Raw genomic sequence first — 56,278 nt, 5'->3', positions numbered from 1 at the left:
AATGAGTATCGGGCGAATCTGGGACCAGTACGGTATGCTGGTCGTTTTTGCCGTGGTCTTTATTGCCTGCGCGATTTTCGTGCCAAATTTCGCCTCGTTTATCAATATGAAAGGGCTGGGGCTGGCTATCTCAATGTCCGGGATGGTGGCCTGCGGCATGCTATTTTGCCTGGCTTCCGGCGACTTTGACCTTTCGGTGGCATCGGTCATTGCCTGTGCTGGGGTGACCACGGCGGTGGTGATTAACGCCACCGAAAGCCTGTGGCTGGGCGTATTTGCCGGACTGATGCTCGGCGTTATTTGCGGACTGGTGAACGGTTTTGTCATTGCCAGATTGAAAATTAACGCCCTGATCACCACCCTTGCAACCATGCAGATCGTGCGTGGGCTGGCCTACATTATCTCTGACGGTAAAGCGGTGGGGATTGAAGACGAGCGCTTCTTTACCCTGGGTTATGCCAACTGGCTGGGGCTGCCAGCGCCCATCTGGCTGACCGTCGGCTGTCTGATTATTTTCGGTCTGCTGCTTAATAAAACCACCTTCGGACGTAATACGCTGGCTATCGGCGGTAATGAGGAAGCGGCGCGGCTGGCTGGGGTGCCGGTGGTACGCACCAAAATCATCATTTTTGTTCTCTCGGGGCTGGTGTCGGCAGCCGCGGGCATTATCCTCGCATCCAGGATGACCAGCGGTCAGCCGATGACGTCCATCGGCTATGAGCTGATCGTCATTTCCGCTTGCGTGCTGGGTGGGGTCTCGCTGAAAGGCGGGATTGGTAAGATTTCTTACGTGGTCGCGGGGATACTCATTCTTGGCACTGTCGAGAACGCGATGAACCTGCTGAATATTTCGCCATTCTCGCAGTACGTGGTGCGCGGTCTGATCTTGCTGGCGGCAGTAATATTCGACCGCTACAAACAAAAAGCGAAGCGTACCGTCTGATAAATTGCCTTAACTTTTAATTCTATCGCGAACCTAACGCCAGCGGCCAATGTCGCTGGCGTTTTCATTTGAAAATGGCGAGGCTGGTCACACTGTCTATACTTACATGGCTAACGTTTGATTAATTACCCGCTTTGGGCTGTAAATGTAAGGAGGAAATCAGGGTGGCTGACCAGTTATCTGTACCGCCTGTACTTAAAGGAAATCACGCCTGGTTCTTTGACCTCGATGGTACTCTCGCTGAAATCAAACCGCATCCGGATCAGGTGTTCCTGACCTCAGAGGTCCGTAACGCGCTTCATCTGCTGGCGCAGAAAAATGAGGGCGCGGTGGCATTGGTTTCCGGGCGCTCAATGGCCGAGCTGGACACGCTCGCCAGCCCGCTGCATTTTCCGCTGGCGGGCGTACACGGTGCCCAGCGACGTGATTTCAATGGCAAAACGCATACTGTTGAATTGCCGAGCGACGTCGTGCATACGCTGCATGACCAGCTTACTACCGCGCTGGCGGTAATGCCCGGCTGTGAGCTTGAGGCAAAAGGCATGGCGTTCGCGCTGCACTATCGTCAGGCTCCTCAGTATGAAGAACGTATTATGGCGCTGGCACAGGGCATTGTGGGGCTTTATCCGCAACTGGCACTTCAACCTGGCAAGTGCGTCGTTGAACTTAAACCGCAGGGGATCAGTAAAGGTGAAGCGATTGCTGCCTTTATGCAGGAAGCACCTTTTCGCGGTAGAACGCCGGTTTTTGTTGGTGACGATCTTACCGATGAAGCCGGATTTCGGGTGGTTAACCAGTTAAACGGGATTTCCATCAAAGTAGGACCGGGGGCAACCCAGGCGCAGTGGCGTCTGGCGAGTGTCGCCGATGTGCATCAGTGGCTGCAAACCATTGCTGATAACCAACTATTACAAGAAAAAGCGCTAACAGACAGGAGAGATGGCCATGAGTCGCTTAGTCGTAGTATCTAATCGAATTGCCCCGCCCGATGATAAGAAGGCCAGCGCCGGTGGCCTGGCGGTAGGGGTCCTCGGCGCGTTAAAAGCTGCGGGTGGTCTTTGGTTTGGCTGGAGCGGAGAGGTGGGTAATGAAGACCAGCCTCTAAAGACCGTTAGTAAAGGCAATATCACGTGGGCATCCTTTAACCTCAGCGAACAGGATTATGAGCATTATTACAGTCAGTTCTCAAATGCTGTATTGTGGCCTGCTTTTCACTACCGCCTTGATTTAGTTAATTTCCAGCGCGAGGCCTGGGAGGGCTATCAGCGTGTTAACGCGTTACTGGCCGACAAGCTGTTACCGCTGGTGGAAAAGGATGATGTCCTGTGGATACATGACTATCATCTGCTGCCTTTTGCCAGTGAATTGCGTAAGCGAAACATTCACAACCAGATTGGTTTCTTTCTGCATATCCCTTTTCCGACGCCCGAGATTTTTAACGCACTGCCACCCAACGCAGAATTACTGGAAGCGCTATGCGATTACGATTTACTGGGCTTCCAGACCGAAAATGATCGTCTTGCGTTTCTCGATAGCGTCGCGGCACAAACCCGCCTGACAACCCGTGAGAACAAGTCGCATACGGCCTGGGGCAAACACTTCCGCACGGAAGTTTATCCCATTGGGATTGAGCCTGACGAAATAGCCCGTCAGGCGACGGGTCCGCTACCGCCAAAGCTGGCTCAGCTCAAAAGCGAGCTGAAAAACGTGAAAAATATCTTCTCCGTTGAACGACTGGATTACTCCAAAGGGTTGCCGGAACGATTTATGGCCTATGAAACCCTGCTGGAAAAATTTCCGGAGCATCACGGGAAAATTCGCTATACGCAAATCGCTCCCACCTCACGTGGTGAAGTTCAGGCATATCAGGATATCCGTCATCAACTGGAAAATCTGGCTGGACGGATTAACGGTCAGTACGGTCAATTGGGCTGGACGCCGCTGTATTACCTCAATCAGCACTTCGATCGTAAGTTGTTGATGAAAGTCTTCCGCTATTCGGATGTCGGGCTGGTCACGCCGCTGCGTGATGGGATGAATCTTGTTGCCAAAGAGTACGTGGCGGCGCAGGACCCGGAAAACCCTGGTGTGCTGGTATTGTCGCAGTTTGCCGGGGCAGCCAACGAGCTGACCTCTGCGCTTATCGTTAACCCTTACGATCGTGATGATGTTGCGGCTGCTTTGCATCGGGCATTAAATATGCCGCTGGCCGAACGTATTTCGCGCCACGCTGAAATGATGGATGTTATCCGTGATAATGACATTAATCACTGGCAAGAAAGGTTTATTCGCGACCTAAAGCAGATCGCGCCACGCAGCGAGGAAAGTCAGCTGCAACATAAAGTGGCGACCTTCCAGAAACTTGCCTGAATTACTCACACCCAGCCCGGCAGCCTCTGCTGTCGGGCATCTTTATTCCAGCGCGACCAGCAGGACATCCACCTGGCTTTGACCGATCACATTTTTAGCCGAACAGGTTGCCCGCGAAAAAAAGCTATGGTTATGGTTGCCGCAGATCACTAAATCGACGTTGCGGGTACGACAAAAATCCCGGATATGCTCGCTGAGTTCGCCAGAGGCGATAACCTTTTCTGCAATCGGATAATGAGCATGCTGCTCAACATCCCGTAAGAAGTGCTGAGTCTCTTCCTGGATAACTTCGCGGAGATTTTCCATCATCGGTGCGGCGAAGTGGTTATACATTTCGGGATCGGTGGCGAGGGTGATAAGGCTGACGCGGGCATTAAGCGGACGGGCAATGGAAACGGCTTTTGCTACCAGACGATGGCTTTCCGGCGTGGCTGCAATAGCAACGAGCAGATGTTGATAACGCATCGGACCTCCTTTCAGACGCATAAAATAAGGCTATCTTCATTCCTTACGCCATTTAGTCGGTGTCTGCAAGAGGGGAAAGCACGGTTTTGTGTGATTCTTCAAATTATTCATTAATTATTCTTATAAAATACAAAAAGTGGAAATATCAGGAATAAATTATCTCAGGATATGACATGGATATGATAATCATTATCGGTCTTTGTTAATAAAATGATATATAAATTAACATTATGAAGATGGTTTCAGTAGGCGATTATTTTTGTTACATTAAATACTAAGCTTATGTTTATGCATGTTTTTTTTAAAAGAGGGTTTTAATCCCGTCCTGTTAAATTATTTTTCTCATTGTCAGTGGCAGCTTTTAGAAAATTAACATACTGTTATTCCGCTTTCAGACAGGTCTGGTTGCCTTTGTTGACCACTTAAACACCGTATTTGCATAAAAATACATCAACCAATCACCAGTATTGATAGATTTATGATTAATATTTGCGTACATTATGTGATGTCGATCACATAGTTCCTAAAATCACGGCAGCGCCTCGTTGTATGTGGTAAGGCTCCCGAGTAAAGTTGCGTCGAATTAGGAAAAATCTTAGACATTTGTAAGAATTCTTTAACGTGTTTCTGATGACATAGTCCACCTAAAGAGACTTCTCCAGCGCGGTAGCATCTAAGTACAACTATGCATTTTGACCTTTTCTTTTTTACCGGGATTTTCCCGGCGACATCACGGGGTGCGGTTATGCCGCATAAAACAATGGTTGGTTATTCTGGATGGGAAAAATGCACACATCCGAGTTGCTGAAACATATTTATGACATCAACCTGTCATATTTACTCCTTGCGCAGCGCCTGATTAGTCAGGACAAGCCCTCAGCCATGTTCCGTCTCGGTATTAATGAAGAGATGGCAACAACGCTTGGCGGGCTGACTTTGCCGCAAATGGTTAAACTGGCTGAAACTAATCAGCTTATTTGTGAATTCCGTTTTGATAGTCATGAGACTATCACCCGCTTGACGCAAGACTCTCGCGTTGACGATTTGCAACAGATTCATACCGGTATTCTTCTTTCCACCCGTTTGCTCTCTGAGGCGGGTCAAGCTGCCGCTGCGCGCAAGAAAAGGGCCTGATGATGAGCGAAAAAAGCATTGTTCAGGAAGCCCGTGATATTCAGCTGGCAATGGAGCTGATTACGCTGGGCGCTCGCTTACAGATGCTGGAAAGTGAGACACAGCTGAGCCGTGGTCGTCTTATCAAACTGTATAAAGAACTGCGCGGTAGCCCGCCGCCGAAAGGCATGCTGCCGTTTTCTACCGACTGGTTTATGACCTGGGAACAGAATATTCACTCGTCGATGTTCTGCAATGCCTGGCAATACCTGCTGAAAACCGGCTTGTGTAGCGGTGTTGATGCGGTCATTAAAGCGTATCGCCTGTATCTTGAGCAATGTCCGCAGCAGGACGGCGAAGGTCCGCTGCTGGCGCTAACCCGGGCGTGGACGCTGGTGCGTTTTGTTGAGAGCGGCATGCTCCAGCTTTCGCACTGTAGCTGCTGCAACGGCAATTTTATTACCCATGCGCATCAGCCCGTGGGCAGTTTTGTCTGTAGTTTATGCCAGCCACCATCCCGTGACGTAAAAAGACGTAAACTTTCCCGTGATGTTGCCGATATAACTCCACAACTGCTGGATGAACAGATCGAACAGGCTGTTTAACCGATACGGTGTGGTCAACACTCCAGCAGCGGTAAGCAATTACCGCTGCTTTTTTTTGCCTCCCTGACGTGTTAACGATCGATGTGTGCATCCTGCTCTGGTCAACAGAAAGGATGATGTCGTGCTTATCTTATTGGGTTACCTGGTTGTTCTCGGTACAGTTTTCGGCGGTTATATGATGACCGGCGGACACCTTGGAGCACTCTATCAGCCGGCTGAACTTATCATCATCGGCGGCGCAGGCGTGGGTGCGTTTATTGTTGGCAACAACGGTAAGTCGATCAAGGGAACGCTGAAGGCGATCCCGCTGCTGTTTCGCCGCTCCAAATACACCAAAAGCATGTATATGGACCTGCTGGCGCTGCTTTATCGCCTGATGGCCAAGTCGCGCCAACAGGGAATGTTCTCGCTTGAGCGCGACATTGAAAATCCGAAAGAGAGTGAAATCTTCGCCAGCTACCCGCGCATCCTCGCCGACGGCGTGATGCTGGATTTTATTGTCGATTACCTGCGCCTCATCATTAGCGGCAACATGAATACCTTCGAAATCGAAGCGTTGATGGATGAGGAAATTGAAACGCACGAAAGTGAATCTGAGGTGCCAGCCAATGCGCTGGCGTCGGTCGGCGATTCATTGCCTGCTTTTGGTATTGTGGCAGCGGTGATGGGTGTGGTACACGCGCTGGCATCAGCAGACCGTCCGGCGGCTGAACTGGGCGCACTTATCGCGCATGCGATGGTCGGCACCTTCCTCGGCATTTTGCTGGCCTACGGCTTTATTTCTCCGCTGTCCAGCGTCCTGCGCCAGAAAAGCGCGGAAACCAGCAAGATGATGCAGTGCGTCAAAATCACGCTGCTATCTAATCTCAACGGTTATGCGCCACCAATTGCCGTCGAGTTTGGGCGTAAAACCCTCTATTCCAGCGAACGCCCGTCGTTTGTGGAGCTGGAAGAACACGTGCGTGCGGTGAGAAATCCTTCTGCCCAGCAAACCACGACTGAGGACGCATGAAGAATCAGGCGCACCCCATCGTCGTCGTCAAACGGCGCAAACATAAAAATCATGGCGGCGGCGCTCACGGGTCGTGGAAAATCGCCTATGCCGATTTTATGACCGCGATGATGGCGTTTTTTCTGGTGATGTGGCTGATCTCCATCTCCAGCCCAAAAGAACTGATCCAGATCGCCGAATATTTTCGTACCCCGCTGGCCACCGCCGTGGCGGGCGGCCCGCGCGTCTCAAACAGCGATAGCCCAATCCCCGGCGGCGGTGATGATTACACTCAGCAGCAGGGGGAAGTACATAAACAGCCCAATGTTGAACAGCTCAGGGAGCGGATGGAAATCAGCCGCCTGAAAAAAATCCGCGGCGAGCTTGACCAGCTTATTGAAGCCGATCCCAAACTTAAAGCGCTCAGGCCGCACCTCAAAATTGATCTGGTACAGGAAGGTTTGCGCATCCAGATTATCGACAGCCAGAACCGACCGATGTTTAAAACCGGCAGCGCGGAAGTGGAACCTTATATGCGCGATATTCTGCGCGCCATCGCGCCGGTGCTCAATGAAATTCCTAATAAAATCAGCCTGTCCGGACATACCGATGATTACCCCTACGCCGGTGGAGATAAGGGCTACAGCAACTGGGAGCTGTCTGCCGACCGCGCCAACGCCTCACGTCGTGAGCTGGTGGCCGGCAGTCTGGATAGCGGTAAAGTCCTGCGCGTTGTGGGAATGGCCGCGACCATGCGCCTGTCCGACCGGGGTGGCGATGACGCCATTAACCGTCGCATCAGTCTGGTGGTGCTGAATAAACGCACCGAGCAGGCCATTCTCAACGAGAATGCTGAAAGTCAAAACGTTCCCTTTAGTGAATTATCGCCCTCTGCGGCAGCACCGCAGGCGGTCAGTCCCACATCGCCACAAGCCGAGTCGAGGTGATAGCGTGAGCATGGATATTAGTGATTTTTATCAGACTTTTTTTGATGAAGCCGATGAATTACTGGCCGACATGGAGCAGCACCTGCTGGATCTGGTCCCCGAGTCGCCGGACGCAGAGCAGCTAAATGCGATCTTTCGCGCGGCGCACTCTATCAAAGGCGGCGCGGGAACTTTCGGGTTCTCTGTTTTGCAGGAAACCACGCATCTGATGGAAAACCTGCTGGATGAAGCCCGGCGCGGGGAAATGCAGCTCAACACCGACATTATCAACCTGTTTTTGGAAACCAAAGATATTATGCAGGAACAGCTCGATGCCTATAAAAGCTCTCAGGAGCCGGATGCTGCCAGCTTTGAATATATCTGCAATGCGCTGCGTCAGTTAGCGCTGGAGGCAAAAGGGGAAGCCGTACCGCCGCCCGCAGCAAAGCTGACGGTGGTTGAAAAAGAGGAACCGCAGGCAGCAGATGGCGGACAGACGCGGATTGTGCTTTCACGCCTGAAAGCCGGCGAGCCTGATTTACTGGAAGAAGAGCTGGGTAACCTGGCGACGCTGACTGGCGTGGTGAAAACGGCGGATTCGCTGTCAGCTATTCTTGATGGCAGCGTGGCTCAGGACGATATCATCGCCGTACTGTGCTTTGTTATCGAAGCCGATCAGATTGCTTTTGAAGCGGTTCCAACCGACGAGATTGAGACCCACGAAGAAGACGTCATCGTGCCAGCACCTGCCGCTCCGGCACTGGTTGCGGTGCCGAAGGAGGCCCCGGCCAGCCGCAGCAGCGCCGAAAAACCAGCCCGCGTCAGCGAATCCTCCAGCATTCGCGTCGCGGTAGAAAAGGTTGATCAACTGATTAACCTGGTCGGCGAACTGGTGATCACCCAGTCAATGCTGGCCCAGCGTTCCAATGAGCTGGACCCGGTGACCCATGGCGATCTGATCACCAGCATGGGACAGCTTCAGCGTAACGCCCGCGACCTTCAGGAATCGGTGATGTCGATCCGCATGATGCCGATGGAATACGTTTTCAGCCGTTTCCCGCGCCTGGTACGTGACCTGGCGAGCAAGCTGAATAAGCAGGTGGAACTGACGTTAATGGGCAGCTCTACCGAGCTTGATAAAAGCCTGATTGAACGCATTATCGATCCGCTCACCCACCTGGTGCGTAACAGCCTCGATCACGGTATTGAATCGCCGGACACGCGCCTTGCCGCCGGAAAATCGGCGGTCGGCAATTTGATCCTCTCCGCCGAACATCAGGGCGGCAATATTTGCATTGAAGTCACCGATGACGGGGCGGGGCTGAATCGGGAACGCATTCTGGCGAAAGCGGTTTCGCAGGGAATGGCCGTGCATGAAAACATGAGCGACGAAGAGGTCGGCATGCTGATTTTCGCACCGGGCTTTTCAACCGCTGAACAGGTAACGGATGTTTCCGGGCGTGGCGTCGGTATGGACGTGGTGAAACGTAACATCCAGGAGATGGGCGGCCACGTTGAGATCCAGTCGAAGCAGGGCACCGGCACCACGATCCGTATTCTGCTGCCTCTGACACTGGCGATCCTTGACGGTATGTCGGTGAAGGTGAACGATGAAGTCTTTATCCTGCCACTCAATGCAGTGATGGAATCCTTACAACCCCGTGAAGAGGATCTGCATCCGCTGGCGGGTGGCGAGCGCGTACTGGAAGTCCGTGGTGAATATTTGCCGCTGGTGGAACTGTGGAAAGTCTTCGATGTACAGGGAGCCAGAACTGAAGCCACCCAGGGCATTGTGGTGATCCTGCAAACCGCCGGACGCCGTTATGCGCTGTTGGTCGACCAGCTTATCGGCCAGCATCAGGTGGTGGTGAAAAACCTTGAGAGCAATTACCGCAAGGTGCCTGGCATTTCTGCCGCCACTATTCTTGGCGACGGTAGCGTGGCGCTGATTGTCGATGTCTCAGCGCTCCAGGGATTAAATCGTGAACAACGTATGGCGCACACAGCAGCCTGATTAAGAAAGGGTAAAAAAATGACCGGTATGAATAACGTGACAAAACTGGCAGGTGAGCCATCGGGCCAGGAATTTCTGGTCTTCACGCTGGGCGATGAAGAGTACGGCATCGATATCCTGAAAGTGCAGGAAATTCGCGGCTACGATCAGGTTACTCGCATTGCCAACACGCCTGCTTTTATTAAGGGCGTAACCAATCTGCGCGGTGTCATCGTGCCGATTGTCGATCTGCGGGTGAAATTCGAGCAGCAGGGCGTGGAGTATAACGATAACACCGTGGTGATCGTGCTCAATCTTGGTCAGCGTGTGGTCGGCATTGTTGTTGATGGCGTTTCTGATGTCCTTTCACTCACTGCTGAGCAGATCCGTCCGGCACCGGAATTTGCGGTAACGCTGTCCACCGAATACCTCACTGGCCTTGGGGCGCTGGGCGAGCGGATGCTGATTCTGGTCAATATTGAGAAACTGCTCAATAGCGAAGAAATGGCGCTACTTGACTCAGCGGCGAATCACGCAGCCTGATATCCTCTTTCCTTGCTCTGCAACAGAGCAAGGAAACGTCTCCCTCTCCTCCATCCTTTTTACCTCCGCATACTTAAGGTTTTAATAATAACTCGCCTGTATTAATTAGCGGTAATATTAAGTTAAGCCGCCTTTAAATTAACAAAGATATTTATTACCACCACGTTAATATTTCCTTATGACCATTTTAGATATTTTAAAAAAGCCGACTGCGCCCGTGTGATAACGCTCACAAAAAGAAGCGATGTTCTATGAAATTAAATGATGGAAAAAGTTATCAAAAATTAACTCTCTGTATTTTATGGGGAAATTAAACTGTTACCAAAATTGGGGAGGGCCAGCTCACTATCCGATTCTGGCAATCTAAACTAAATTTTAACCATGCGGCAGATGACTTTGTCGTATCGGCTATTAATGAACTGCGGCGTCAATCTATACCCCAATAATTCGGGTTGCAGCAAGGCGGCAAACGAGTAGATCCCTGCGAGTGTATTTGGGGTGAACCACCGCGGCCAATACGCCAGCAACCAGCAATATACGGGGTATAAGCGCCGATCTCATCCCCTTTACCGGAGACGGTACAATGAACCGAATGCGTCTTTTTATTGCTACGAGTGGTATTCTGGTTTTAATGAGTTCGCAGGCCCAGGCAGTGACCAGCAGCGGGACTATCGGGGCAACCCTGACGTTAACCAACGGCTGCTTAATTAATGGCTCTCCCAGCCAGAATGGAATTAATTTTGGTACGCTGGACTTTGGTACCCATCCGGCAACATTCTCGACCCTGACCACACAATTAACCGGGGCTACGGGCGGTAATAGTTTTGGCATTCAATGCACCACTAACAGCTATACCGTACAGGTAACCGGTAATACCAATACCGCCAACCCTGGGTCCGCCGTGGGCACGCCAGGTACTGACCCCCGTTATTTAGTTAATACCGCTGATGCGACTCAGGGAGTGGCTTATAACCTGTATAGCGACAGTGGATTTAATAACGAAATTACCAACGATGCGCCAATCCCTATTGCTTCAAATACCGGAGGCGTTGACAACTATACCCTTTACGGGCGGATACAGGATGGCGGTAATAGTGTCACCGTGGTACCTGGAACGTATACCGATACAATTAATGTCAGCGTAACGTATTAGCGTCACACCATGCAGAGAAATAAAAAAGGTCTCCAGGCAGAGGCCGGGGGATCTTTACGCCTGTTTTTGTTGCTGGGCTTGTTTTTCCCTTGTGCTCAGGCGCTGGCAATAACCACACAGACCTTTCAGGTCAACGCGTCGGTCGTGCGTGGCTGTTCAGTGGTTGCCGGAACGGGAGGTGAATGGGGGACGCTGAATTTTGGCTCCCATTCTGGCGTGGCGTCAGGCGCGGTGAATACGCAGTTCGTTCCCAATACCGCATTGTCACTCGCCTGCACGCCGGGCGTCGAATTGACCATGAGTATTAATGGCGGACAGCACTACGACTCTGTACGTCATATGCAGCGCGCACAGGGAACGGAGCGCGTGCCGTACCGGCTCTACAGTAATAGCTCCCTGGCAGCCAATAGCGAGATAGGTCTTAACCAGGCCGTGTCGGTTTCGGTGAGCGACGCCAGCAATATCGCCCTCACGCTGTTCGGGGTGGCACAACTCTCCGGCTTCAGTCCGGCAGGGGTGTATAGCGATCAGTTAACTGTGACCTTATCGTGGTAATTCAGGGAGATGTAAAAATGAGAGTGATTAACGCGCTGGCCCTTTCTCTTTATCTGTCAGCGGCAGGATTACTATTCCTGCCCGGCCACGCCTGTGCCGCCGCCACGATCCTGCTGTGGCCCATTGACCCCTGGCTGGGGGCCGATATGAATGCGACCGAGCTGTGGATTGAAAATCAGGGAAACAGCGCCACCACCATGCAGGTACGTATTGTGCGCTGGACGCAGGAAGGTGGCTATGAGCGTTACCAGGCGCAGCAGGACGTTGTTGCCAGCCCACCGATCCTGCGTATTGATCGCGGAAGTAAGCAGCTTATTCGCCTGATAAAACAAACCAGCGCACCGGCAGGCGTGGAAAAAGCCTATCGCATTATCATTGATGAGATCCCCCAGCCCAATGATCCTTCAACGCCGAAACTGGCGATTAACGTTCAGATGCGTTATTCACTGCCGCTCTTTGTGTATGGTACCGGGATACGCACCCAGGTTAACGCTGCCAATCACGCTGAGGTGGACCCGCAGCGGCTGCGCTGGCGAATGGTGGTGCAGGAGGGTAAACCGGCAGTCGAGGTGACGAACAGCGGCAGTGTTCATCTGCGGTTAAGTCAGGTCACCGTGCAGCAGGGCGGTCAGAAGTACAAGCTGGGGGAAGGGCTGCTGGGGTACGTGTTGCCCGGGCAGTTCCGCCGCTGGTCGTTACCGTCGGGCGTCAGTCGACCCACTGAACTGCGGGCGACCATCAATGCAAGGGATGCAAAATGGCACGCCGCACCGGGCAATTGAGTTCGCTGATGCTGCTGACCTTTGTAACCAGCGCCGGCACGGTGAACGCCATGGAAGTGGATGATTCTCTGCCGCCACCGCCGGATGCGACAGCGATCAACGCGCAGTCGCTTTATCATCTGGCGCTGGTGATCAATCACTACGATACCCGCCAGGTGGTGCCGGTGGCACAACGGCAGGGGAATTATTACATTGCCAGCGCCGATTTACAGCGTGCCGGACTGCCCGGCGAGCATTTGCTACCGGGCGATGTCAATGTGTCTGCGCTGCCGGATGTGCGCGTAGAGTACGACAGCACGGGTCAGCGCCTGCTGCTGAGCGTGCCGCGCGACTGGATGCCTGCGCGGGCTACCGCCTTTCGTGACGGTATCGCACGCACGGAGCCGGTCAACGGGCAGGGCGCGCTTATCAATTATGACATTTACACCAGCCAGACTGAACACGGTGCCGGGCAGATTTCGCTCTGGCATGAATTCCGCTATTTCTACGACGCCGGATCGCTTACCTCAACAGGCAGCCTGCGCCGTACCCTGAGCGGCAATTATCCCCAACAGGAAGGCTATATTCGCTACGACACGACGCTTAATCTGACTGACGAAGAGGATATTACGCAGTGGAGCGTGGGCGATGTCATCAGCGAATCACTGAACTGGAGTAACAGCGTGCGCATCGGCGGCCTGCGTTATGGACGGGATTTTTCCCTGCGTCCCGATCTGGTCACCTGGCCGCTACCGGCATTTTCCGGCGAGGCGGCAGTGCCGACCTCGGTGGATTTATTTATCGACGGCTACCGCGCCGGGAGCACTCAGCTTCAGCCGGGCCCCTTTTCGCTGACCAATCTTCCTTATGTGAATGGGGCGGGCAATGCGGTTCTGGTCACCACCGATGCGCTGGGCCGCCAGGTCAGCACCGTTCTGCCGTTTTATGTGGACAGTGAGTTGCTCAGCGCTGGTTTAAGCGATGGTGCTATTACCCTGGGGGCATTGCGTCGCCGTTACGGTGTGGATAATTTTGACTATGGTCCGGCGGTGGGGAGCGGCTCGTATCGCTACGGCGTCACGGACTGGCTGACCATGGAAAGCCATGCGGAGGGGGCAGAATCACTGGCGCTGGGTGGCCTTGGGAGCATCATCCGACTGTGGCGGCTTGGTGTGGTCAACGGTGCCTGGAGCCAGAGCGAGATGCGCGGCAGAAACGGCCATCAACTCAACTGGGGATACCAGTATAACACCAGCACCTTTAGCCTGGGCACCCAGCATACACGGCGTAATGCAACCTTTGGTAATCTGGCGCTCTACGATCGCCCGGTCATGATGGACGCCAATAATGATCCGATCGCCAGCCTGAGTAAAAGCGCCGATCAGTATTCGCTTTCCATGAATCTTAACGAGTTCGGCAATATTGGTGCCGCCTGGATTGGTGTGCAGAGTTTCGACGGGCAGCGCAGCGATTTATTGAACGTTTCCTGGAGCCGAAATTTGTGGGGCAGCAGCAGTATTTACCTCGCCGCCAGTCACGACCGGCAGCGGGACGACTGGACCATGGCGATGTCGATACAAATTCCGCTTGGCGAGCGGGACGGCATGGGGTTAAGCCTTGAAAAAACGCCGGATGCCGGCAGTACCCAGCGCGTTAACTACAGCCATGCAATGCCTGCCGACGGCGGATTCGGCTGGGATCTGGCGTGGGCCAGGCAGTCACAGGCAAGTCAGTACCAGCAGGCTTCTCTTGGCTGGCGCAATAACAATGTCGAATTGCAGGGCGGCGGTTACGGTGAGCGCGACATGATGACCTGGTGGGGTGAAGCGATGGGATCGCTGGTACTGATGGACGGCCAGTTCTTCGCCGCCAATAAAATTAACGACGCCTTTGTGGTGATTAGCACGGATGGTTACTCCGACATCCCGGTCAGCTATGAAAACCAGCCGGTCGGTAAAACCGACAAAAATGGCTACCTGCTGGTCAGCGGCGTCTCGGCTTATTATCCGGCGACGTACCGGATCGACGCCCTGAATTTACCTGCCGATACACGGCTACGGGAAACGGAACAGCGGGTGGCACTGCGCCGCAACAGCGGCTATCTGGTGGAATTTCCGATGACCCAAACCAAAGTGGCCAGCGTTATTCTGCACGATGAACAGGGCCAGGATATCGCGCCGGGAAGTCAGGTTTACCGCAGCCAGCAGGCAACCACGGTGGTGGGCTATGATGGCATCGCCTGGCTGGAAAATCTCAGTGCGGTAAACGTACTGAAAATCGCCAAGACCGACGGCACTACCTGCCATGTGACGCTTACGCTGCGGGAAAATCCGCTGCATAAACTGCAAACCTACGGGCCGCTGACCTGTAAGGCAGGCCAGTGATGAAACGTGGATTTTTTCTGCTGGCCCTGTTGTTTCTGTTCGCACCCGGGCTGCGCGCCGCCTGCGCGGTAAGCGTCGGCAATGCGGCGCTCGGCACGCTCACCTCGTTTAGCGTGAGCAGTAACGAATCCCAGGTCGCGGTAAATCTGGTGATTGAATGCGACACTATTCTCAACTTGTTAACCAACGATTCGATAACGCTCAACTATACCAGTGCCTCCCTGAGCGCCGACAACCGCGCCACCTTACGCCGTACTGATACACCCGCTAACCCGGATGCAATCCCCGTGCGCTTATGCACAAGGCAAAACTGCTCGGCAACCACCGAAACCACGACCGGACAAAGCTACACCTGGAGCGGCAATACGTTACTGGGACTGCTCAATTCAAAACGCTATACGCTGCCGCTCTATCTGCGCACGGTGGGCGGACAAAGCGTTGGTGCCGGGCCGTACCGGGTCACGCTTAATTTCTCCGTCAACTATAGTGTCTGTTCGCTGGGCGTTTCCCTGCTGTGTACCACGGCGCAAACCGGTACCCGAACCCTGAGCATGCAGGTCGATCTGACGGTGACTAACGACTGCATTACCATCAATGCGCCCAATATTAATTTTGGCAGCGCGCCGCTGGTGCGTGATTTCCCCATCATTTCTCAGTCGATAGGCATTACCTGCACCAAAGGCAGCACCTATACGGTGGGCATCAATAATGGAAGCTGGGCCAATGGCAACGTGAGAAATATGGCTTACGGCGCGAACCGGCTCAGCTATGACATTTACAAAGGGAGTACCGGCACTCGCTGGGGCAGTTCCGGCACCGAGCGCTGGGCCAGCAGCAGTTCCTCTGCCATAAGTCAGGATGGTTTACTGCGCACTTACAACTACACCGCCCGTATCCTTAGCGGGCAAGCCACTCCCCCGGTGGGTGACTACAGCGACACCCTGCTCATCGACATCGCCTTCTGATCGTGACGTCGTAAGATTATTCCGTAATGCAAATATAAAGTTCCCTTCCGGGTTGCCGATAACCTCGATAACAAGTCATTGGGAAAGTGATGCCCGACGCGGTGGCAGTACAGCATTCATCTCCGGCAATTGCCGGTGCGGATAATAACCAGGAACTCTTTTACTTTTTGTGATGGCGGCGGCTTGCCGCGTAATGGGAGCGTTGATGTTTAATCGTATTCGTATCTCGACCACCTTATTCTTGATCCTCGTCCTCTGTGGTGTGCTACAGGTGGGAAGCAATGGCCTTTCCTTCTGGGCCTTTCGCGATGGCGTGCAGAACGTCAACCAGATTCAGCGCAGTAACCATCAGCGCACGCTGCTGATGCAAAGCCGGGCGGTAATGCTTCAGGCCAGTAATGCCCTTAACAAAGCCGGAACGCTGACGGCATTAAGCTATCCGCCGGACGAGATCAAAGCGCTGATGGCCCGCGCACGCGCCAGCATGAAACAGGCAGACACCTATATTGCAGACGTGCTGGCGCTGCCAGCGGTGACGGAAACCGGCAAGGCGCTGCAAGCAGAAACCAAAAAAAGCTACGGTGCCTGGCGCAACGATCTGGAGCATCAGGCCACCTGGCTCGAAAGCAACCAGCTATCTGATTTTATGAGTGCGCCGGTTGAACAATCCCAGCAGGCGTTTGATAAAAACTTTACCGCCTGGCAATCACACATCGACGAACTGGTAGGAAAGGCGCGTCAGGGTAGTGAAAATAATTACCATATGTCGGCCGCGATTTTTATCGCGATGATTATTATTGCCGGCCTGCTAACCACCGCCTCGCTGTTCTGGTCGCGCAGAATGATCGTTCAGCCGCTGGCAATCATTTCCAGCCACTTTGACAGCATAGCCGGTGGCAACCTTGCCCGTCCTGTTGCGGTGTACGGTAAAAATGAAATCTCGGCTATTTTTGCCAGCCTGAAGGCGATGCAAACGGCGCTGCGCACAACAGTAAGCGAAGTGCGCCAGGGCAGTTTTGCCATGCATACCGGTATCTCTGAAATCGCCGAGGGCAATAACGATCTTTCCTCGCGTACGGAACAACAGGCGGCATCGCTGGCAGAAACCGCTGCCAGCATGGAGCAACTGACCGCCACGGTCGGCCAGAACGCCGACAATGCCCGTCAGGCATCCGGTCTGGCGCGCAGCGCAGCAGACACTGCCCGAAAAGGTGGCGAACAGGCCTCGCACGTTGCCGACACCATGCGCGATATCGAAGCCAGCTCGCAGAAAATTGGCGACATTATTAGCGTTATCGACGGCATCGCGTTCCAGACCAATATCCTCGCGCTTAACGCAGCGGTGGAAGCCGCCCGCGCGGGTGAGCAGGGGCGCGGCTTTGCCGTGGTAGCGGGCGAAGTACGTAATCTCGCCAGCCGTAGCGCCCAGGCGGCGAAGGAGATCAAAACTCTGATTGAAGAGTCGGTCTCACGCGTTCAGGACGGATCGTCCCAGGCGGGCACCGCCGCCAAAACCCTGAGTGAAATCGTCCGTTCCGTCACCCAGGTGAACGATATCATGGGCGAAATTGCCTCGGCCTCGGATGAACAACGTCGAGGCATTGAACAGGTGGCGACCGCCGTCAGCCAGATGGATCAGGTGACGCAGCAGAACGCCGCGCTGGTCGAAGAGGGCGCAGCCGCCACCAGCGAATTAACCAGCCAGGCGAATCATTTAACCGCGCTGGTCTCCCGTTTTCAGCTTGAAGAGCAACCTGCAACGCAAGAAGTACGGACGCCGCCCGTGGTGGCGTCAGAGATCTCCTGAAGGTAACTGAGAAGGCGCTATGACATCATCGCTGCCCGCCGGGCAAACGTCTTTACTTATGCAGATGACGCAGCGCCTCGCGCTGTCCGACACGCATTTTCGTCGGATATGTCAGTTGATATACCAGCGCGCAGGGATCGTGCTGGCGGACCACAAACGTGACATGGTCTACAACCGTCTGGTGCGCCGTTTACGCACCCTCGGGCTGGAGGACTTTGGCCATTATCTCGGCATGCTGGAAGCGAACCCAAACAGTGCCGAGTGGCAGGCATTTATAAACTCGCTGACCACTAACCTGACGGCGTTCTTCCGTGAAGGCCATCACTTCCCGGTGCTGGCAGAGCATGCCCGCAAACGTCAGGGAGAATACCGGGTCTGGAGCGCGGCGGCGTCGACCGGTGAAGAACCTTACTCACTGGCGATCACCCTTGCCGACACGCTGGGCACCGCGCCGGGACGCTGGAAAGTCTACGGCAGCGATATTGACACTGAAGTGTTGCGTAAAGCGCAGGAAGGGATTTACCGCCAGGAAGAGTTAAAAACCCTGTCGCCGCAGCAGCTTCAGCGCTACTTCATGCGCGGCACCGGGCCGCATTCCGGGCTGGTAAGGGTGCGGCAGGAACTGGCGAATTACGTTGAGTTTTCACCGCTGAATCTGCTTGATAAACAGTACAGCGTACAAGGACCATTTGATGCCATTTTTTGCCGCAACGTAATGATTTATTTTGATAAAACGACGCAGCAGGATATTTTGCGCCGCTTCGTACCGCTGCTCAAACCCGACGGGCTACTGTTTGCCGGGCATTCAGAGAACTTCAGCCATCTCGTGCGTGATTTTACGCTGCGCGGGCAGACGGTTTACGCGCTGAATAAGGAAAAAGCATGAGCAAGATCAGGGTGCTCTCGGTAGATGATTCGGCTTTAATGCGCCAAATCATGACGGAAATCATCAACAGCCACAACGACATGGAGATGGTGGCTACCGCTCCCGATCCGCTGGTTGCGCGCGATCTCATCAAGAAATACAACCCCGATGTGCTGACGCTGGATGTCGAAATGCCGCGCATGGACGGGCTGGATTTTCTGGAAAAACTGATGCGGCTTCGCCCAATGCCGGTGGTGATGGTCTCGTCACTGACGGGTAAAGGTTCAGAGGTCACATTGCGTGCGCTGGAGTTGGGGGCCATCGATTTTGTCACCAAACCGCAGTTAGGCATTCGCGAAGGCATGCTGGCCTACAGCGAAATGATTGCCGAAAAAGTGCGTACCGCTTCCCGCGCTAAATTGACGGCTCATAAACCGGTTCCAGCCTCTGTGACCCTGAAAACCGGACCGCTACTCAGCTCAGAAAAATTGATGGTCATTGGGGCCTCTACTGGTGGCACCGAGGCGATACGTCACGTGCTCCAGCCGCTGCCGCTCTCCAGCCCGGCAGTATTGATCACCCAGCATATGCCGCCGGGCTTCACCCGTTCTTTCGCCGAACGTCTGAATAAACTGTGCCAGATCAGCGTGAAAGAAGCCGAGGACGGCGAACGTGTGTTACCGGGCCATGCATACATTGCGCCTGGGGATAAGCATATGGAGCTGGCGCGTAGCGGGGCCAACTATCAAATCAAAATTCATGACGGGCCGCCGGTTAACCGGCACCGTCCTTCAGTCGATGTATTGTTTCATTCCGTGGCAAAACATGCGGGGCGCAACGCCGTGGGAGTGATCCTGACGGGGATGGGCAACGATGGTGCCGCCGGAATGCTGGCAATGCACCAGGCGGGTGCCTGGACCATTGCGCAGAACGAAGCAAGTTGTGTGGTGTTCGGCATGCCGCGTGAAGCCATCAATAGCGGTGGCGTAAGCGAAGTGGTCGATCTTAGTCAGATAAGCCAGCAGATGCTGGCGAAAATCAGTGCCGGACAGGCAATACGTATTTGAACCAGGAGTAATTTTTTATGGCGGATAAAGAGCTTAAGTTTTTGGTTGTGGATGACTTTTCCACCATGCGTCGCATTGTGCGTAACCTGCTTAAAGAGCTGGGATTCAACAACGTTGAAGAAGCGGAAGACGGCGTGGATGCACTGAATAAATTGCAGGCGGGTGGATTTGGCTTCGTGATCTCCGACTGGAACATGCCCAACATGGACGGTCTGGAGTTATTAAAAACCATTCGTGCAGATGGTGGCATGTCATCCCTGCCGGTATTGATGGTAACGGCTGAAGCCAAGAAAGAAAATATCATTGCGGCCGCACAGGCGGGGGCCAGCGGCTACGTGGTTAAACCGTTTACCGCCGCTACTCTGGAAGAAAAGCTGAATAAGATTTTCGAGAAACTTGGCATGTAAGGAAGGGTTATGATGCAATCTTTTAATCTTGCTGAAGAACATTCAGCCGGGGATATTATTGCCCGCATCGGTAGTTTGACCCGCATGTTGCGAGACAGTCTGCGCGAACTTGGTCTGGATCAGGCTATCGCTGAAGCGGCGGAAGCGATCCCCGATGCCCGCGACCGTCTTGATTATGTGGTTCAGATGACGGCGCAAGCCGCAGAACGGGCGCTTAACTGTGTGGAACTTTCCCAGCCGCACCAGAACCAGCTGGAAAGCCAGGCCAAAGCGCTTTCCGGCCGCTGGGATCAGTGGTTTGAAAACCCGATTGAACTGGCGGACGCCCGTGAACTGGTCAGTGACACCCGTAGCTATCTGGCTGACGTCCCGGGACACACCAGCTTCACCAACGCCCAACTGCTGGAAATCATGATGGCTCAGGATTTTCAGGATCTCACCGGCCAGGTGATCAAACGCATGATGGACGTTATCCAGGAAATCGAACGCCAGTTATTGATGGTACTGCTGGAAAACATGCCGGAACCGGGCGCGCGGGCAAAACGTGAAAACGAAAGTCTGCTAAATGGCCCGCAGGTTGACGCCTCGAAAGTTGGTGTGGTCGCCAGCCAGGATCAGGTTGACGATCTGCTGGACAGCTTAGGTTTTTGATGTCATGCGCTGCCCGCTGTGGTGGCGCATTTTTCTTCTTATCGCGTGATTGTGCCAAAAATGATGACTTAATCACGTTGTCTTACGCCTCAGTGCCATTTCACCCCATAGACTTGTCATAATTATTACGGTTAAATAAGCCAATAAACTGATTCCCGGTACTGCTTTATTCTTACGGCGTTTACGTAACGGCGAGGAGTGATATTTTATTTTTACCTGTTGTTACAAATGAGGGTGAAATGAAAATTCTGCGCAGCAATGAATTCTTTCTTTCTGAACAACATGCCTTTTGCCTGTTTATCCTCAATAATCAGCAAATGGAAGAGGTTCATGGGCATGAGTTTGATGAGCTGGTGATTGTTGTTGCTGGCAGTGGTTTTCATATTATTAATGATAGTGTTGAGTTTATCTATCAGGGAGATTTCTTTTTTGTCACATTTAATGATACTCATAGTTATCTGTCTACCAATCACTTGTCGGTTATCAACCTTCTGATTCGTCGCGAACGTAATTTTCAATATATTACTAACCTTGATGTATTGCTACGTTATTTATGTGGCGATAGCCGGCAGGATAAAGTGCATGCAGCGTGCTTGTCTACAGAAGAGGTTGCTCAGATCGTCGCTTATAGCAACGCCATTAATGCCAGAAATGATGATGATTATGATGCGCTTTACTTTTTTGCCACCGAAAGCATCGTGATGATGATGATCAATCAATTGTGCCAAAGTGCAGCGCGAAAAAATTTGCTGGAGAAAGTCGAGGATGCCAGACGAAAAAAGCTGATCCACTCATTGAAACATAATTACTTACAGCATATCAACTGGAGCGAGCTGAGCGAAGAATGCGGTATAGCAAAGCGTACGCTTTTTCGTTTTATAAAAGAAATCACTGGTTACACGCCGGTTAGATTTCAACTATTATTTCGTTTGTTAAAAGCCCAGGAATTACTCCGTACCACGGATAAATCTGTAAAAGAAGTGGCGGCCAGTTGCGGTTTTCAGAATGCCACTCGATTAACCGAATCATACAAAAGGCAATTTAGTTATCCTCCCTCACAGGAGCGTAATCGACAACGTTAAAGTAATAACTTCTACATAATTAAGGTGAATATCATGAGTTCGATTCATGAGGTTTCCCTCTTGCCGGATGCGAGACATGCAGTAACCGTTTTTAAAAAAAATATTTTAGTAAGATATTATAGCCAACAGAATGCTCATTATGAAATAGTTATTGTAAATAGCGGCTATGGATTCATCAATGGCTCTGAACAGTCCCACTTTTTAAAGCCCGGTGATTTCTTCCTTAAAGACCCGACACAGCGCTATTGTCTTACTGCATTGAGGAATCTGACGATTATTGTGATAGACATCATTCCTGCGGGGCCATTTTTGTTTATCAGGAATATCGATTCGCTTATGCAGGCGTTATGCAGTTTGTATTCTGTTGATCGACAACCAAAAAATATCAAAACCGATCTTGATGCAGCAATAATATTGGCTCAGGACATTATTAATTACGATGTTAATACAGACGACATAGCGGCGCAGGCACAAAAAGAGATTGCTCTCCTCAAGTTAATTATTTTTCTAAGGCAAGTGGTAACACAAACACACGATTGTCCCGAGAATACCTTATTGGATTATATCTATAGACACTGTGAATATAAAATGGACTGGGATGCATTATGTGATTCATTCAAGCTGTCGAGACGAACGTTTCATCGTTATACCGAAAGGAATATTGGTATGACGCCTGAAAAAATTTATATGATGTTTAAACTCATTAAGGTTCAGGAAATGCTAAGGACATCAGATTTTTTAGTTGGTGACATCGCCCGAGCCTGCGGTTTCAGTTCCACTGCGCAGTTATCTAACGCCTATCGTAAAATATTTTCGATTTCACCTTCGCAAGAGCGTGTTGCGTTAACTGCCAGTTCGCCTTTAGCAATGGTGAAAATGTGAAATGCCTCTACAGCTATTGTCAGTGCTGGTCATGAAATGAAAGTAACTGGCAAAAAAGCAAAGGCATCAGAATGCGAAGGTTGTCATTATGCACAAGGAAATTATTATTAAGGATTGCAAAAATGCACATTAATAAAACACCTAATCCATGGTACGTTGGAGTGGTATCGGGGATGGCATCATATATTGACTCTACTGCTATTATCTCTAGTGGTACCGCATTGGTTATTTATCAAAAAACAATAGGGATAACCGCAGCGCAAATAGGTATCTTATCAGGCGTGCTCACCCTGTGCATTGCCATCGGGGCACTTTGTGGAGGGCGGTTAGGCGATCGCCTTGGTCGCCGAAAAGTTTTCATCATAACAATGTTAATGATTATTATTGGCGCATTGTTTTTGTCATTTGGCCTGAATTTCCCATTGTTAACATTAGGCACGATTTTAGTGGGGCTGGCCACCGGAGCAGATCTTCCAGTGTCTCTGGCCACTATTTCCGAAGCGGCCAATGATAATAATCGAGGTAAAATTATAGGCTTATCTAATTTGCTATGGACAGCAGGCATTTGTGCGGCGATGGCGGTTTCAGCCGTCGTTGGTGACTGGGGGACACTGGGCGCGCAGATCATGTTTATGCATGTCGGTATTGTTGCTGCCATATTGATGTTTTTGCGATTAGCTATTCCTGAGTCCCCGCTCTGGCTGGCAGCAAAAGATGAAGTTCGCCGTGGTGTGGCTACGGTGCGTGCGCAAAATAATTCGTTTAAGGATCTTTTCCGCGGTAAATATTTGTGGCCGTTTATTGCGTTAAGCGTCTTTTACGCTTTCACCAATCTGGCGGCAAATACCGGTGGACAATTTGGTACCTATGTCGCGGTGAACGTGGTAGGCATTACTGTAAGTAAAAATTCATTGTGGGGCCTTATTATTTTACCTTTTGGTATCCTGGCGAATCTGTTGTTTATGCGTATTGTGGATACAGCTAAAAGGATGCCTTTCTTTGTAGCAGGAGCCTTCCTGCTGGTTATTGCCTTCCTCACCCCGGTGGTATTCAACTTTTCTCCGGTTTCATGGTTCTGCTTTGTGCTTTTCAGCAATGTAGGTAATGGGCTGGCTTTTGAAGGAATAATGAAAGTCTGGTCGCAAGAATCTTTCCCTACCATGCTGCGCTCAACTGCTCAGGGCTTAATTGTCGCTATTGCCCGCTTACTTTGCGGAATACTGGCATTCGTCACGCCGGTATTACTGGAAGCAGGACCTGCCGCGCTTTATACGATTCTTGCTGTGGTTGTTGCCATCGGCTTAGTGACCGGCTGGCTGTGTTTCCATGGCAAACAACGTAATGAATTTAAATCGGAGTCTGAAGTAGCAGATTCAACGATAGATCATTCCACTTTAACAGAAATGAATCCGGGGCAAAATTATGCTAACCATTGAAAAAATCCTGCTTGATTATGCACAATCCCAGCAGGGCACAGAACACTTTCCCGTTGTTGGCTGGCTGATTAAAAGTGACAAAAAAAATGTCACTCAGCAGAGCTGGCATTTACAGGTCAGCCGGGATGAGGCGTTTACCCGGATCGTTCACGATACGGGATGCCGCCAGAGTGAACAATCCCAGAACATTCACCTGACTGGCATCGAACTTGATCATTCCCATCGTTATTATGTACGGGTAAATATCAGTGATAATGAGGGTGAGAGCAGTGGATGGAGTCTGCCTGGCGTATTTATTACCGGCTTGCCAGCGGATAAATGGCAGGCGGCATTTATTTCTGGTGAAGCGCCTGAAGATAAAGACACTTCCAAAGGCACCCTGCTTAGAAAAGCGTTTCCCCTGGAGCGGGCGGCGGAGATTGACTCGGTGTTCGTACACGCCAGTGCACTTGGCCTCTATAAGCTTTATTGCAATGGCCGCAAAGTGGGTAATGATGAATTAACACCCGGCTGGACGAGCTACCATCATCATTTGCTCTATCAGACCTACGATCTGACACCATTCATCAACAACGGTAACAACGTTATTGCTGCGAGTCTGGGCGCTGGCTGGTACAAAGGTGATATGAGTTTTAACCGTTACCGTCATTACTATGGCGACAGGACGGCCTTTATTTGCCAGATGGTTATCAATTATAAGGATGGTCATCAGGAGGTCCTCGTCAGCGACGATCAATGGTGCGCTTCAGACTCGCCGGTGCTGTTCTCTGAAATCTATGATGGCGAAATCTATGATGCGCAACGGGAACAGGCTGGGTGGAATACAGCGGGTTTTGATGATAGTCCCTGGCGTCCGGTCAGCTTGATTGATGCCAATAAAGCGGTTTTATGTCCCCAGGGTTCAGCCACAGTCCAGCAGATTGAAACCATTGCACCCGTCGCCGTTGTGACAACGCCGCAGGGTGATACAGTGGTTGATTTTGGACAGAACCTGACCGGCTGGGTGTCTTTCTCCGTCAAGGGCCACGCTGGTGACAAGGTCGTGCTGCGACATTTTGAAGTTCTTGACGCTGACGGCAATGTCTATCTGGATAACCTTCGTACCGCAAAACAGCGTATCGAATATACATTGCAAGGCGGTAAGGAAGAACATTATCAGCCCAATTTTACGTTCCAGGGATTTCGCTATGTGAAAGTGGAGTCGTGGCCGGGAACGTTCGACATCCATTGCCTCATGGCGGTAGTTGTTCACTCGCAAATGCAGCCCACCAGCGACTTTGCGTGTTCTAACCCGGATCTGAATCAGCTTCATCACAATATCCTGTGGGGTCTAAAGGGGAATTTTGTCGATGTCCCTACTGATTGTCCCCAGCGTGACGAGCGTCTTGGCTGGACGGGGGATGCACAAATTTTTTGCCGTACCGCCAGCTATCTGATGCAGACGCGTAATTTCTTCGCGAAATGGCTGACCGACCTCCGCTACGATCAGACGGCAGAGGGTGGGGTTCCCCATGTTGTTCCGGATATTCTCACAAACAGATGCGATGAAGATCGTTTTCTTGCTAATGGTAACACCCACTCTGCTGCCGCCTGGGCCGATGCTGCCGTCATCAATCCCTGGACGATGTACCTGATGTATGGCGATACGGCAACCTTGCGTAACCAGTATGCCAGTATGAAAGGCTGGATTAATTTTATGCGTAACCACTCTGTGAATAACCACTGGCGCTATAAGCTCCAGTTTGGTGACTGGGTGGCGCTGGATGCGAAGGAGGGCAGCTACTTTGGTGCCACGCCAAATGAATTAACCTGCATGGCGTATTACGCCTGGTCTACGTTACTGTTTTCTAAAGCGGCAAAAGTACTGGGTAACGAGGCAGACTATCAGGAATATTTTGCGCTATACGAGAGCATTGTACACAGCTTCCAGCAGGAGTTTTTTACCCCCACCGGCCGTCTTGCCGCCCGCACGCAGACCGCCCACATTCTGGCGCTCTACTTTAACCTTGTGCCGGAGGCTTTCCGGGAACGCACCGTCAATACCTTACTGGAATTGCTCGCTGAGCACGACGGGCATCTGGTGACCGGCTTTGTCGGAACGCCTTATTTTTGTCATGCCCTGAGCCAGAATGGCCATGCGAAAGAAGCCTGGCAACTGCTGTTAAAAGATGATTTCCCCTCCTGGCTCTATCAGGTTAAAGCCGGTGCCACTACCATCTGGGAGCACTGGGACGGCATCAAACCGGACGGCTCTATGTGGAGTCCCGATATGAACTCCTTTAACCATTATGCCTATGGTGCCATTGGAGAATGGCTTTATCGTGCGGCTGCGGGCATTGACACTGATGAATCCGCACCTGGCTTCAAACATATCCGCATTAAACCGATTATTGGCGGTGGACTGGAATGGTTGAACGCGCGTTACCATTCGCTGTATGGGGATATTAAGGTTGGCTGGAAAGTCGCCCCGGCAGACAACGGGTTATCCCATGTCACGATGGATGTTGAAATACCCGCGAATACTCAGGCAACGGTTACGTTGCTGGATGTGGACAGCGTCATGGCGGATGATGGCGTTAATTTTGACATTAATAACCATGTCTTCAGCGGCGTTACCGGCTCGGGGCATTATCATTTTGAATACCTGACATTTAATCCCCTGTAAATGACACCTCCTCTTTAGGGTCTGGAAAGGCACTAAAATGGAGGCACATCTGGCAGGCGCACATTCCACGCTGTACCGCTTGTCTGCTTTTTGAAGGGCCTGAAAAGGCCCTTTTTACCGTAGCTATTCTGCGTATTAGCTTTTACTGATTCTGGCATCATAACGGCTGGTAAAAGGCATGATGAGCACAACGCGTGGCAGAAGATAGCGAGGATAAAACAGAGTCCCCCACACCCCAGCGACTTGAAAAAGCGCGTGAGGAAGGGCAAATTCCGCGATCCCGTGAGTTGACCTCGCTGCTGATCCTGCTGGTTGGCGTTTGCGTCATCTGGATTGGCGGTGAATCGCTGGCGCGCAGACTGGCGGGGCTGTTGTCCGCCGGGCTTCGTTTCGACCACAGTATTATCAACGATCCTAATCTGATACTCGGCCAAATCATTCGCCTGATCCGCGAAGCGATGTTTGGCCTATTGCCGCTCATCACTGGCGTTGTGCTGGTGGCGCTGGTGGCACCGGTGATGCTGGGTGGTCTGGTGTTTAGTGGTAAATCGCTCTCCCTGAAGCTCGATAAACTTAATCCGCTGCCCGGCCTGAAGCGCATGTTTTCAGCGCAGTCGGTAGCAGAACTGGTCAAAGCGCTATTAAAAGCAGTGCTGGTCGGCTCCGTCGCCGGGTTTTATCTCTGGTCGCACTGGCCGGATATGATGCACTTAATTAGCCAGTCGCCGCTGACGGCGATGGGCAATGCGCTGAATTTGGTTGGTCTGTGCGCACTGCTGGTAACACTCGGCGTGATCCCAATGGTCGGTTTTGACGTCTTCTGGCAAATCCACAGCCACCTGAAAAAACTGCGTATGTCACGTCAGGATATCCGCGATGAATTTAAACAGAGCGAAGGTGACCCGCATGTGAAAGGGCGTATTCGCCAGATGCAGCGTGCGGCAGCACGGCGGCGAATGATGGCCGATGTGCCAAAAGCCGATGTCATTGTGACCAACCCGACCCATTACTCGGTCGCGTTACAGTATGACGAAAGCAAAATGAGTGCCCCGAAAGTGGTGGCGAAAGGGGCAGGGCTGGTGGCGCTGCGTATTCGTGAGCTGGCGGCTGAACACCGGGTGCCTGTGCTGGAAGCCCCGCCGCTGGCGCGCGCGCTTTATCGTCATGCGGAAATCGGTCAGCAGATCCCCGGCCAGTTATATGCGGCGGTAGCGGAAGTGCTGGCATGGGTCTGGCAGCTTAAACGCTGGCGGCTGGCGGGTGGGCAGCGCCCGCAAAAACCTGAAAATCTTCCGGTGCCAGAGGCGCTGGATTTTATGAATGAGAAGGACACTGATGGCTAACCTGGTGGCAATGTTACGTCTGCCCAATAACCTGAAATCGACCCAATGGCAGGTGCTGGCCGGGCCGGTGCTGATTTTACTGATCCTGTCGATGATGGTGCTGCCGCTGCCGGCATTTGTCCTCGATATGCTGTTTACCTTTAACATCGCGCTGTCGATTATGGTGCTGCTGGTGGCGATGTTCACCCAGCGCACGTTAGAATTTGCCGCTTTTCCGACGATCCTGCTGTTCACCACCTTATTGCGTCTGGCACTCAACGTGGCGTCTACGCGTATCATTCTGATGGACGGACATACCGGCGGTGCGGCGGCCGGGAAGGTGGTCGAAGCGTTTGGCCACTTCCTTGTCGGCGGGAATTTCGCCATTGGCATCGTGGTCTTTATTATCCTCGTTATCATCAACTTTATGGTTATCACCAAGGGTGCCGGGCGTATCGCGGAAGTCGGCGCGCGCTTTGTACTGGACGGGATGCCGGGCAAACAGATGGCGATTGATGCCGATCTTAATGCCGGGCTGATTGGCGAAGCCGAAGCCAAAAAACGCCGCTCCGAAGTGACCCAGGAAGCAGACTTTTACGGCTCAATGGACGGGGCGAGTAAGTTTGTGCGCGGTGATGCGGTGGCGGGCATTCTGATCATGGTGATCAACGTGATTGGCGGCTTGCTGGTCGGCGTTTTACAGCATGGTTTGCCGATGGCGAAAGCAGCAGAATCCTACACTCTGCTGACCATCGGCGACGGTCTGGTGGCCCAGATCCCGGCGCTGGTAATTTCGACCGCAGCGGGGGTTATTGTTACCCGCGTCAGCACCGAGCAGGATGTCGGCGAACAGATGGTCACCCAGCTGTTTAATAATCCGCGCGTGATGATGCTAAGTGCGGGCGTACTGGGCCTGCTTGGTCTGGTCCCCGGGATGCCGAACTTCGTGTTTCTGCTGTTCACCGCCGCTCTGCTGGCGCTGGCCTGGTGGAGTCGCGGACGGGAAACGAAAGTTGTTGCTGAGCCTGCGCCAGTGAAAATGCCGGAAAACAATCAGGCCGCCGAAGCCACCTGGAGCGATGTCCAGCTGGAGGATACGTTGGGCATGGAAGTCGGCTACCGCTTAATCCCAATGGTCGATTTTCAGCAGGATGGCGAGCTGCTGGGACGCATTCGCAGCATTCGTAAAAAGATTGCGCAGGATCTGGGTTTCCTGCCGCCGGTGGTGCATATCCGCGACAATATGGATCTCTCCCCGGCACGCTACCGCATTCTGATGAAAGGGGTGGAGATTGGCAGCGGCGAAGCCTACCCGGGCCGCTGGCTGGCGATTAATCCCGGCACTGCGGCTGGCTCTTTGCCCGGTGAGCAGACGGTCGATCCGGCGTTTGGCCTGGCGGCGATCTGGATTGAAAGCGCTCTCAAAGAGCAGGCGCAAATACAGGGCTTTACTGTGGTTGAGGCCAGTACGGTGGTCGCCACGCATCTTAATCATCTGATAAGCCAGTTTGCTGCCGAGTTGTTTGGCCGTCAGGAAGCACAGCAATTGCTGGAGCGGGTGACGCAGGAGATGCCGAAGCTGACAGAAGATTTAGTGCCGGGTGTGGTCACGCTCACCACGCTGCACAAAGTGCTGCAAAATCTGCTGGAAGAAAAAGTGGCTATCCGCGATATGCGCACCATTCTGGAAACCCTGGCGGAACATGCCCCGGTGCAAAACGATCCGCATGAACTGACGGCGGTGGTACGGGTTGCACTGGGCCGCGCCATTACTCAGCAGTGGTTCCCCGGCAATGGGGAAGTTCAGGTGATCGGGCTTGATACCCCGCTCGAGCGTCTGCTGCTTCAGGCGCTTCAGGGCGGCGGCGGGCTGGAGCCAGGCCTTGCCGATCGTCTGCTGGCGCAAACGCAGGAAGCACTGGGGCGTCAGGAGATGCTGGGCGCGCCGCCGGTGTTGCTGGTTAATCATGCGCTACGCCCACTGCTGGCGCGGTTCCTGCGCCGCAGTTTGCCGCAGCTAATTGTCCTGTCGAATATGGAGCTGTCGGACAACCGGAGCATCCGCATGACCGCCACCATTGGAGGAAAATAATGCGCAGTTTACTCTGGCTTTTGCTGCTGCCCGTGGGGGCAATGGCCGCAGGCGAAGGGGCGTGGCAGGCCAGCGGGCGCGGCGTGATGTTAAATCATCGCGGCGTGGCGGCTTCCTCCGCACCGCTCTCCTCCGCTCAACCGGTAAACGGTTTGATGACCCTGGTGGCCTGGCGTTATGAGCTGAACGGGCCGACGCCTGCCGGCCTCAACGTGCGCCTGTGCTCACAAAGCCGGTGCGTTGCACTGGATGGCCAGAGTGGCACCACCCGCGGTTTGACCGGCGTGCCTGCCGTGGAGCCGTTGCGTTTTGTCTGGGAGGTCCCCGGCGGCGGACGGCTGCTACCTGCGCTCAATGTTTCCCGTAATCAGGTCATCGTTAACTACCGCTAACCGTTTCCTTTTTCACCGGGCGTCAGCAAAAACTGATGCCTGGCTCGCATTTTTGGTCCGTCCTTTTGATACAAAAGAAACGCTGTTTTATAAATCAGTGAGGTGAGTGGCGCGACTCTTTGCGTTTTTGCCATATACGTCAAGGCGATGGCAAAAACGAAAAGGTAAGCCTTACAGCATACTTTTACTGTAGCCGTGTAATAACTCCCCTGGCGCGGGGAGCTCCCAAAATAAAATCAGGGTACGGCTATGAATACACGTAAACCAGGACTCGTTAACTATCTCGCTTATGGATCGGGTGATTTCCTCGGCGCGGGAACCACAGCGCTTACTGCCGCATGGCTTTTATATTTCTACACTACGTTTTGCGGTTTAACCCCAATCGAAGCCACCTTTATTTTCGCCACCGCCAGGGTACTGGATGCGGTGGTCAGCCCGTTGATGGGGTTTCTGACCGATAACTTCGGCTCCAACTGGCTCGGCAAGCGCTTCGGGCGGCGTAAATTCTTTATCCTGCTCGGCATTCCCTGCGTTTTCAGCTACTCGCTGATGTGGGTTGGCGAGATGAGCTTCTGGTATTACCTGCTCACCTATCTGATTTTTGACGTGGTCTATACCATGATCCTGGTGCCATATGAAACACTGGTCCCGGAAATGACCGACGACTTCAAACAGAAAACTAAATTTTCAGGCGCGCGCATTTCGATGGCACAGATGTCGGCCATTCTCGCGTCCTTCTTGCCGGGCGTACTGCTGAGCGCGTTTGGCAAAGATAATCCGATTTCATTTTTTTATGCGAGCCTGGTGTTCTCTGTGCTGTGCGCGATCATGCTGACCCTGGTCTGGTGCTTTACCTGGGAGCGGCCGCGTGAAGCGTGGACCGAAGCAGCGCTGCGGGCGGAAGAAGAAAAACGTAGCCTGACGCTCGGCCAGAGTCTGAACCGGCTGGTGATTGAGCTTTCCTCCACGCTGCGGATTAAGATTTTCCGTCAGCATCTGGGGATGTATCTTGGCGGTTATATCGCCCAGGACGTGTTTAACGCGGTCTTTACCTACTATGTTGTTTTTGTTCTGATGCAGGAAGCCTCGCTGGCCTCAAATCTGCTGGGTACGATGGCCATTTTCCAGTTTATCGCGGTGATTGCGATGATCCCGCTGTGCATCCGTTTTGGACCTGCACCATCTTATCGGATGGTTGTGGTGCTGTTCGGTCTCGCCTCAATCTCTTATGCCGTTCTTTATTACGCCGGATTAAGCGATGTGTATTCGCTGCTGTTGTTACTTTCTGCCGTCGCCGGGCTGGGACGTGGAGGGATCAACTACGTGCCGTGGAACACGTACACCTATATTGCTGATGTAGACGAAGTGATTACCGGACAGCGCCGCGAAGGCATTTTTGCCGGAATTATGACCCTCACGCGCAAAGCCTCGCAGGCGGGGGCGGTGATGTTGGTGGGGATCATCATGCAGATGTCTGGTTTCGTCTCCGGACAAAAAACGCAGCCGCCGGAGGTGAGTCATACCATTCTGATGATCCTGAGTGTCGGCACGGTGGTGGTCCTGGCCTGTGGCTTCCTGGTTTCTCTGCGCTTCAAACTGAATTTGAAAACCCACAGCATTTTGCGTGAAGAAACCGCGAGAATGCGCGAAGCGGGACATGCGCTGTCAGAAAACGTTTCCCCCGAGGCCCGTGCCACCGTTGAGATGCTGGCGGGGTTGCCCTACGACACGTTGTGGGGGAACAACAATATTGGTTATCTGAATCGTAATAAACCCGCTGCGCGTCCGCTCAGCCAGGGTGCTCCATTGAATTCGACATATAACAGAGGTTAAGGATATGAAGGTTTGGCCTGTCAAACATAGCGCATTACTCCGTCAGCCTGAGCGCTTTCTCAGCAGGGAGCAACTTCAGGCGCTGATCGAGAAAGTGACGAATAATCTGGTCAATATTCGCGATGAACGCGGTGATTTCCTGCTGCGGCTGGACGACGGGCGAGTGATCGACACTAAAGGCTGGGCCGGATGGGAATGGACGCACGGCGTGGGTCTGTACGGCATCTGGCAGTATTACCAGCAGACGGGCGATCTTGCGATGCGCGATATCATCGACGGCTGGTTCGCCGACCGTTTTGCCGAGGGCGCGACGACGAAAAACGTCAATACCATGGCACCATTCCTGACGCTGGCGTATCGTTATGAAGAAAATCGTAATCCGGCCTGGCTACCGTGGCTGGAGACATGGGCCGAGTGGGCGATGTATGAGATGCCGCGCACCGATCATGGTGGGATGCAGCACATTACGCTGGCGGAGGAAAATCACCAGCAAATGTGGGACGACACGCTAATGATGACCGTTCTGCCGCTGGCGAAAATCGGTAAGCTGCTTAATCGCCCTGAATACATCGAGGAGGCGACCTATCAGTTCCTGCTTCACGTACAGAACCTGATGGACCGGGAAACCGGCCTGTGGTTTCACGGCTGGAATTACGACGGCCAGCATAACTTCGCGAAGGCACGCTGGGCGCGGGGCAACAGCTGGTTAACTATCGTCATCCCGGATTTCCTTGAACTGCTCGACCTGCCCGCTAACAATGCCGTGCGCCGCTATCTGGTGCAGGTGTTGAACGCCCAGATTGCCGCGCTGGCGAAATGCCAGGATGACAGCGGCCTGTGGCACACCTTGCTGGACGATCCGCACTCATACCTTGAGGCTTCCGCAACCGCTGGCTTTGCCTATGGGATTTTAAAAGCCGTGCGTAAACGTTATGTCGGGCCAGAGTATGCAGAGATCGCAGAGAAGGCGATTAAAGGTATTGTGGCGCACATTTCACCAGAGGGAGAGCTGATGCAGACCTCCTTTGGCACCGGTATGGGATCGAACCTCGAGTTTTATCGCCAGATCCCACTGACCTCGATGCCTTACGGGCAGGCGATGGCGAATCTGTGTCTGACGGAGTATTTGCGCAAATATTTTTGATTCCTTTGTCAGGTGAGTAAGCCAGTCAGGAAACTGACTGGTTTTTTTTTTGCTAAAACATATCTGTTTAATATATAAAACTAATAATTATATGTTATTTTTATATATTAAAAATGGATAGAAATAAACAATTTTATTGAGGTGTTAAATATTTTATCTTTTAAGATAACAGTAAGAGTTTAGAGTGAGTTTTTTCACGTAATTCTGTTGAAATCCTGATTGTAAAAGCACATGCTGTTTTTCCTGATGCAAGATAATGGAATCTTATCAATGCCAGACTATAAACTCGGGAAGGAAGACCCTCACTACATCGAAGACTATGGCTCCGGCCCATGGTGCACACTTTGCTCAGAGTATACAAACGGGCATGTATGGTCGATGTTTAAATCATTACTGTTAAGTTTAGAGAAAATAAGAAAGACCGCAGAGGTGGAAAGGATTCTGCAATACCTTAATAAAGAAGGAAACTTTATTAAGACGCGTTATCCAGTAGCTACTAATCATTTGATTCATTATTTTGAAAATCATGGTGGGTTAAAATCTGATCCCGAAGATATCTTTTATGATAAAAAAGCGATGCAATATTTTATGGATGTTTCTTCAGCTTTTAAAAGAATTTTTGATAGTGAGCTTATCAAAGCAAAACACTTCTGCGAGAAGATATCACTGACTAATCCACCTGAAAAATGGTACGACATAACTTCATCATCAATTGGCAGCGGTGATTTTATGGGTAGCAATGAAGATCTTTTCCGTGCGATAGGAGGGTATCAGTTCTGGGGGAAAGGAAAAGTATATTATAAGGAAGCGACGGATTCTTTAAAAGCATTTTATTATTATGACAACTTCGGTAAATCCCACAATCGCGCACGCTATCAGTATCAGTTAATATTTGAGTTTAACTTATTTGATCGCTATAACTGGAATAAAGGGCAACGTGTTGGTTTATTATCTCCGGTCACTGATGATGATTTTGGCCGCTATCACCAGTTAGGCCTTGCCAGGGAGTATAATATATGGGGAAAATTTTCTGACCACTATACCTGGCTGGAAGGGATGATGTAAACCACGATGAATATAATAAAAAAAATTATAGATTCAATTTTTATTTTTATCTTTGCAGGGGCTATGTTGTCATTTGCCGCCATTAAAGATGAGTTGCTTAAAACTAATGATATTATAGCTATAAAGTGGTGTTATGGAAGGGATTTAATACAACAGCAGGTTTGGGAAAAATATTTGGGGTTCTATCTGTATACTGAGCAAATGGAAGATGGACGGTATATTTTACGTGTGCAAGTCTATAATACACTTTTATCGAGTGTATTCGATAATTACTGGTTAAATTATTCAAAGCCTATTGCCATCGTTGCTGATAAGCGAACCGCACAAAAAGAGTGGGGCAAGATCGTATGTAAAGCAGACGGTAATATTGAAATTGGGAATAAGGGCTATATTCTTCCGCAAAATTTCATCAGATGGAACTGAAATATATGAAATCCTTATGGCGATATATGCTATGTGTTTTATTCGTTTGGTTCATTTTTCACTCGATAACGGTTATTGAAAGCTATTATAAAACGGTTGCGTTCAGATGGATTAATAACTATGCGGTGAGTATCAATGCAAATAATTTCACTATACAAAAAACATACGATGAAACATTCGGCTATGGCGATCAGGAATATGCTGATATTTACGTCAATATTTACCAGTATCGCTGGCAGAAACTTTTACAACGCCCCTGTTTCAGCCACATGGTCCGTCCCCATCTTAAAAGATTTTATGATGAAATTTATGACTGGGAAATCGTTGATATAGATGCGACATTCGTCTGGCTAAAAGACAACGGAAAATTAATAAAAATCGCGCACGCTTGTCAAAAGCCGCTGATGTAAAAAGAAATGGCCCTGCGCAAAGCAGAGCCATCCGACTGAAATTACATCCGTTCTACCGTCTCAATTCCCAGCATATCCAGTCCCAGCTTCAGCGTTTTCGCCGTCAGCAGCGCCAGTTTCAGACGGCTGTTGCGTACCTCTTCGCTTTCAGCGGTGAGAATTGGGCAATGCTCGTAGAAACCAGAGAACAGACCGGCCAAATCGTAGAGGTAAGCACACATCACATGCGGCGTGCCTTCACGCGCGACCACGGTTACCGTTTCTTCAAACTGCAACAGGCGGGCCGCCAGTTGGGCTTCACGATCTTCACTAATGCGGACTGCGGTATTTAGCAGTACCTGCTCGTCAATCTGCGCTTTGCGGAACACCGAGAGCACGCGAGTATAAGCATATTGCATATACGGCGCGGTATTACCTTCAAAGGCCAGCATGTTATCCCAGTCGAAGATATAGTCGGTGGTGCGGTTTTTCGACAGGTCGGCGTATTTTACCGCGCCAATACCCACCGCGTTGGCCAGTTTTTCCAGCTCGTCAGCAGGCATATCCGGGTTCTTCTCGCCGACCAGGCGGCGGGCGCGTTCCAGCGCTTCGTCCAGCAGGTCGGCGAGTTTCACCGTACCGCCCGCGCGGGTTTTGAACGGTTTACCGTCTTTACCGAGCATCATACCGAACATGTGGTGCTCCAGCGGCACAGACTCCGGCACGTAGCCCGCTTTGCGCACGATGGTCCACGCCTGCATCAGATGCTGGTGCTGGCGGGAGTCAATGTAATACAGCACACGATCGGCATGCAGCGTCTCGTAACGGTATTTGGCACAGGCGATATCGGTAGTGGTGTAAAGGTAGCCGCCGTCCTTTTTCTGGATGATAACGCCCATCGGTTCGCCTTCCTTGTTTTTATACTCATCAAGGAAAACCACCGTTGCGCCTTCACTCTCGACCGCCAGCCCTTTGGCTTTGAGATCGGCCACGATGCCCGGCAGCATCGGGTTATACAGGCTTTCACCCATCACGTTGTCGCGGGTGAGGGTAACATTCAGGCGCTGGTAGGCAATCTGGTTTTGCGCCATGGTGATATCCACCAGTTTGCGCCACATATCGCGGCAGTACTCATCACCACCCTGAAGCTTGACCACATAACCACGCGCACGTTCGGCAAATTCGGCGTCTTCGTCATAATGTTTTTTGGCATCGCGGTAAAAGGCTTCCAGGTCGGCCAGCGCCATTTCTCCGGCGTTTTCCTGCTGCTGTTTTTCCAGGTACGCGATTAACATGCCGAACTGGGTCCCCCAGTCGCCAACATGGTTAGCACGAATCACGTTGTGACCAAGAAACTCCTGAGTGCGCACCGCCGCGTCGCCGATGATGGTCGAACGCAGGTGCCCGACGTGCATCTCTTTTGCCACGTTGGGGGCAGAGTAGTCGATGACGATAGTCTGCGGTTGTGGCTGAGCGACGCCCAGACGATCGGATTTCAGCGCGGTATCCACCTGCGCTGCCAGAAACGCGGGTTCAAGAAAGATATTAATAAAGCCCGGCCCGGCGATCTCCGTTTTGCTGGCGATACCGTTAAGATCGAGGTGAGTCAGAACCTGTTCTGCCAGTTGTCGCGGTGCCATGCCCAGTTTTTTAGCAACGGCCATCACGCCATTTGCCTGATAATCGCCAAACTGCACTTTTGCCGACTGACGAACCTGCGGTTCGCAATCTGCGGGAGCACCAGCCGCAATCAGCGCCTGGCTGATTTTTTCTGAGAGAAGAGCCTGAATATTCACCGGAATACCTTACGTTGATGGCGTGGCGTCATAGAAGGAACTGCGCCGCGCCGACATGAGAAAAATTAGCCCGCTATTATACTGCATTTGCCGGGGAGCGTCAGCACGAGTAATCAAAGGTTGGTTCGCTAACGACGACAGGGTAAATTACCGGTTTTGCAGATCATTTCAGGTAACACGATGACCCAGTGGCAGACAATTGATGCGTTAAAGGATATTGCCGAAGATTTACCGCGTTTCACCCAGGCGCTGATACAGTTCAGCGCACGGCTGGGATTGGATATTACCTCACTGGAGGCGGATCATATTTCGCTGCGCTGTCATCAAAATACCACTGCCGAACGCTGGCGGCGCGGTTTTGAACAGTGCGGTGAGTTGCTGTCAGAGAACATTATCAGCGGTCGTCCCATTTGCCTTTTTAAACTGGCGCAACCCCTTAATGTCGCCCACTGGCGCTTTACCGTTGTTGAGTTGCCCTGGCCCGGAGAGAAACGCTATCCGCACGAAGGCTGGGAGCATATTGAAATTGTGCTGCCGGGCGCAGTGGAAACGCTTAATGCCCGCGCGCTGGCGCTGATGTCTGACGAAGGGCTTAGCCAGTCGGGGATTGCGGTCAAAACCAGTTCACCCAAAGGTGAGCACGAACGTCTGCCTAACCCTACGCTTGCGGTCACGGATGGCAAAACCACGATTAAATTTCATCCGTGGTCTATTGAGGCCATTGTCGCCAGCGAAGCGCGGGCAGGGAATGAAAATTTTTCGTGTAGAATTGATAGTTAACTTCTTTTCTCACGAATAGGCCCCTAATGACTCCGACGCTAAATTCGCTGATCATGAAAACCGGTGTGCTAATCCTGTTGTTGATCCTGATTTATACTGGCGTGATGACCAAAGATAGTGCGACCTGGCTTATGGAAGTCACCCCGGTGATCATTATTGTTCCTTTGCTACTGTTGACGCAGCGGCGTTATCCCTTAACGCCGCTGCTCTACATCCTGATTTTCTTCCACGCCATTATTCTGATCGTCGGCGGCATGTATACCTATGCCAAAGTGCCGATTGGCTTCGATGTTCAGGCGTGGTTGGGGTTGAGTCGAAATCCTTACGACAAACTTGGTCACTTCTTTCAGGGGCTGGTACCAGCGCTGGCAGCGCGAGAGATCCTGCTGCGTGGGCAGATCATCCGCGGTAAAAAAATGCTGGCGTTTATTGTCTGCTGCATCGCGCTGGCGATCAGCGCGACCTATGAGCTGATTGAATGGTGGGCTGCGCTGGCGATGGGGCAGGGGGCGGATGATTTCCTTGGTACTCAGGGTGACCCGTGGGATACCCAGTCAGACATGTTTTGCGCGCTACTCGGCGCGATAACCACCGTACTGGTGTTGGCCCGCTGGCACACGCGCCAGCTTCTGCACCACCGTTTATTAACAGCGATAAAGGACTAGAAGAAAAATGACGGCGCTACTGGAAATTTGTTGTTACAGCCTGGCGTGCGCGCTTGCCGCCGAGCGTCGCGGCGCGGATCGTATAGAGCTGTGCGCCGCGCCGCTGGAGGGAGGATTAACGCCTTCATATGGGGTACTGAAATCGGTGCGCCAGCAGGTGAGCATCCCGGTTCATCCGATAATCCGCCCACGCGGCGGTGACTTTTGCTACAGCGAAGACGAGTTTTCCACCATGCTGGAGGATGTTCGCACCGTCCGTGAGCTGGGTTTCCCGGGCCTTGTGATCGGTGTGCTGGATGAAGACGGCGATGTCGATCTTTCCCGCATGGCGCAAATTATGGCGGTGGCGGGCAGTCTTGCCGTCACATTTCATCGCGCGTTTGATATGTGTGCCGATCCGTACAAAGCATTTGATAACCTTAAGCAACTTGGCGTTGCCCGCATCCTGACCTCCGGCCAGCAGTCCAGCGCAGAAAAAGGAGTTTCATTAATTGCGGAACTTATTGCCCGCTCCCGTGTTCCAATCATTATGGCGGGTGCTGGCGTTCGCGCGGGTAACCTGGAAACGTTCCTGAGTGCTGGTATTAACGAGGTTCACAGTTCTGCCGGTGGGTGGACACCTTCCACAATGCGCTACCGCAATCCTGGGTTATCCATGTCGACGGACCCGAATGCTGACGAGTATCAGCGGTATGCGGTCAACGGCCAGGCGGTGGCGGAGATGAAAGCGATCATCACGCGTTTCAGCCAACAGAATTAACGATTTTTACCGCGCATCATGTCGCCCATATGATGCTTGCTTGTACCAGGCCCCTGCATTTACAGGGGCCTTTTTTTATCTTCAGGGCTTGCGGGCCACCAGTACGGCACGTAACGGGGCCGGGTAGCCTTCCACCGTTTTACTGCTGTCGTTCGGATCGAGGAAGTCAGCCAGCGACTCGGTGATCATCCAGTCGGTACGACGTTGCTCTTGCGGGGTGGTCACGGAAACATCGGCAATCTTCACGTCAACAAAGCCGCACTTTTCCAGCCAGTTTTTCAGCGCCAGCGCCGAGGGAATGAAATAAACATTGCGCATCTGCGCATAGCGGTCGCCCGGCACCAGTACCGTGTTTTCATCACCTTCTACCACCAGCGTCTCCAGCACCAGTTCACCTTCTTTGACCAGTTGATCTTTAAGCTGCCAGAGATGCTCAAGCGGCGAGCGACGATGATAGAGTACGCCCATCGAAAAGACGGTATCAAAAGCGTTAAGCGCCGGAAGTTGCTCAATACCCAGCGGCAGAAGATGCGCGCGCCGATCGTCGCCTAAGAGTTTGCGCACCGCTTCAAATTGGCAGAGAAACAAATGTGTGGGGTCAATACCGACCGCCAGTTGTGCACCCGCGCCGATCATCCGCCACAGGTGATAGCCACTGCCACAGCCCACATCGAGGATCGTGTGCCCGCTAAGATCGGACAGGTGCGGCAGCACGCGGTCCCATTTCCAGTCAGAGCGCCATTCGGTGTCAATGTCCACACCGCAAAGTGAGAACGGGCCTTTGCGCCACGGCATCAGGTTGCGCAGCAGCGTTTCAATCCGGGTTAACTGGCCCTGGCTTAACGGGGTTTCACTTTGAGCCGTAACGCTGTGCAACAGGTCAAGGCGATACGGCGACAGTTCCGGCAGGAATTCCACGGCATTGGACCACTGTTTGAACAACCCGTGTTGCGATTCGCGCTGCCAGCTGGCGATTTGCGCCGGCAGTGTTTCCAGCCAGTGCGCCAGCGGCCCTTTGGCAATTTGTTGATAGAAGCTTGCGAACTCAATCATGCCGGAACCTCAGCTTTCAACGCCACCAGTGAACCGAAGTTAAAGCACTGAAACCACAGTTCACTATGCTCAAACCCGGCCTGCTGCAGGCGGGCTTTATGGGTTTCCACTGAATCGGTGAGCATGACGTTTTCCAGCATGCTTCGCTTCTGGCTGATTTCCAGCTCGCTGTAGCCGTTGGCGCGTTTGAAATCGTGATGCATATTGAACAGCAACTCACCGACGGTAGCGTCTTCAAAGCTGAACTTTTCCGACAGCACCAGCGCACCACCGGGGTTCAGACCCTGATAAATTTTGTCCAGCAACGCCTGGCGTTCGGGGGGCGCCAAAAATTGCAGGGTAAAATTCAGCACCACCATTGATGCGTTTTCAATCGTCACCTCGCGAATATCACCTTCAACGACCTCGACAGGCGTTGGCGCTTTATAGGCATCAAGATGACGACGACACCGTTCAATCATTGCCGGGGAGTTATCAATGGCAATGATTTTGCAGCCCTGATGGGCAATGTTGCGACGGATGGAAAGGGTGGCGGCCCCCAGCGAACAGCCTAGATCGTACACCTGCGTCTGCGGGCGAACAAAACGTTCAGCGAGCATACCGATCATCGAGATGATATTGGAATAACCAGGAACCGAACGCTGGATCATATCCGGGAAGACTTCGGCTACCCGTTCATCAAAGGTCCAGTCACCGAGGCTGGCGATAGGCGCAGAGAAAAGCGTGTCGCGATCAGACATAACGTTAAAACCTAAAATAAAAAAAGTGGCGTATTGTGCGCTAATGGAGGGTGAAAACCAACTCCCACGGCATATACCAGAGGTTAGCCAGCACCATCAGCAACAGCGAGCACCAGGTCGCACTGAGCCCTGAACGTTTCCAGCGGCTTAGTCGTTGGTGCAGGCCATAATAATGCAGTAGCCTTCCGGCCAGCAACAGCAGGCCACAGACGTGTACCATCCAGGTTTGTGCGCCGTTCATTTCCATAAAAAGCAGCAGAACCAGCGCCAGAGGGATATATTCCAGCGCATTATTTTGGATACGGATCGCGCTTTGCAGTTCGCTAAAACCGCCATCGCCATAGGAGACACGGTATTGCATACGCAGACGTGCAACATCAAACGAGAACTTAATTAACAGTAACGCACCCAGCACGGCATACAGCGCGCTTACCATACACATTTCCTTTCAGGCAGGCATGCCGCACAGTCTAAGCCAGCCGCTGTCATCAGAAAAGCGAAGATTGCTGTGGAATAGCGGGAGCGTCGCCCAGATCGGGGAGCGCCTCGCGTAATGCGGGCCACAGCGCATCGACCAGTTCAGTGGCATAAGCGATATCAGGCGTATGTAAAAACAGCCAGGGCGTGGAGGTTTGTGTCCATTGCGGCAGGAGCTTCAGCCAGACCTCAAAAAATGTCTGATTTTGGACGATGTCGTCACTACCGATAAATCTTACCATCGGGTTACTGGCCGTCACGACAGCGTGAACCGGCACTTTCGGCTTCATGTTCTGCGCCTTAATTACCGCTTCGCTGTGGGGAAGGGCGCTGTGTACCGGACGACTGTCGAGGATCACCCGGTTAACCCCGCGATTGTGAAGGCCGCGATTCAATTGCTGTTCAGCATCGCCTTTAGCGAAGAATTCCGGATGACGCACTTCGACGCCATAGGTAAAGGTTGAGGGCAGCGCGTCCAGAAAATGCCAGAGTGCAGGAAGATCCTGCGGCCCAAACGTTGCCGGAAGCTGTAACCAGTACTGGCCGATACGGTCCGCCAGCGGCGACAGGCGGCGCAAAAATTCATCGGTCAGATCGTCGCAATGGCGCAGTGCCGCCTGATGAGAAATCGTCGCGGGGAATTTAAAGCAGAAGCGAAAATTGTCATCGGTCTGCTCGCGCCAGCGTTGCACGATCTCCGCTTTGGGGAGTGCATAGAGCGTGGTATTGCCCTCCACGCAGTTAAAATGACGGGTAACATTGTTTAACATACTGATTTTAATAAGCCTGTATTGGTGTTCGGTGTCTCGTGGGGCACTGATGGGGCATAATCGGATAGCTTATGGTTCAGCATAGCGATTTGCTCTGCACTACTGTCCGCCATCCACGCTCCATATACGTCAAAAACCATCTGGGCACTTGCATGTCCCATTTGACTGGCAATGAAGCTCGGGTTTGCACCAGCAGATAATGACCAGCACGCATATGTATGTCGCGACTGGTAAGCTTTTCGGTGTCTGATCCCAGCCCGTTTAAGCGCAATATCCCATGAGTCACCTACCGAATCGACCTGGTAGATAAACCCTACCTTTTTACATCGCCTTACAACCTGAGGATTAAAGACGAAAGTACACTCATGGTCAACCGAACGTCCATACTCGCGCATCTGCACATCAATATGATGTTGAGTACCCAACCTTGTCATTTCTGCCTGATTTCTCAGAACATCAATCGCTGGCTGAATCAGATGCACAACTCTGTTTGTACTGGCATCAGTTTTCGGTAGAGTGAATTCGCCCAATTTTGTATAATTGCGGCGGATGGTGATTGTTCCAGATTTGAAATCTATATCTTCCCATGCCAGGGAGATCAGCTCCCCGTGACGAACTCCTGTGTACACCGCCAGTGACCACAGGTTTTTCGTCTGCTGATGACGACATGCATCAATCAGACGAATAAACTCTTCACGAGTTAGAGGATCTGGCTCTGCCCTGGCTTTTTTTAATGGCTTAATACCATCAAAAGGGTTTGCTTCCACATAGCCATGATCTTTGGCAAACTGGAACATACCGGCAATTGTTGTCATATAATAATTTACTGTCACGACGCTTCGCCCCTTCGCAGGTTGCTTCCCTTTCGAGGATGCCTGATAGCCGGTAAGTAAATCTTTTCTGACGTACAATAATTCCTCACTTGTCACTGAAGACACAAGCCGGTTTTCACCAATTAATGGCACGACATTCCGCACTACAGACTCATAGCGATTGAGTGCATTCGCGCAGATTTCCATCTTCTTCAGATCCAGCCACTTTTTTTGAAGTTCTTTCACTGTGATATCTTTCTTGCCTACACCAAAGATCTTAAGGTTTGGTGAGTTCGGGAACTGCGCGCTATAGTCAAAGCTACCCATGCGAATAGCGAAGCAGACAGAAGTACGCAAATCCCCCGCAACTTTACGATTTTTAGCGGTGTCAGGGACACCGAGATTTTCCCTGACACGCTTGCCTTTAAAAATAAACCATATGCGGAGTGATCCGCCGTGATTTTCAACGCCCGTTGGGTACGATGCTTTACTCATTTTTCCCTCCCGACGTCCAGGAGCGGTATAAGCTTACCTGTTTCATACCGCCCGATCACCAAATTGGTTGTTTTTGTGCTTCAATCCACGCATCCACAGCCTTACGGTTGTACATGCACTCGCTGGTGGGCTTCGGTTCGCCCTCAGGAGAGACGTGCTTATACTCCCTCCCAAGCAGCCAGGATTTCTTACGGGCGCGGGTGATCGTGCCGCGTTTCATACCTGTCACTGCAATCAGCAGATCTTCAGAAACCCACTCGTTTGGCTCAAGTTGAATTATTGTCTGCATAAGCACCTCACAACACGCTCAGGCCACGGCAGTGGCACCACACATCAAACATCCGCTTAACCACTTCCCGGCAATAGCAGCCATCCTGATCACGTGTCAGGTCATAGCGGCTTCCGTAACGCTGTCTCACGTACATTTCAAATGCTTTATTCATCGCGCAGCTTCTCTTTGAACAGTTTTGTACGCCCGCAGAATGTCTCTTGATTTGCCGGAAAAGACCGACCTCAAAAAGAACACTCCAGTACGGTTTACAACTATGGCCGGGGTTGAGAACAGTGTGGTATCGACCACACGGTTATGCTTGCGGAACTCGAACACCGTGCTGGTCACAGTGATGGTCGAAACCGCCCCTTGATCGTTAAAGTCGACTTTCATCAGTATTCACCTCCTGAACTGCTGCAACATAACTCTCCCACCCGCCATAGCTGTTAACCATTTCGCCCAGGCGGGAGAAGCAGGCGTTCATCCAGCGGATACCGCGTGGGGTTAACGTTGGTACGGTCCCCCAGTCGATAAAACTGGAATTAATACCGTCCACATGCGCTTTGAAATCCAGCAAGTGGGTGTAGCGCACCACACGTCGTTCAGGACCCCACCCTTTGTCCAGAAGGTAGGTATCAATAAACTCTCGTAGCGCTGGCTGATTAAGTGAAATATCGCCGTGCTGGTGGCGGTAAACCGGGCGACGGTGCAGACTGACCAGATAGAACAGGTAGGCATCGCATACCCATGTCAGCGCCTGCTGGTGGTCCGGATGCAATTCGCTATTCGCCACTGGAAACCTCCTTACGCAGAATAAAACCGCCGAACTCAGGATGCTGCCAGCGCTTGCGCTTACCGGTTGGGCGAACGGATTCTTCCAGCAGCACCTGAAAGGCATGCAGGAATGATTCACGATGCACGCACAGGCCGCGAACGCCCAATAGTTGTCTGGATGGCAGGTTTGCGAACTGAACAAGGCGACGGCAGGATGGATCGGACAGCCCGGTTTCCCATGACACCTTGTGTACTGGTGTAAATTCAGAATCGGTATTCACAAATTCAGCGCCAGCGCCGATCTGCGTCGGCTGAAGTGCTTGGGATGCAGGCGCAGCAGCAATCAGGTTAGCGCCGCTCACTTCCATTACAGCCTTCATCGTCGCTGATGCGGTTGCCTCGGCTACTACACGGGCAAGTGAGAGAATGTCGTGGCTTGCGGGGGGTGCTGGCTGCGGTGGTTGAACTGCAATGCGTGGCTGCGCCTCGCCTGATTCAAGAGAGAACCAGCGGTCAATAACGGATGCACGGCGTACAACGTCGTACCCGGTGATCAGGATTTCAGTATGGCGGCGATCGAGTAAGAACTCAGAGACATAACCGCGATTATCAAAGCAGGTTATGACGCCTCTGATAACTGTAACCTTCTGATTTTTGAGATGATGGATATTTCCATCATCTTTTTCGATGCGATAAAGCTGCTTCAGCATATTCCAGATATCTACGTGGATATCTGACTTACTCTTATCGGTCAGATTGGCAATCTCATTGCTGCTCATCACTGGCTGAGTGCTTGCATTGGTAACTTCATTTTTCATTGTCATGTTTTCTAACCTTCTTCAGTTCGATCCCGATGTGTTTTGCATAACGGCGCATGCTGCGGTTCAGTGGCATCTGCACATTGCCGTCACCTGTACTGAACTGTTCTACAAACTGCTTACAATGAGCATTTTCACGAACTGGCTCTCGTGTCAGTCGGTGTCCTTGTGCTAGCACCACACAAGCCCTGGTGAGTTTTGCTGCCTCGTCTCTTTGCCATCAGCGCACCCCCGCTGGTTTACTGGCCTGAAGCTCAGCAACGTCTTTCACATAGCGGTCATGCATGGACTCCCAGCGCTCATGCCATTTCTGCATTGCACGTTTGCGGGCAAGGATTCGACGCAGACGGCGCATGCAACGCTGATGGGCAGACAGATACTCAGCGGTAGTTTCTCTCTCGCGCCAGATTTCCATATCGTCACGATCAATGCGTACCCGTGGATGCCGCTGTTTAAAACCTGACATACCAAACGCCTGAGTAGTCATAAAATAAGCGAGGTAGCGGATCGCAGTATCGCGAGTAAAACATTTTTTAATACGGCCATGCCGGGCAGCGACGAATAACGGACCAGCTGGGGTCTCATAGACTCTGATCGCCTGGTCAATTGCAGAATTAGTGCGGTTGTTTTTCATTTTCTATCCTTTAATTTGCTATATCGTTCGTGACTCATTACTGCCCAGTTCTGGCCGCCATCGCGGGACAACAGCCGCCAGCGCAGATTAACTTTCAGACTCAGATAGCCTGTCTTGTGCATACGGCGGGGATGTATTCTCCCGGCCCTGTATTGGCGAAGAATGTGTACTGCCTGCCCGTGAACCCATTCAGGAATTCGTATCGCTGTCAGTGCCACCAGCTACCTCCTGTATCCGTAACTCCATTTCACGCGCCATTTCAATAAAAGTGTCTAAAGCGCAAATATGTTCCTCTTCAAGTAACCGACGGTCGCATTTAACTTTCCCGTTCTCGATATAAAGAACAACACGGCCGGTAAAGTCAGGAAGCACATGCAGATCCACGTTCAATACAGGCCGTGGAATATGCACACCCTGATAGAGCATTGTTTGTTGATTAGCCATTGCTGGTCTCCGCAGTAACTGGTTTCTGGTTTTTGACGAACTCCACCAGCTCAGAAATAAACTCGTCGATTAACTCCTTCCCGCTTTCTGTCAGAAATTCACCGCAGCCATTTACATCTACAGATCTGCTGTAGATTCCCTTAATAGCTTTTACACCTTCGACATTTCCATATTCACTGATTGCAAGTCGTTCGAATTTACGTAACAGCCCATCCAGTAAAATTTCTGTTAACTCAATTGTGCTAATTCCACCTTTAGGGAGATGGATAATAATGCAGGTACTACCTGTTTTACGTTGGTGGCGTATTAATGCGGCCTTCATGATTCGGCGGCGATATGTGTTTATTACATTATCCATATTCATCTCCCATATGCCTTACGAAGGAAAAGCAAAGCTATGTCCCAGTAACCTGATGATGCCAATAATTTTGCTGTTTTAAATGCTTGTGGATTAATCATGATTCACCTTAATTTGATTGCAGGAATCCCCAGAATTATTCCTGTGATTAAAATGACTAATTTATTTTTAAGCAGGGTTTTTGGACTCTTCCTCAATAAGGTAAGCAGCCACCGGACTAATGAGATCTACCAAAATTGATGCAACGGATTCCACCTCTGAGTCGGTCATTTTATGAGGATAGTTCTCAAGCATCCTCGCAACAATCTCAGCCTGGTAAGCCTTAGTTGCCGCTTTTTGCAATGTGATATCAGACATTTTCTGCATCCTTATAACCTGAAGAATAAGCAGCGGATTGAGATATTTTGTTGGTGGCAATTGCAAGTTCCGCTAAGTCACAGATAATGCCTGATAACATAGAAATCTTACTGCTATCAGTTTTCTTCCCGTCAGTTTCGTTAAGAATATTAATACCTAAGATGTTAATCGCTTCCAGCAGGGAGATAGTTTTAGTATCACAATCAGTAGCGACGCTATTGAAATCGATATTCATGATCGCATCTTTATTGCCAGGGTAGCGATAATCAGGAATATCTACGATTTGAAAGAATTTTTTGGTGATTGCAACTTCCATCTTCAAGCCCTCAATTACTTAAGTTTTAATAAGCATGGCTTGAAATGATTCCTTGGTCAACCACTAAAGTGGTTTTATTTTTTACTTTGGTTTTAATTTGTTGTTTGCTAAGCAAAAAAAAGACCGCCTAAGCGGTCTTTTATGTGATCTTCATCTTATCCAAATCTTTTGAAGGCAGGCGACTGTTTAACCAGAACTTTCGCTAAAACATGAAATTGATCTTCATCAGAAGCGTCAATCTCCCATGAGCTATAAAGCTTGTTGTCAGAGAGCACTACTAGTGAGTTTTTCTGCATTTGCAAGCGTTTAATATGGATAGTTTTACCGAAAACAAAGACATAGATACCATCACCCTCAAAGTAATTTATTGTTGTATCAACGAAAACAAAGTCTCCAGGGTCAATTGTTCCTTCCATGCTGTCTCCGCGGACTGTTATGACTTTGATAGCAGAGGCAGAGCGGTTACCAAACATACTTCTGGCATGTTCTTCTGTGAACTCGATTGCTCTTATAGTATCTACGAACTCCGAAGAAAGGTATGTTCCCGGCCCCGCACTTGCCTGTATGTCAAGCAGATCGATGCGAAATGTTCCTGGTAATGGAGGGGGAGTGGTCGAAACCATGGTAGCCGGGTTTGAATCATCTCTGGGAAGTTCCCCAGAAGCCAGCCACTCAGGTCTTACTTTGAGTGCCTTGGCTAACTCAACTGTTTTTCTTGAGCCTGAAGCTGCTCCGGAAGTTAACTTCCATATGCTTGATTGTGACATCCCCACCGACTCTGCAAGAGATGCCTGTGTTAACCCTGCTGTTTTCATCGCTTCGGACAATCTGTCCGCGAAAGAATTGTTTGTCATATCGAATACTCCAAAAGTTGTTAAAAATGTAGCCCATACAAATAGGTAAGTCAAAAAGTAATTATTAACCTTGCTACAACCATACTTAATCGCTAAAGTAATAATTATTACTAAGGGGGTTTTATGATTTCAGAACCGATTGACATTGCTATTAGCTGCGCTGGCAGCCAGGGCGCATTAGCAAAATTGTGCGGTGTATCGCAGGCCACAGTTTGGAAATGGCGTCATGGAAAAAGGGTTAAGGCTGAGCATGTTTTAAGGATTGTGGCTGCGGCTGGCGGTCAAATTAGTGCTCACCAAATTCGGCCAGATTTACCTGAGCTTTTCCCACATCCAATTGAAATCATCTGAAGGACTGAATTTGATTTCTCAACTGGAATTACCGTCATCTTTTTGCCAAGCAGATTTCGAGTGGATTCAGGAGCAGTTACATCGCCTGACTCCCACTGCAAGGCAAAAAGCAATTCAACGTTATGCGGCGGTGTATCAGGAAACTTTCGATGCTGAGCCAGTTTCATACCGAAAAGACAACCGGGCAAGGCATGAAGCAAATACCCGGCTTCGCTTGTTTGTGATAAATCAGGGCAGGGCTTTACAGGGGTATACCGCCGAACCTCCCCTGGCTGGAACGCGACCGCGCTACTGACGATTTCGGGTTTAAAGGTATCCGAACAGAAACAGGCTTAAAGGTGCCTGTTCAGGCAGGCAACAAACTGACTCAAAACCTCATTCGTACTAGTTAGGTAGTACATTTCTATGGGGGAGAGGGAAAGGGGGGTTAGGGGGGATTGGGTGTAGGGGCAGGAACCGTGTCCTTTTCCAACAGGAAAGATTCATAGGTTAAGTAGATCTCTGTCTCAAAGGGGTTTTAAAAAAACGCCTGTATCAGCTAAGTAGTACGCAGCAGTCAAATGTTCAGAGGGTTCTTTCTGGAAGAGTAATTTTCAGGGGGGCTGAATCAGAAGGGAGGCTGGCAACTTTTGGGGAGGCCACCAGCCATGTGAGGGGGATACGTGAAAACCACATCACAAAATTATTATCTCATTACCGCGGGGTCCGCACAATGCAGCTGACGATCACACCGAATTTTGCACAGGAGCGCGCGCTTAACATGTTGCGCCGTAACTGGAAGGCACACGACAGCTTTATGGTTTACGCTCCGACCGGCAGCGGTAAAACAGGTCTGGCTGCCTTCATCGTTGCCGGGTTCGTCAGCCGTGGCATGCGAGTAATGTTTTGCGCTCCATACCAGATCCTCATTACTCAAACGGCTAACCGATTTGTTGAGTATGGGTTGCCGGGTGACGAAATCGGTTATATCTGGGCTGATCACCCGAACTATGATCCGTCTCTGAAAATTCAGATTGCAAGCGCCGACACACTGATTCGTCGTGTGTTTCCAGACGACATCGATCTGCTGATTATCGACGAAGCGCACCTGCGAAAAAAACGCATCCTGCGGGATATTGAACGCCTGCGCGCTAAGGGCGTGAAAGTTATCGGCCTGTCGGGTACACCATTTTCCCCATTCCTGGGCAAATACTATGAACGACTGATTAAGCCAACCACTATCGGCGAGCTGATTCAGCGCGGTGATCTGAGCAAATACGAATTTTACGCACCGACTAAGCCGGATCTGAAAGGGGTTAAAACTTGCCCATCGCTGCATTTCGGCACTGACTACAACGAAGCGCAACTGGCGGAGATCATGTGCGGCTCGACGCTGGTGGGCGACATCGTACAGAACTGGCTGGAAAATGGCCGGGACCTGCCGACAATTGCATTCTGCGTCAACGTAAACCACGCCAATTTCCTGACAATCCAGTTTAATCAGGCGGGTGTTCACGCTGAGGTTATGACCGCCGACACGCCAGCGGACGAACGGCAGACAATCATTCACCGCTTTGAAAAGGGTGCGACAAAAATCATTGTCAGTGTTGGCGTGCTGGTGGCCGGCTTCGATAGCGACGTTCGCTGCATCATCTATGCCAGGCCAACCAAAAGTGAAATTCGCTGGTTGCAGGCGCTCGGCCGGGGCCTGCGCACAGCTCCGGGTAAAGAATCCTGCCTTATCTTCGATCACAGTGGCACTGTGCACCGCCTGGGATACCCGGATTCTATTGAGTATGACGATCTCCCGGGTAAATCTGACGGTATGGAGGAAAGTGCGCGCCGCGTAGCTGAAGAACGCGAAGAAAAGCTGCCGCATGAGTGCTCGCAATGCCACTACATGAAACCAGCTGGCGTTTACGTCTGCCCAAAATGTGGGCATAAGCCCCTGGCAGGTGAGGACATTGATACCGACTCCGGACGTAAGCTCAAGAAGCTGGGGAAAGTTCAGCCACAACCGACCACGGCTGAGAAACAAGCCTGGTGGAGTCAAATCAAGTTTTATCAGCGCCAGCGAGTATCGCTGGGCAAAAAGCCGGTGAGTGATGGCTGGTGTGCAAATACATTTCGGGATCGTTTTAACGAATGGCCCAGAGATCTGAATTACTACCCCATGGAAATCACTCCAGTGGTTTCTAACTTCATCAAACATAAACTGATCGCTTTTGCTAAACGGCGAGAAAAGGAGCAACGGGGACAGCGAATTAATGAACAAGAGCAGAAGCCCATTGCTCCAAAAGTTCAACAAGCGTTAGACCGGATTAGTGAGATAAGGCAGGAATTATCTAAGCGAGCGCAGGTATGAAAACAGCAGAAGCAGCAAAGGGCCAGTGGGCCATGATTTTCAAGCATTACCGCCTGCCACCAATTACAGGAAAAAATCACTTCAAAGGGAAATGCCCTGTATGCAGCGCTCGCGGAAAATTCCGCATTGATGATCGTAATGGTGCCGGGACGTGGATTTGTACCTGCGGCAGCGGTGACGGCATGAAGCTTGTCACCCTGACACAGGGGAAACCCTTTAACGAGATTTGCACCGAAATAGACCGTTTGATCGGTAATAATTTCCAGCGTGTCAAAATTCCTGTAACAAGCAATGCTGCCAGTCTTCGCAGTCGAGTGCTGAGCAAATTTTCGAAGCTGGTGGCGCTGCGCGGTACAACCGGTGCTGCATATCTGAATTGTCGTGGAATATTCAACCTGCCTGCTGAGGCGATCCGATTCAACGATAAGCAGAGACATAACGGGCGCGTGTTTCAGTCTCTTTATTCTCTGGCCACAGACGATAAAGGGGAATTGTGCTACCTGCATCAGACCTTGCTGGATGGAGCCAAAAAAGCAGACATCGGTTCCAGCGCCAAGCGCCTCAAATCATTACAGGAAGATAACTACCTGGATTATGCGCGTTCAGTTGCGATCAGAATGTTCCCCGTCTCCACTACTCTGGGCATCGCTGAAGGCATCGAAACGGCGTTGTCTGCTCACCAAATTTACAAGGTAAATACCTGGGCAACAATCAATAGCGGCTTCATGAAAAAATTCCGCGTCCCTTCAGGCGTTAAGCACCTGATTATTTTTGCCGACCGTGACGAGAACAGTGCCACCGGGCTGGCAGCGGCCTACGAATGCGCCCATGCCAATTTGCTGGCAAAGAACGACCTGGAGCGCGTAAGCGTGTACTGGCCGGATCACGATGATTTCAACAATATGCTTATGAACGGCGATCAGGTTCGTGAGCTGATTTTCTATAAAAAACAGCAGGAGGCCGCATGAAACTGGAGGCAGTACTTAAGTATTTCAGTCCCCAGTGTATTTATATTAACGACAGTGTTGGAGCGAACAGCAATGCGTGATATTCAGATGGTTCTCGAACGTTATGGTGCGTGGGCGGCGGGCTGTGGTAATGAAGGTTATTACGCTCCGATAGCCGCAGGTTTTAAAGGGCTTCTCCCCGCTTCCAGAAAGTCCCGCTCATCGTGTAGTGATAATGATGGGTTAATTATCAATGGCGCAATGGCTCGACTAAAAAAGCATGATCCGCTCCTGTGTATCATGCTTGAGTGGTACTACATTCTGTGCATTCCTGTAAGGACTATGGGAGTAAAGCTTGGGGTATCACACACTCAAATTCTCAAACGCTTACAGGCCGGGGAAGGTTTTATTGAGGGCGTTCTTGCCATGCTTGATGTAACGCTTGAAATAGATCGTGAATGCCAGAAGCAGAATTTTTACTCAACTAAGGTAAAAAAAGTTGTGGAATTCCAAAAAGCTATTTAACCTGTTAAGAGTGGTCACTTAGACACGTAGCTTAACAATCGAAACCTCGCGATTGCGGGGTTTTATAACAGGTCTGCATTGACTGAATTGTGTCCCGCATGTAGATTCAATGCATATTCAATTTTGGGAATAAAGAGGCGGCTCCCAGAAGTAAACCGCCAAGTTGGTCACTTCGGCTAAGGCCTGGAACTCCAACCATGTCGGCTGAGAGGTCGATAACCTAAGCGCTGGTTTTTAAACGTCTTGTTGGTAATGGTGTCTTTAGTATCACTGATTTTGTCTGAATGTCTCTGAGTCCGCGAGAGCGATCATAGAACAACCAAATGTTGAATTTCCTCTCACTTGGCCAGGTGTCGTAGTTAAGGGAGTCCCATCCTAAATGCTCAGCAATTCTATTTGTAAGCAATAATTTAGTGTCTGATGAGGCTTTCCCTTGAAATGCGCTCATTACTGCTCCTAAAAAGAAATCAGAAATTTGAATGTTTTCTGATTCCTTGGAGTCCTTAGTGACTACACGCGTAATTAGGTTTTTTACTCCATGCTGACGAGCTAACGTGTTGTTGGCTATAACATGAAATGCTTCATCGGCTTTTTTGTAGCGTGATGCAATTGGGTCAACTTCAACTCTAAAGTAACAGTCACGATCTGGATGTGCACAAATTATTCCAGAGATTTTTGTTGTCACCAATTTTGTAAAGTGCTTTCGCATTGCAAGGTCGTAATCGCCATTATGAAAGCTTTTATTAACTATTGATTTTTCAACAACGATGCAGTGGAAGGCAAGCCACTGGTGGTTAAAGAATAAATCAATTAGCTCAGAATAAAATGGATAAAAATGTTTTGAGTTGGCTTTTTTCCACTTAATTTCTTGAAAGAAACCATGTTTTTGCCTCAAGTCGCGAATGATTTTTGAAAAGTCGCCGCGACGCTGATACTTCATCCATAGGCTTCCAAAACCATAAAAGCGCTGACCGTCAATACCTGATTCGTCACAGGCAACGTGCCAGATTAATTTACCCGGATTATCTGATTCAGACATGGTGAGCCTTAGGGCATGACGTTACACAAGGGTAATATTTAATCATTTTGTAAGGATTTGATAAAGATCGTTTTTGATTCAACAATGGTCTTTTTATGGTTCATCAAAACCTTTGCATTTTAGGTATGGATACGCCTCGGTTCGGAAAATTTTTTCGTAATTAAAAAAGCAACACGGCGTAAAGGGCATCTGCTGATACGTTTTGACCGTTCGTGCTGGTGGCTTTGACAGACTAATTTCCTTAGTTATTAATATGTATGTGGTGAATCCCCCTGTGCGGCGGGGCGTATCAGCATCTATGGCTGTTTATTGTTCGTTATCAGAACGCAAGTTCCAGTTGCTGGCTAGGACTTACCGGGAGGCACCCGGCACCACGCTCATCTTGAAAATAAAAAACCCTTTTGCCTGCTTTTACGAGCAGGCTTTTTTTTAGCCATCATTGACATATCGTGCGATAGGGTACCTTTTTTAGCCCCATAAATAGGTGATTACAGCGAAACGGTATAAGATTCTTTTGTGGTGAATCCCCCTGAGCGGAGGGGCGTAATCAGCACCCGGTTAACAGCAAGACAACCTAACACGCAAGTTTCAGTCGCTGGCTCGAACTTACCGGGAGGCACCCGGCACCACAAGTCAAAAAAATATCTCACAAGCCTGCGATGCAGGCTTTTTTTTATCCTTTTTTCAACACAGCACCCCGACATCATCGGAGGTGAGAGACATGTCCAACATGAGCAAATTAGCTTCTGGCGCTGCCTATGGCGCATCAGCCGGGACGGTGGCTAATGGCGTACTGACCAGGCTAAGCCCTGATGAATGGAGTGCCGTTGGCGTAATTGCCGGCATTGTTGTGGCGCTTCTGACGTTTGGCATCAACTGGTATTACAAACGCAAAACCACACTGGCGCAGATTGAGGCTTACCAGCGGTGGCCTAACCAGTCAACCTTTAAGGAGGAGTAATGCCTTTTTCAACTCCGTTACGCAGAAAGCTGATTGGTGCTGCCGGTGCTGGTGCGTTTGCTATAGCAACTATTTTCATCGGCGGTAAAGACGGCGTTGAAGGCAGGAAATACGAAGCCTACAAAGATGTTGCCGGAGTCTGGACGGTCTGCGACGGTCACACCGGGCGCGATATCGTCCGGTACAAAACCTATACCGACCGGGAATGTGATGCCCTGCTGTGGAAAGACCTGCAACCGGCAAAGCGCACCGTTGACCGGTTGGTAAAGGTGCCGGTGGGCGAGTATCAGCGTGCGGCGCTCTACAGCTTTGTCTTTAACGTCGGCTCTGATGCGTTCTCCAAATCAACTCTCCTGCGGAAACTCAATAAAGGCGACCATGCCGGGGCCTGCGAAGAGATGCGTGGCTGGGTTTACGCTGGTGGCATGAAGTGGAAGGGCCTTCAGAACCGGCGCGAGATGGAGCGTTCCATGTGTCTGGCGGAAGGTAAAAATGACCTTTAAAGCAAAACTTATCGGCGCGCTGGTTATCGCTGGCCTGCTGGTGGCGCTCGGGTGGGCGGTCAATCACTACCGTGATAATGCCATCGCCTATAAAGAACAGCGCGACAAAGCGAAGGGCGACCTGCTGCTGGCTAACGATGCCATCAGCGATATGAAGGTGCGCCAGCGCGACGTCGCCGCACTCGATGCGAAATACTACGGAGAACTGGCAGATGCCAAAGCGAATATTGACCAGCTTGAACGTGATGTTGCTGCTGGCCGTAAGCGGCTGCAACTCAACGCCACCTGTCGAACGAACGGAGCGCCCGGCACCACCAGCGTGGATGATGGCACCGGCCCCCGACTTACTGACGCCGCTGAGCGGGATTATTTCACCCTCAGAGAGCGAATCGAAACCGTCACAAAGCAACTGACTGGGTTACAGCAGTATGTCCGCCAACAATGTATGAGGTGATGCCATGAAGCACTAAAGCGGTGAGACCGTCCATGCATGCTGCAGTCATGATGCGGCCCCGAGTCTCCGATTAGAGAGCCAGATGCAAGTCCAAACTGCAACATACCGCTGGTGAGGGTTAATGAAGAAATAGGTGTGCCGGTAAAGCAGCGCGGACGCCAGACGCGTACCGGTTATTAACGGCTATGATGCGCCACAGACGCAGGGGCATGGGCGCGGCCACTGCGAGAGTGTGGCTGGCATCGCAAGGCGCATTTACGAGTGTGTCTGATAATGTTCTCCACTCTTCACAACCGCGGTTAGCCCCCTGAGAAGCGCCGCGTTCCGGCGCTGACAAATTATCTGAAAGGCAAATAAAATGAGCGAAGCTAAACCGCAGGACGGCAGCACCGTAAAGGGCTACCGCACATTAACTGCTGGCGATATCGAAGTGATGAACCGGTTTAAAGATGTGAGTCGTCATTTCCTGAACCTGCTGGACACTGCCATAGAAACTGGCGCGGATCCGCGCTGGGTGGCAATGGCAAAAACTGAGATGCAGAAGGCATGTATGTCTGCGTGCCGCTCGGTAGCGAAGCCTGACGACGATTGCTGAGGTCTTGCCTGGGCTCTTTATGTTAAAAAAAAGTTTCGTTTTTGTATTTAACTCATTCTTAAGTGTAAACCGAAACTATCTGTGGGGAGCGGGTGA

The 56,278-nt window shown here is 51.3% G+C and carries 64 protein-coding genes (2 of these 64 only partly in view); 44 read left to right on the top strand and 20 right to left on the bottom strand.

Annotated elements, in window-relative coordinates:
* From araH to otsA, 3 genes are all read left to right on the top strand, one after another.
* Positions 1–943 carry the 3' portion of an L-arabinose ABC transporter permease AraH gene (gene araH, locus CHU32_RS14065; RefSeq protein WP_103676143.1) on the top strand. 38 nt of this gene lie to the left of the window's left edge, so the window shows 943 of its 981 coding nt (coding positions 39–981); its start codon lies off the left edge, out of view; its stop codon occupies positions 941–943.
* A gap of 164 nt (positions 944–1,107) precedes the next feature.
* Positions 1,108–1,914, top strand: a complete 807-nt coding sequence (otsB, locus tag CHU32_RS14060; RefSeq protein WP_103676142.1) for a trehalose-phosphatase — start codon at positions 1,108–1,110, stop codon at positions 1,912–1,914.
* Positions 1,889–3,313 carry an alpha,alpha-trehalose-phosphate synthase gene (gene otsA / locus CHU32_RS14055; RefSeq protein WP_103676141.1) on the top strand — a complete coding sequence of 475 codons (1,425 nt, stop codon included), beginning with the start codon at positions 1,889–1,891 and terminating at the stop codon, positions 3,311–3,313. Before otsB ends, otsA begins: the two co-directional genes overlap by 26 nt.
* A 42-nt stretch (positions 3,314–3,355) precedes the next feature.
* On the opposite strand, the gene uspC is transcribed toward otsA, so the two are convergent.
* On the bottom strand, positions 3,356–3,778 hold the full coding sequence (gene uspC, locus CHU32_RS14050; protein ID WP_103676140.1) for a universal stress protein UspC: 423 nt from the start codon (positions 3,776–3,778) through the stop codon (positions 3,356–3,358).
* A 786-nt stretch (positions 3,779–4,564) separates the two neighbouring features.
* Here uspC and flhD point away from each other — a divergent pair.
* From flhD to CHU32_RS13905, 28 genes are all read left to right on the top strand, one after another.
* Positions 4,565–4,912, top strand: coding sequence for a flagellar transcriptional regulator FlhD (gene flhD / locus CHU32_RS14045; protein ID WP_218113732.1), 348 nt, complete (start codon positions 4,565–4,567; stop codon positions 4,910–4,912).
* The gene (gene flhC, locus CHU32_RS14040) at positions 4,909–5,496 is read left to right on the top strand and encodes a flagellar transcriptional regulator FlhC (protein WP_103676138.1); all 588 of its coding nucleotides are present in this window, start codon (positions 4,909–4,911) and stop codon (positions 5,494–5,496) included. Before flhD ends, flhC begins: the two co-directional genes overlap by 4 nt.
* A gap of 121 nt (positions 5,497–5,617) precedes the next feature.
* Positions 5,618–6,508, top strand: coding sequence for a flagellar motor stator protein MotA (gene motA, locus CHU32_RS14030; protein WP_103676137.1), 891 nt, complete (start codon positions 5,618–5,620; stop codon positions 6,506–6,508).
* Entirely contained in the window at positions 6,505–7,434 is a 930-nt protein-coding gene (gene motB, locus CHU32_RS14025) for a flagellar motor protein MotB (RefSeq protein ID WP_103676136.1), read from the top strand. Before motA ends, motB begins: the two co-directional genes overlap by 4 nt.
* 4 nt (positions 7,435–7,438) lie before the next feature.
* A complete protein-coding gene (cheA, locus tag CHU32_RS14020; RefSeq protein WP_103676135.1) occupies positions 7,439–9,427 on the top strand; it encodes a chemotaxis protein CheA in 1,989 nt (662 codons plus the stop codon).
* A gap of 18 nt (positions 9,428–9,445) precedes the next feature.
* A complete protein-coding gene (gene cheW / locus CHU32_RS14015) occupies positions 9,446–9,949 on the top strand; it encodes a chemotaxis protein CheW (protein WP_103676134.1) in 504 nt (167 codons plus the stop codon).
* A 583-nt stretch (positions 9,950–10,532) separates the two neighbouring features.
* A complete protein-coding gene (locus CHU32_RS14010; protein ID WP_103676133.1) occupies positions 10,533–11,102 on the top strand; it encodes a Csu type fimbrial protein in 570 nt (189 codons plus the stop codon).
* A 9-nt stretch (positions 11,103–11,111) separates the two neighbouring features.
* Positions 11,112–11,657, top strand: coding sequence for a Csu type fimbrial protein (locus tag CHU32_RS14005; protein WP_103676132.1), 546 nt, complete (start codon positions 11,112–11,114; stop codon positions 11,655–11,657).
* A gap of 17 nt (positions 11,658–11,674) precedes the next feature.
* Positions 11,675–12,439, top strand: coding sequence for a fimbrial biogenesis chaperone (locus CHU32_RS14000; RefSeq protein WP_103676131.1), 765 nt, complete (start codon positions 11,675–11,677; stop codon positions 12,437–12,439).
* Positions 12,415–14,802, top strand: a complete 2,388-nt coding sequence (locus CHU32_RS13995; protein WP_103676130.1) for a fimbria/pilus outer membrane usher protein — start codon at positions 12,415–12,417, stop codon at positions 14,800–14,802. The genes CHU32_RS14000 and CHU32_RS13995 overlap by 25 nt, the downstream gene beginning before the upstream one ends.
* Positions 14,802–15,767: a Csu type fimbrial protein gene (locus tag CHU32_RS13990; RefSeq protein WP_103676129.1), complete on the top strand. Its 966-nt coding sequence runs from the start codon at positions 14,802–14,804 to the stop codon at positions 15,765–15,767. The genes CHU32_RS13995 and CHU32_RS13990 overlap by 1 nt, the downstream gene beginning before the upstream one ends.
* A 205-nt stretch (positions 15,768–15,972) precedes the next feature.
* Positions 15,973–17,574, top strand: coding sequence for a methyl-accepting chemotaxis protein IV (gene tap, locus CHU32_RS13985; protein ID WP_103676194.1), 1,602 nt, complete (start codon positions 15,973–15,975; stop codon positions 17,572–17,574).
* Positions 17,575–17,593: 19 nt separating this feature from the next.
* Positions 17,594–18,460 (top strand): protein-glutamate O-methyltransferase CheR, encoded by an 867-nt coding sequence (gene cheR, locus CHU32_RS13980; RefSeq protein ID WP_103676128.1) that lies wholly within the window; start codon positions 17,594–17,596, stop codon positions 18,458–18,460.
* Positions 18,457–19,506, top strand: a complete 1,050-nt coding sequence (locus CHU32_RS13975; protein WP_103676127.1) for a protein-glutamate methylesterase/protein-glutamine glutaminase — start codon at positions 18,457–18,459, stop codon at positions 19,504–19,506. The genes cheR and CHU32_RS13975 overlap by 4 nt, the downstream gene beginning before the upstream one ends.
* 17 nt (positions 19,507–19,523) lie before the next feature.
* Complete coding sequence (gene cheY / locus CHU32_RS13970; RefSeq protein ID WP_042307777.1) at positions 19,524–19,913, top strand: chemotaxis response regulator CheY; 390 nt, start codon at positions 19,524–19,526, stop codon at positions 19,911–19,913.
* A gap of 9 nt (positions 19,914–19,922) precedes the next feature.
* The gene (cheZ, locus tag CHU32_RS13965) at positions 19,923–20,564 is read left to right on the top strand and encodes a protein phosphatase CheZ (RefSeq protein WP_103676126.1); all 642 of its coding nucleotides are present in this window, start codon (positions 19,923–19,925) and stop codon (positions 20,562–20,564) included.
* A 239-nt stretch (positions 20,565–20,803) separates the two neighbouring features.
* Positions 20,804–21,646: a helix-turn-helix domain-containing protein gene (locus tag CHU32_RS13960; RefSeq protein ID WP_103676125.1), complete on the top strand. Its 843-nt coding sequence runs from the start codon at positions 20,804–20,806 to the stop codon at positions 21,644–21,646.
* A 33-nt stretch (positions 21,647–21,679) separates the two neighbouring features.
* Positions 21,680–22,528, top strand: coding sequence for a helix-turn-helix domain-containing protein (locus CHU32_RS13955; RefSeq protein ID WP_103676124.1), 849 nt, complete (start codon positions 21,680–21,682; stop codon positions 22,526–22,528).
* Positions 22,529–22,650: 122 nt separating this feature from the next.
* Positions 22,651–23,964 carry an MFS transporter gene (locus tag CHU32_RS13950; RefSeq protein ID WP_103676123.1) on the top strand — a complete coding sequence of 438 codons (1,314 nt, stop codon included), beginning with the start codon at positions 22,651–22,653 and terminating at the stop codon, positions 23,962–23,964.
* The gene (locus CHU32_RS13945; RefSeq protein WP_103676122.1) at positions 23,951–26,629 is read left to right on the top strand and encodes an alpha-L-rhamnosidase; all 2,679 of its coding nucleotides are present in this window, start codon (positions 23,951–23,953) and stop codon (positions 26,627–26,629) included. Before CHU32_RS13950 ends, CHU32_RS13945 begins: the two co-directional genes overlap by 14 nt.
* Positions 26,630–26,823: 194 nt before the next feature.
* Entirely contained in the window at positions 26,824–27,972 is a 1,149-nt protein-coding gene (gene flhB, locus CHU32_RS13940; RefSeq protein WP_103676121.1) for a flagellar biosynthesis protein FlhB, read from the top strand.
* Positions 27,965–30,043, top strand: a complete 2,079-nt coding sequence (gene flhA / locus CHU32_RS13935; protein WP_103750869.1) for a flagellar biosynthesis protein FlhA — start codon at positions 27,965–27,967, stop codon at positions 30,041–30,043. Before flhB ends, flhA begins: the two co-directional genes overlap by 8 nt.
* Positions 30,043–30,435, top strand: coding sequence for a flagellar protein FlhE (gene flhE, locus CHU32_RS13930; protein ID WP_103676119.1), 393 nt, complete (start codon positions 30,043–30,045; stop codon positions 30,433–30,435). The genes flhA and flhE overlap by 1 nt, the downstream gene beginning before the upstream one ends.
* A gap of 249 nt (positions 30,436–30,684) precedes the next feature.
* Positions 30,685–32,268 carry an MFS transporter gene (locus CHU32_RS13925; RefSeq protein WP_103676118.1) on the top strand — a complete coding sequence of 528 codons (1,584 nt, stop codon included), beginning with the start codon at positions 30,685–30,687 and terminating at the stop codon, positions 32,266–32,268.
* Positions 32,269–32,272: 4 nt separating this feature from the next.
* Positions 32,273–33,412, top strand: a complete 1,140-nt coding sequence (bglB, locus tag CHU32_RS13920) for a beta-galactosidase BglB (protein ID WP_103676117.1) — start codon at positions 32,273–32,275, stop codon at positions 33,410–33,412.
* Between the two features lie 270 nt (positions 33,413–33,682).
* Complete coding sequence (locus CHU32_RS13915) at positions 33,683–34,477, top strand: hypothetical protein (RefSeq protein ID WP_133159250.1); 795 nt, start codon at positions 33,683–33,685, stop codon at positions 34,475–34,477.
* Between the two features lie 6 nt (positions 34,478–34,483).
* A complete protein-coding gene (locus CHU32_RS13910; RefSeq protein ID WP_103676115.1) occupies positions 34,484–34,900 on the top strand; it encodes a hypothetical protein in 417 nt (138 codons plus the stop codon).
* A gap of 5 nt (positions 34,901–34,905) precedes the next feature.
* The gene (locus tag CHU32_RS13905) at positions 34,906–35,310 is read left to right on the top strand and encodes a hypothetical protein (RefSeq protein WP_133159249.1); all 405 of its coding nucleotides are present in this window, start codon (positions 34,906–34,908) and stop codon (positions 35,308–35,310) included.
* Between the two features lie 41 nt (positions 35,311–35,351).
* On the opposite strand, the gene argS is transcribed toward CHU32_RS13905, so the two are convergent.
* Positions 35,352–37,085: an arginine--tRNA ligase gene (gene argS / locus CHU32_RS13900; RefSeq protein WP_103676113.1), complete on the bottom strand. Its 1,734-nt coding sequence runs from the start codon at positions 37,083–37,085 to the stop codon at positions 35,352–35,354.
* Between the two features lie 180 nt (positions 37,086–37,265).
* Here argS and CHU32_RS13895 point away from each other — a divergent pair, with 180 nt between their 5' ends.
* Genes CHU32_RS13895 through cutC form a run of 3 tightly spaced genes read left to right on the top strand, consistent with a single transcriptional unit; the run spans position 37,266 to position 39,290 of the window.
* Complete coding sequence (locus tag CHU32_RS13895; protein WP_103676112.1) at positions 37,266–37,865, top strand: VOC family protein; 600 nt, start codon at positions 37,266–37,268, stop codon at positions 37,863–37,865.
* A gap of 26 nt (positions 37,866–37,891) precedes the next feature.
* Positions 37,892–38,530 carry a DUF2238 domain-containing protein gene (locus CHU32_RS13890; protein ID WP_103676111.1) on the top strand — a complete coding sequence of 213 codons (639 nt, stop codon included), beginning with the start codon at positions 37,892–37,894 and terminating at the stop codon, positions 38,528–38,530.
* Positions 38,531–38,537: 7 nt separating this feature from the next.
* Positions 38,538–39,290 (top strand): copper homeostasis protein CutC, encoded by a 753-nt coding sequence (gene cutC, locus CHU32_RS13885; protein ID WP_103676110.1) that lies wholly within the window; start codon positions 38,538–38,540, stop codon positions 39,288–39,290.
* Between the two features lie 81 nt (positions 39,291–39,371).
* Here cutC and cmoB read toward each other — a convergent pair whose 3' ends face one another.
* From cmoB to CHU32_RS13810, 17 genes are all read right to left on the bottom strand, one after another.
* Entirely contained in the window at positions 39,372–40,343 is a 972-nt protein-coding gene (gene cmoB, locus CHU32_RS13880) for a tRNA 5-methoxyuridine(34)/uridine 5-oxyacetic acid(34) synthase CmoB (RefSeq protein WP_103750868.1), read from the bottom strand.
* The gene (gene cmoA, locus CHU32_RS13875) at positions 40,340–41,083 is read right to left on the bottom strand and encodes a carboxy-S-adenosyl-L-methionine synthase CmoA (protein WP_103676108.1); all 744 of its coding nucleotides are present in this window, start codon (positions 41,081–41,083) and stop codon (positions 40,340–40,342) included. Before cmoA ends, cmoB begins: the two co-directional genes overlap by 4 nt.
* A gap of 40 nt (positions 41,084–41,123) precedes the next feature.
* Positions 41,124–41,519: an MAPEG family protein gene (locus tag CHU32_RS13870; RefSeq protein WP_103676107.1), complete on the bottom strand. Its 396-nt coding sequence runs from the start codon at positions 41,517–41,519 to the stop codon at positions 41,124–41,126.
* Positions 41,520–41,571: 52 nt separating this feature from the next.
* On the bottom strand, positions 41,572–42,330 hold the full coding sequence (locus CHU32_RS13865; RefSeq protein ID WP_103676106.1) for a DUF72 domain-containing protein: 759 nt from the start codon (positions 42,328–42,330) through the stop codon (positions 41,572–41,574).
* Positions 42,324–43,637, bottom strand: a complete 1,314-nt coding sequence (locus CHU32_RS13860) for a tyrosine-type recombinase/integrase (protein WP_103676105.1) — start codon at positions 43,635–43,637, stop codon at positions 42,324–42,326. Before CHU32_RS13860 ends, CHU32_RS13865 begins: the two co-directional genes overlap by 7 nt.
* A 55-nt stretch (positions 43,638–43,692) precedes the next feature.
* The gene (locus CHU32_RS13855) at positions 43,693–43,926 is read right to left on the bottom strand and encodes an excisionase family protein (protein ID WP_103676104.1); all 234 of its coding nucleotides are present in this window, start codon (positions 43,924–43,926) and stop codon (positions 43,693–43,695) included.
* Positions 43,927–43,933: 7 nt separating this feature from the next.
* A complete protein-coding gene (locus CHU32_RS28260; protein WP_176691658.1) occupies positions 43,934–44,080 on the bottom strand; it encodes a hypothetical protein in 147 nt (48 codons plus the stop codon).
* Positions 44,077–44,301 carry a hypothetical protein gene (locus tag CHU32_RS13850; protein WP_103676103.1) on the bottom strand — a complete coding sequence of 75 codons (225 nt, stop codon included), beginning with the start codon at positions 44,299–44,301 and terminating at the stop codon, positions 44,077–44,079. Before CHU32_RS13850 ends, CHU32_RS28260 begins: the two co-directional genes overlap by 4 nt.
* Entirely contained in the window at positions 44,285–44,701 is a 417-nt protein-coding gene (locus tag CHU32_RS13845; protein WP_103676102.1) for a hypothetical protein, read from the bottom strand. The genes CHU32_RS13850 and CHU32_RS13845 overlap by 17 nt, the downstream gene beginning before the upstream one ends.
* Positions 44,691–45,506, bottom strand: coding sequence for a Rha family transcriptional regulator (locus CHU32_RS13840; protein ID WP_103676101.1), 816 nt, complete (start codon positions 45,504–45,506; stop codon positions 44,691–44,693). The genes CHU32_RS13845 and CHU32_RS13840 overlap by 11 nt, the downstream gene beginning before the upstream one ends.
* 214 nt (positions 45,507–45,720) lie before the next feature.
* Positions 45,721–46,134: a hypothetical protein gene (locus tag CHU32_RS13835; protein WP_103676100.1), complete on the bottom strand. Its 414-nt coding sequence runs from the start codon at positions 46,132–46,134 to the stop codon at positions 45,721–45,723.
* Positions 46,131–46,352, bottom strand: coding sequence for a ParE family toxin-like protein (locus CHU32_RS28600; RefSeq protein ID WP_133159248.1), 222 nt, complete (start codon positions 46,350–46,352; stop codon positions 46,131–46,133). The genes CHU32_RS13835 and CHU32_RS28600 overlap by 4 nt, the downstream gene beginning before the upstream one ends.
* Positions 46,324–46,578, bottom strand: a complete 255-nt coding sequence (locus tag CHU32_RS13830) for a hypothetical protein (protein WP_103676099.1) — start codon at positions 46,576–46,578, stop codon at positions 46,324–46,326. The genes CHU32_RS28600 and CHU32_RS13830 overlap by 29 nt, the downstream gene beginning before the upstream one ends.
* Positions 46,571–46,936, bottom strand: coding sequence for a hypothetical protein (locus CHU32_RS13825; RefSeq protein WP_103676193.1), 366 nt, complete (start codon positions 46,934–46,936; stop codon positions 46,571–46,573). Before CHU32_RS13825 ends, CHU32_RS13830 begins: the two co-directional genes overlap by 8 nt.
* A 168-nt stretch (positions 46,937–47,104) precedes the next feature.
* Entirely contained in the window at positions 47,105–47,293 is a 189-nt protein-coding gene (locus CHU32_RS13820) for a hypothetical protein (protein WP_103676098.1), read from the bottom strand.
* Positions 47,286–47,609, bottom strand: coding sequence for a hypothetical protein (locus CHU32_RS13815; protein WP_103676097.1), 324 nt, complete (start codon positions 47,607–47,609; stop codon positions 47,286–47,288). Before CHU32_RS13815 ends, CHU32_RS13820 begins: the two co-directional genes overlap by 8 nt.
* Before the next feature lie 155 nt (positions 47,610–47,764).
* Positions 47,765–48,463 (bottom strand): XRE family transcriptional regulator, encoded by a 699-nt coding sequence (locus tag CHU32_RS13810; RefSeq protein ID WP_103676096.1) that lies wholly within the window; start codon positions 48,461–48,463, stop codon positions 47,765–47,767.
* 123 nt (positions 48,464–48,586) lie between these two features.
* Between CHU32_RS13810 and CHU32_RS13805 the strand changes: the two genes are divergently transcribed.
* From CHU32_RS13805 to CHU32_RS13785, 5 genes are all read left to right on the top strand, one after another.
* Positions 48,587–48,814 carry a transcriptional regulator gene (locus CHU32_RS13805; RefSeq protein WP_103676095.1) on the top strand — a complete coding sequence of 76 codons (228 nt, stop codon included), beginning with the start codon at positions 48,587–48,589 and terminating at the stop codon, positions 48,812–48,814.
* A gap of 10 nt (positions 48,815–48,824) precedes the next feature.
* Positions 48,825–49,109 (top strand): hypothetical protein, encoded by a 285-nt coding sequence (locus CHU32_RS13800; RefSeq protein ID WP_425444892.1) that lies wholly within the window; start codon positions 48,825–48,827, stop codon positions 49,107–49,109.
* A gap of 417 nt (positions 49,110–49,526) precedes the next feature.
* Positions 49,527–51,158, top strand: coding sequence for a DEAD/DEAH box helicase (locus CHU32_RS13795; protein ID WP_103676094.1), 1,632 nt, complete (start codon positions 49,527–49,529; stop codon positions 51,156–51,158).
* Positions 51,155–52,126: a toprim domain-containing protein gene (locus CHU32_RS13790; protein ID WP_103676093.1), complete on the top strand. Its 972-nt coding sequence runs from the start codon at positions 51,155–51,157 to the stop codon at positions 52,124–52,126. The genes CHU32_RS13795 and CHU32_RS13790 overlap by 4 nt, the downstream gene beginning before the upstream one ends.
* A 72-nt stretch (positions 52,127–52,198) precedes the next feature.
* The gene (locus CHU32_RS13785; RefSeq protein WP_103676092.1) at positions 52,199–52,630 is read left to right on the top strand and encodes an antiterminator Q family protein; all 432 of its coding nucleotides are present in this window, start codon (positions 52,199–52,201) and stop codon (positions 52,628–52,630) included.
* 220 nt (positions 52,631–52,850) lie between these two features.
* On the opposite strand, the gene CHU32_RS13780 is transcribed toward CHU32_RS13785, so the two are convergent.
* Positions 52,851–53,669 carry a DUF3800 domain-containing protein gene (locus CHU32_RS13780; RefSeq protein WP_103676091.1) on the bottom strand — a complete coding sequence of 273 codons (819 nt, stop codon included), beginning with the start codon at positions 53,667–53,669 and terminating at the stop codon, positions 52,851–52,853.
* A 721-nt stretch (positions 53,670–54,390) separates the two neighbouring features.
* Here CHU32_RS13780 and CHU32_RS13775 point away from each other — a divergent pair.
* From CHU32_RS13775 to CHU32_RS13755, 5 genes are all read left to right on the top strand, one after another.
* Entirely contained in the window at positions 54,391–54,630 is a 240-nt protein-coding gene (locus tag CHU32_RS13775; protein WP_176691657.1) for a phage holin, read from the top strand.
* Entirely contained in the window at positions 54,630–55,133 is a 504-nt protein-coding gene (locus CHU32_RS13770) for a lysozyme (protein ID WP_103676090.1), read from the top strand. The genes CHU32_RS13775 and CHU32_RS13770 overlap by 1 nt, the downstream gene beginning before the upstream one ends.
* Positions 55,123–55,587 carry a lysis protein gene (locus CHU32_RS13765; RefSeq protein WP_103676089.1) on the top strand — a complete coding sequence of 155 codons (465 nt, stop codon included), beginning with the start codon at positions 55,123–55,125 and terminating at the stop codon, positions 55,585–55,587. Before CHU32_RS13770 ends, CHU32_RS13765 begins: the two co-directional genes overlap by 11 nt.
* Before the next feature lie 358 nt (positions 55,588–55,945).
* A complete protein-coding gene (locus CHU32_RS13760) occupies positions 55,946–56,182 on the top strand; it encodes an Acb2/Tad1 domain-containing protein (RefSeq protein ID WP_103676088.1) in 237 nt (78 codons plus the stop codon).
* Positions 56,183–56,274: 92 nt separating this feature from the next.
* Positions 56,275–56,278 carry the beginning of a hypothetical protein gene (locus CHU32_RS13755; protein WP_103676087.1) on the top strand. Its footprint extends 281 nt past the window's final position, so only the first 4 of its 285 coding nucleotides appear in the window; its start codon is at positions 56,275–56,277; the stop codon falls past the right edge of the window.

It is taken from the genome of Superficieibacter electus (assembly GCF_002915575.1).
Taxonomy (GTDB): domain Bacteria; phylum Pseudomonadota; class Gammaproteobacteria; order Enterobacterales; family Enterobacteriaceae; genus Superficieibacter; species Superficieibacter electus.
The sequence above is the reverse complement of the archived record's forward strand: the minus strand, read 5'-3'. Positions and strand labels throughout refer to the sequence as shown.

Coding starts and splice junctions, on each gene's coding strand:
- otsA (WP_103676141.1), top strand. CDS start 1,889: ATGAGTCGCTTAGTCGTAGTATCTAATCGAATTGCCCCGCCCGATGAT.
- uspC (WP_103676140.1), bottom strand. CDS start 3,778: ATGCGTTATCAACATCTGCTCGTTGCTATTGCAGCCACGCCGGAAAGC.
- flhD (WP_218113732.1), top strand. CDS start 4,565: ATGCACACATCCGAGTTGCTGAAACATATTTATGACATCAACCTGTCA.
- motB (WP_103676136.1), top strand. CDS start 6,505: ATGAAGAATCAGGCGCACCCCATCGTCGTCGTCAAACGGCGCAAACAT.
- cheW (WP_103676134.1), top strand. CDS start 9,446: ATGACCGGTATGAATAACGTGACAAAACTGGCAGGTGAGCCATCGGGC.
- CHU32_RS14010 (WP_103676133.1), top strand. CDS start 10,533: ATGAACCGAATGCGTCTTTTTATTGCTACGAGTGGTATTCTGGTTTTA.
- CHU32_RS14005 (WP_103676132.1), top strand. CDS start 11,112: ATGCAGAGAAATAAAAAAGGTCTCCAGGCAGAGGCCGGGGGATCTTTA.
- CHU32_RS14000 (WP_103676131.1), top strand. CDS start 11,675: ATGAGAGTGATTAACGCGCTGGCCCTTTCTCTTTATCTGTCAGCGGCA.
- CHU32_RS13995 (WP_103676130.1), top strand. CDS start 12,415: ATGGCACGCCGCACCGGGCAATTGAGTTCGCTGATGCTGCTGACCTTT.
- CHU32_RS13990 (WP_103676129.1), top strand. CDS start 14,802: ATGAAACGTGGATTTTTTCTGCTGGCCCTGTTGTTTCTGTTCGCACCC.
- tap (WP_103676194.1), top strand. CDS start 15,973: ATGTTTAATCGTATTCGTATCTCGACCACCTTATTCTTGATCCTCGTC.
- cheR (WP_103676128.1), top strand. CDS start 17,594: ATGACATCATCGCTGCCCGCCGGGCAAACGTCTTTACTTATGCAGATG.
- CHU32_RS13975 (WP_103676127.1), top strand. CDS start 18,457: ATGAGCAAGATCAGGGTGCTCTCGGTAGATGATTCGGCTTTAATGCGC.
- cheY (WP_042307777.1), top strand. CDS start 19,524: ATGGCGGATAAAGAGCTTAAGTTTTTGGTTGTGGATGACTTTTCCACC.
- cheZ (WP_103676126.1), top strand. CDS start 19,923: ATGATGCAATCTTTTAATCTTGCTGAAGAACATTCAGCCGGGGATATT.
- CHU32_RS13960 (WP_103676125.1), top strand. CDS start 20,804: ATGAAAATTCTGCGCAGCAATGAATTCTTTCTTTCTGAACAACATGCC.
- CHU32_RS13955 (WP_103676124.1), top strand. CDS start 21,680: ATGAGTTCGATTCATGAGGTTTCCCTCTTGCCGGATGCGAGACATGCA.
- CHU32_RS13950 (WP_103676123.1), top strand. CDS start 22,651: ATGCACATTAATAAAACACCTAATCCATGGTACGTTGGAGTGGTATCG.
- CHU32_RS13945 (WP_103676122.1), top strand. CDS start 23,951: ATGCTAACCATTGAAAAAATCCTGCTTGATTATGCACAATCCCAGCAG.
- flhA (WP_103750869.1), top strand. CDS start 27,965: ATGGCTAACCTGGTGGCAATGTTACGTCTGCCCAATAACCTGAAATCG.
- flhE (WP_103676119.1), top strand. CDS start 30,043: ATGCGCAGTTTACTCTGGCTTTTGCTGCTGCCCGTGGGGGCAATGGCC.
- CHU32_RS13925 (WP_103676118.1), top strand. CDS start 30,685: ATGAATACACGTAAACCAGGACTCGTTAACTATCTCGCTTATGGATCG.
- bglB (WP_103676117.1), top strand. CDS start 32,273: ATGAAGGTTTGGCCTGTCAAACATAGCGCATTACTCCGTCAGCCTGAG.
- CHU32_RS13915 (WP_133159250.1), top strand. CDS start 33,683: ATGCCAGACTATAAACTCGGGAAGGAAGACCCTCACTACATCGAAGAC.
- CHU32_RS13910 (WP_103676115.1), top strand. CDS start 34,484: ATGAATATAATAAAAAAAATTATAGATTCAATTTTTATTTTTATCTTT.
- CHU32_RS13905 (WP_133159249.1), top strand. CDS start 34,906: ATGAAATCCTTATGGCGATATATGCTATGTGTTTTATTCGTTTGGTTC.
- CHU32_RS13895 (WP_103676112.1), top strand. CDS start 37,266: ATGACCCAGTGGCAGACAATTGATGCGTTAAAGGATATTGCCGAAGAT.
- CHU32_RS13890 (WP_103676111.1), top strand. CDS start 37,892: ATGACTCCGACGCTAAATTCGCTGATCATGAAAACCGGTGTGCTAATC.
- cutC (WP_103676110.1), top strand. CDS start 38,538: ATGACGGCGCTACTGGAAATTTGTTGTTACAGCCTGGCGTGCGCGCTT.
- cmoB (WP_103750868.1), bottom strand. CDS start 40,343: ATGATTGAGTTCGCAAGCTTCTATCAACAAATTGCCAAAGGGCCGCTG.
- cmoA (WP_103676108.1), bottom strand. CDS start 41,083: ATGTCTGATCGCGACACGCTTTTCTCTGCGCCTATCGCCAGCCTCGGT.
- CHU32_RS13870 (WP_103676107.1), bottom strand. CDS start 41,519: ATGGTAAGCGCGCTGTATGCCGTGCTGGGTGCGTTACTGTTAATTAAG.
- CHU32_RS13865 (WP_103676106.1), bottom strand. CDS start 42,330: ATGTTAAACAATGTTACCCGTCATTTTAACTGCGTGGAGGGCAATACC.
- CHU32_RS13860 (WP_103676105.1), bottom strand. CDS start 43,637: ATGAGTAAAGCATCGTACCCAACGGGCGTTGAAAATCACGGCGGATCA.
- CHU32_RS13855 (WP_103676104.1), bottom strand. CDS start 43,926: ATGCAGACAATAATTCAACTTGAGCCAAACGAGTGGGTTTCTGAAGAT.
- CHU32_RS28260 (WP_176691658.1), bottom strand. CDS start 44,080: ATGAATAAAGCATTTGAAATGTACGTGAGACAGCGTTACGGAAGCCGC.
- CHU32_RS13850 (WP_103676103.1), bottom strand. CDS start 44,301: ATGAAAGTCGACTTTAACGATCAAGGGGCGGTTTCGACCATCACTGTG.
- CHU32_RS13840 (WP_103676101.1), bottom strand. CDS start 45,506: ATGACAATGAAAAATGAAGTTACCAATGCAAGCACTCAGCCAGTGATG.
- CHU32_RS13835 (WP_103676100.1), bottom strand. CDS start 46,134: ATGAAAAACAACCGCACTAATTCTGCAATTGACCAGGCGATCAGAGTC.
- CHU32_RS13830 (WP_103676099.1), bottom strand. CDS start 46,578: ATGGCTAATCAACAAACAATGCTCTATCAGGGTGTGCATATTCCACGG.
- CHU32_RS13825 (WP_103676193.1), bottom strand. CDS start 46,936: ATGGATAATGTAATAAACACATATCGCCGCCGAATCATGAAGGCCGCA.
- CHU32_RS13820 (WP_103676098.1), bottom strand. CDS start 47,293: ATGTCTGATATCACATTGCAAAAAGCGGCAACTAAGGCTTACCAGGCT.
- CHU32_RS13815 (WP_103676097.1), bottom strand. CDS start 47,609: ATGGAAGTTGCAATCACCAAAAAATTCTTTCAAATCGTAGATATTCCT.
- CHU32_RS13810 (WP_103676096.1), bottom strand. CDS start 48,463: ATGACAAACAATTCTTTCGCGGACAGATTGTCCGAAGCGATGAAAACA.
- CHU32_RS13805 (WP_103676095.1), top strand. CDS start 48,587: ATGATTTCAGAACCGATTGACATTGCTATTAGCTGCGCTGGCAGCCAG.
- CHU32_RS13795 (WP_103676094.1), top strand. CDS start 49,527: ATGCAGCTGACGATCACACCGAATTTTGCACAGGAGCGCGCGCTTAAC.
- CHU32_RS13790 (WP_103676093.1), top strand. CDS start 51,155: ATGAAAACAGCAGAAGCAGCAAAGGGCCAGTGGGCCATGATTTTCAAG.
- CHU32_RS13785 (WP_103676092.1), top strand. CDS start 52,199: ATGCGTGATATTCAGATGGTTCTCGAACGTTATGGTGCGTGGGCGGCG.
- CHU32_RS13780 (WP_103676091.1), bottom strand. CDS start 53,669: ATGTCTGAATCAGATAATCCGGGTAAATTAATCTGGCACGTTGCCTGT.
- CHU32_RS13775 (WP_176691657.1), top strand. CDS start 54,391: ATGTCCAACATGAGCAAATTAGCTTCTGGCGCTGCCTATGGCGCATCA.
- CHU32_RS13770 (WP_103676090.1), top strand. CDS start 54,630: ATGCCTTTTTCAACTCCGTTACGCAGAAAGCTGATTGGTGCTGCCGGT.
- CHU32_RS13765 (WP_103676089.1), top strand. CDS start 55,123: ATGACCTTTAAAGCAAAACTTATCGGCGCGCTGGTTATCGCTGGCCTG.
- CHU32_RS13760 (WP_103676088.1), top strand. CDS start 55,946: ATGAGCGAAGCTAAACCGCAGGACGGCAGCACCGTAAAGGGCTACCGC.